General features: G+C 65.4%; 53 protein-coding genes, 1 tRNA gene, 1 other RNA gene and 8 pseudogenes (1 of these 63 only partly in view). 37 read left to right on the top strand and 26 right to left on the bottom strand.

Annotated features, from left to right (window positions below; all coding sequences use genetic code 11):
• A partial coding sequence (locus PARHAE_RS16910) for an LPD7 domain-containing protein (protein ID WP_206437008.1) occupies positions 1-736 on the top strand: 736 nt, incomplete at its 5' end.
• Positions 737-1,091: 355 nt separating this feature from the next.
• Here PARHAE_RS16910 and PARHAE_RS16905 read toward each other — a convergent pair.
• Both PARHAE_RS16905 and PARHAE_RS16900 read right to left on the bottom strand, forming a co-directional pair.
• Entirely contained in the window at positions 1,092-1,400 is a 309-nt protein-coding gene (locus tag PARHAE_RS16905) for a hypothetical protein (RefSeq protein ID WP_126155731.1), read from the bottom strand.
• 62 nt (positions 1,401-1,462) lie between these two features.
• Positions 1,463-1,939 (bottom strand): hypothetical protein, encoded by a 477-nt coding sequence (locus PARHAE_RS16900; RefSeq protein WP_126155730.1) that lies wholly within the window; start codon positions 1,937-1,939, stop codon positions 1,463-1,465.
• 834 nt (positions 1,940-2,773) lie between these two features.
• Between PARHAE_RS16900 and PARHAE_RS16895 the strand changes: the two genes are divergently transcribed.
• The 12 genes and pseudogenes from PARHAE_RS16895 to PARHAE_RS21760 all read left to right on the top strand — a co-directional run.
• On the top strand, positions 2,774-3,289 hold the full coding sequence (locus PARHAE_RS16895) for an Hsp20 family protein (protein ID WP_126155729.1): 516 nt from the start codon (positions 2,774-2,776) through the stop codon (positions 3,287-3,289).
• A gap of 95 nt (positions 3,290-3,384) precedes the next feature.
• On the top strand, positions 3,385-3,909 hold the full coding sequence (locus tag PARHAE_RS16890; RefSeq protein WP_126155728.1) for an Hsp20/alpha crystallin family protein: 525 nt from the start codon (positions 3,385-3,387) through the stop codon (positions 3,907-3,909).
• Positions 3,910-3,969: 60 nt separating this feature from the next.
• Positions 3,970-4,191, top strand: a complete 222-nt coding sequence (locus PARHAE_RS16885; protein ID WP_126155727.1) for an ETC complex I subunit — start codon at positions 3,970-3,972, stop codon at positions 4,189-4,191.
• Positions 4,191-4,688: an NADH dehydrogenase ubiquinone Fe-S protein 4 gene (locus PARHAE_RS16880; RefSeq protein ID WP_126155726.1), complete on the top strand. Its 498-nt coding sequence runs from the start codon at positions 4,191-4,193 to the stop codon at positions 4,686-4,688. The genes PARHAE_RS16885 and PARHAE_RS16880 overlap by 1 nt, the downstream gene beginning before the upstream one ends.
• A gap of 11 nt (positions 4,689-4,699) precedes the next feature.
• Complete coding sequence (locus tag PARHAE_RS16875; RefSeq protein WP_126155725.1) at positions 4,700-4,939, top strand: DNA-directed RNA polymerase subunit omega; 240 nt, start codon at positions 4,700-4,702, stop codon at positions 4,937-4,939.
• A gap of 25 nt (positions 4,940-4,964) precedes the next feature.
• The gene (locus PARHAE_RS16870) at positions 4,965-5,339 is read left to right on the top strand and encodes an SPW repeat domain-containing protein (RefSeq protein ID WP_126155724.1); all 375 of its coding nucleotides are present in this window, start codon (positions 4,965-4,967) and stop codon (positions 5,337-5,339) included.
• 39 nt (positions 5,340-5,378) lie between these two features.
• Positions 5,379-6,788, top strand: coding sequence for a DegQ family serine endoprotease (locus PARHAE_RS16865; protein WP_241232859.1), 1,410 nt, complete (start codon positions 5,379-5,381; stop codon positions 6,786-6,788).
• Positions 6,789-7,265: 477 nt separating this feature from the next.
• Positions 7,266-8,372, top strand: coding sequence for a glycosyltransferase family 4 protein (locus PARHAE_RS21770; RefSeq protein ID WP_126155723.1), 1,107 nt, complete (start codon positions 7,266-7,268; stop codon positions 8,370-8,372).
• Positions 8,257-10,590 carry an amylo-alpha-1,6-glucosidase gene (locus PARHAE_RS16855; protein ID WP_338142932.1) on the top strand — a complete coding sequence of 778 codons (2,334 nt, stop codon included), beginning with the start codon at positions 8,257-8,259 and terminating at the stop codon, positions 10,588-10,590. Before PARHAE_RS21770 ends, PARHAE_RS16855 begins: the two co-directional genes overlap by 116 nt.
• Before the next feature lie 78 nt (positions 10,591-10,668).
• Positions 10,669-10,884 (top strand): annotated as a pseudogene (locus tag PARHAE_RS16850) (IS256 family transposase); the annotation flags it as partial.
• A gap of 271 nt (positions 10,885-11,155) precedes the next feature.
• A pseudogene (locus tag PARHAE_RS21765) lies at positions 11,156-11,332 on the top strand (IS21 family transposase); the annotation flags it as partial.
• 2 nt (positions 11,333-11,334) lie between these two features.
• Positions 11,335-11,604 (top strand): annotated as a pseudogene (locus tag PARHAE_RS21760) (transposase domain-containing protein); the annotation flags it as partial.
• A gap of 339 nt (positions 11,605-11,943) precedes the next feature.
• Here the strand turns inward: PARHAE_RS21760 and PARHAE_RS16840 are convergent.
• From PARHAE_RS16840 to PARHAE_RS16830, 3 genes and pseudogenes are all read right to left on the bottom strand, one after another.
• Positions 11,944-12,384: pseudogene (locus PARHAE_RS16840) on the bottom strand (recombinase family protein); the annotation flags it as partial.
• Positions 12,385-12,410: 26 nt separating this feature from the next.
• Positions 12,411-12,836, bottom strand: a complete 426-nt coding sequence (locus tag PARHAE_RS16835; RefSeq protein WP_126155721.1) for a hypothetical protein — start codon at positions 12,834-12,836, stop codon at positions 12,411-12,413.
• 10 nt (positions 12,837-12,846) lie between these two features.
• A complete protein-coding gene (locus PARHAE_RS16830) occupies positions 12,847-13,101 on the bottom strand; it encodes a type II toxin-antitoxin system prevent-host-death family antitoxin (protein ID WP_126155720.1) in 255 nt (84 codons plus the stop codon).
• An 87-nt stretch (positions 13,102-13,188) separates the two neighbouring features.
• Between PARHAE_RS16830 and PARHAE_RS21215 the strand changes: the two genes are divergently transcribed.
• On the top strand, positions 13,189-13,434 hold the full coding sequence (locus tag PARHAE_RS21215; protein WP_164555286.1) for a hypothetical protein: 246 nt from the start codon (positions 13,189-13,191) through the stop codon (positions 13,432-13,434).
• A gap of 80 nt (positions 13,435-13,514) precedes the next feature.
• Here the strand turns inward: PARHAE_RS21215 and PARHAE_RS22180 are convergent.
• Positions 13,515-13,726: pseudogene (locus PARHAE_RS22180) on the bottom strand (IS5-like element IS711 family transposase); the annotation flags it as partial.
• Between the two features lie 73 nt (positions 13,727-13,799).
• Here PARHAE_RS22180 and PARHAE_RS16810 point away from each other — a divergent pair.
• Positions 13,800-14,554, top strand: a pseudogene (locus PARHAE_RS16810) (IS5 family transposase).
• Positions 14,555-14,570: 16 nt separating this feature from the next.
• On the opposite strand, the pseudogene PARHAE_RS16805 reads toward PARHAE_RS16810, so the two are convergent.
• Positions 14,571-14,772: pseudogene (locus PARHAE_RS16805) on the bottom strand (transposase); the annotation flags it as partial.
• A gap of 162 nt (positions 14,773-14,934) precedes the next feature.
• Here PARHAE_RS16805 and PARHAE_RS16800 point away from each other — a divergent pair.
• Positions 14,935-15,008: transfer RNA gene (locus PARHAE_RS16800), tRNA-Cys, on the top strand.
• Between the two features lie 106 nt (positions 15,009-15,114).
• On the opposite strand, the gene PARHAE_RS21755 is transcribed toward PARHAE_RS16800, so the two are convergent.
• The 6 genes and pseudogenes from PARHAE_RS21755 to PARHAE_RS16780 form a co-directional block, all read right to left on the bottom strand.
• Positions 15,115-15,255, bottom strand: coding sequence for a hypothetical protein (locus PARHAE_RS21755; protein ID WP_241232858.1), 141 nt, complete (start codon positions 15,253-15,255; stop codon positions 15,115-15,117).
• 100 nt (positions 15,256-15,355) lie between these two features.
• Positions 15,356-15,514: pseudogene (locus tag PARHAE_RS22005) on the bottom strand (tyrosine-type recombinase/integrase); the annotation flags it as partial.
• Positions 15,515-15,726: 212 nt separating this feature from the next.
• A complete protein-coding gene (locus PARHAE_RS21750; protein WP_241232857.1) occupies positions 15,727-15,960 on the bottom strand; it encodes a hypothetical protein in 234 nt (77 codons plus the stop codon).
• A 166-nt stretch (positions 15,961-16,126) separates the two neighbouring features.
• A protein-coding gene (locus PARHAE_RS16790; RefSeq protein WP_241232856.1) for an IS5 family transposase occupies positions 16,127-16,866 on the bottom strand; the annotation gives its coding sequence in 2 pieces (ribosomal slippage) (positions 16,127-16,588 and positions 16,591-16,866; 738 coding nt in all).
• Positions 16,867-17,293: 427 nt separating this feature from the next.
• The gene (locus PARHAE_RS16785; protein WP_126155716.1) at positions 17,294-17,818 is read right to left on the bottom strand and encodes a hypothetical protein; all 525 of its coding nucleotides are present in this window, start codon (positions 17,816-17,818) and stop codon (positions 17,294-17,296) included.
• Between the two features lie 80 nt (positions 17,819-17,898).
• A complete protein-coding gene (locus PARHAE_RS16780; protein ID WP_126155715.1) occupies positions 17,899-18,117 on the bottom strand; it encodes a hypothetical protein in 219 nt (72 codons plus the stop codon).
• A gap of 405 nt (positions 18,118-18,522) precedes the next feature.
• On the opposite strand from PARHAE_RS16780, the gene PARHAE_RS16775 reads away from it, so the two are divergent.
• From PARHAE_RS16775 to PARHAE_RS16765, 3 genes are all read left to right on the top strand, one after another.
• A complete protein-coding gene (locus PARHAE_RS16775; protein WP_126155740.1) occupies positions 18,523-20,118 on the top strand; it encodes a peptide chain release factor 3 in 1,596 nt (531 codons plus the stop codon).
• A gap of 81 nt (positions 20,119-20,199) precedes the next feature.
• Complete coding sequence (locus tag PARHAE_RS16770; RefSeq protein WP_126155714.1) at positions 20,200-20,589, top strand: MerR family transcriptional regulator; 390 nt, start codon at positions 20,200-20,202, stop codon at positions 20,587-20,589.
• A complete protein-coding gene (locus PARHAE_RS16765) occupies positions 20,570-20,953 on the top strand; it encodes a carboxymuconolactone decarboxylase family protein (RefSeq protein ID WP_126155713.1) in 384 nt (127 codons plus the stop codon). Before PARHAE_RS16770 ends, PARHAE_RS16765 begins: the two co-directional genes overlap by 20 nt.
• 3 nt (positions 20,954-20,956) lie before the next feature.
• Here PARHAE_RS16765 and PARHAE_RS16760 read toward each other — a convergent pair whose 3' ends face one another.
• Positions 20,957-21,430 (bottom strand): SspB family protein, encoded by a 474-nt coding sequence (locus PARHAE_RS16760; RefSeq protein WP_126155712.1) that lies wholly within the window; start codon positions 21,428-21,430, stop codon positions 20,957-20,959.
• Positions 21,431-21,571: 141 nt separating this feature from the next.
• Positions 21,572-21,926, bottom strand: a transfer-messenger RNA (tmRNA) gene (gene ssrA, locus PARHAE_RS16755).
• 64 nt (positions 21,927-21,990) lie between these two features.
• On the opposite strand from ssrA, the gene PARHAE_RS16750 reads away from it, so the two are divergent.
• On the top strand, positions 21,991-22,257 hold the full coding sequence (locus PARHAE_RS16750) for a PepSY domain-containing protein (RefSeq protein ID WP_126155711.1): 267 nt from the start codon (positions 21,991-21,993) through the stop codon (positions 22,255-22,257).
• Positions 22,258-22,296: 39 nt separating this feature from the next.
• Here the strand turns inward: PARHAE_RS16750 and gndA are convergent, their stop codons facing one another.
• From gndA to PARHAE_RS16730, 4 genes are all read right to left on the bottom strand, one after another.
• A complete protein-coding gene (gene gndA, locus PARHAE_RS16745; protein ID WP_126155710.1) occupies positions 22,297-23,697 on the bottom strand; it encodes an NADP-dependent phosphogluconate dehydrogenase in 1,401 nt (466 codons plus the stop codon).
• A 72-nt stretch (positions 23,698-23,769) separates the two neighbouring features.
• On the bottom strand, positions 23,770-24,216 hold the full coding sequence (locus tag PARHAE_RS16740) for a PaaI family thioesterase (protein ID WP_126155739.1): 447 nt from the start codon (positions 24,214-24,216) through the stop codon (positions 23,770-23,772).
• 12 nt (positions 24,217-24,228) lie between these two features.
• Positions 24,229-25,065, bottom strand: coding sequence for a pyridoxal kinase (gene pdxY / locus PARHAE_RS16735; protein ID WP_126155709.1), 837 nt, complete (start codon positions 25,063-25,065; stop codon positions 24,229-24,231).
• On the bottom strand, positions 25,062-25,739 hold the full coding sequence (locus PARHAE_RS16730) for an MOSC domain-containing protein (protein ID WP_126155708.1): 678 nt from the start codon (positions 25,737-25,739) through the stop codon (positions 25,062-25,064). Before PARHAE_RS16730 ends, pdxY begins: the two co-directional genes overlap by 4 nt.
• A gap of 135 nt (positions 25,740-25,874) precedes the next feature.
• Here PARHAE_RS16730 and PARHAE_RS16725 point away from each other — a divergent pair, with 135 nt between their 5' ends.
• Together PARHAE_RS16725 and PARHAE_RS16720 are read left to right on the top strand one after the other, a co-directional pair.
• On the top strand, positions 25,875-26,996 hold the full coding sequence (locus tag PARHAE_RS16725; protein WP_126155707.1) for a Ppx/GppA phosphatase family protein: 1,122 nt from the start codon (positions 25,875-25,877) through the stop codon (positions 26,994-26,996).
• Positions 26,993-27,757 (top strand): RlmE family RNA methyltransferase, encoded by a 765-nt coding sequence (locus PARHAE_RS16720; RefSeq protein WP_126155706.1) that lies wholly within the window; start codon positions 26,993-26,995, stop codon positions 27,755-27,757. The genes PARHAE_RS16725 and PARHAE_RS16720 overlap by 4 nt, the downstream gene beginning before the upstream one ends.
• Here PARHAE_RS16720 and PARHAE_RS16715 read toward each other — a convergent pair.
• Positions 27,745-28,671, bottom strand: coding sequence for a helix-turn-helix domain-containing protein (locus PARHAE_RS16715; protein ID WP_164555295.1), 927 nt, complete (start codon positions 28,669-28,671; stop codon positions 27,745-27,747). The genes PARHAE_RS16720 and PARHAE_RS16715 overlap by 13 nt on opposite strands.
• A 150-nt stretch (positions 28,672-28,821) precedes the next feature.
• The gene (gene miaA, locus PARHAE_RS16710) at positions 28,822-29,715 is read right to left on the bottom strand and encodes a tRNA (adenosine(37)-N6)-dimethylallyltransferase MiaA (RefSeq protein ID WP_241232855.1); all 894 of its coding nucleotides are present in this window, start codon (positions 29,713-29,715) and stop codon (positions 28,822-28,824) included.
• A 93-nt stretch (positions 29,716-29,808) separates the two neighbouring features.
• Between miaA and pyrH the strand changes: the two genes are divergently transcribed.
• The 8 genes from pyrH to PARHAE_RS16670 all read left to right on the top strand — a co-directional run bounded on the left by pyrH (position 29,809) and on the right by PARHAE_RS16670 (position 38,313).
• Positions 29,809-30,543, top strand: a complete 735-nt coding sequence (gene pyrH, locus PARHAE_RS16705; protein WP_126155703.1) for a UMP kinase — start codon at positions 29,809-29,811, stop codon at positions 30,541-30,543.
• A 117-nt stretch (positions 30,544-30,660) separates the two neighbouring features.
• Complete coding sequence (gene frr, locus PARHAE_RS16700) at positions 30,661-31,224, top strand: ribosome recycling factor (protein WP_126155702.1); 564 nt, start codon at positions 30,661-30,663, stop codon at positions 31,222-31,224.
• A gap of 9 nt (positions 31,225-31,233) precedes the next feature.
• A complete protein-coding gene (gene uppS / locus PARHAE_RS16695) occupies positions 31,234-31,968 on the top strand; it encodes a polyprenyl diphosphate synthase (RefSeq protein WP_126155701.1) in 735 nt (244 codons plus the stop codon).
• The gene (locus PARHAE_RS16690) at positions 31,965-32,810 is read left to right on the top strand and encodes a phosphatidate cytidylyltransferase (protein ID WP_126155700.1); all 846 of its coding nucleotides are present in this window, start codon (positions 31,965-31,967) and stop codon (positions 32,808-32,810) included. The genes uppS and PARHAE_RS16690 overlap by 4 nt, the downstream gene beginning before the upstream one ends.
• A 3-nt stretch (positions 32,811-32,813) precedes the next feature.
• Positions 32,814-33,968, top strand: coding sequence for a 1-deoxy-D-xylulose-5-phosphate reductoisomerase (dxr, locus tag PARHAE_RS16685; RefSeq protein ID WP_126155699.1), 1,155 nt, complete (start codon positions 32,814-32,816; stop codon positions 33,966-33,968).
• Positions 33,965-35,296, top strand: a complete 1,332-nt coding sequence (gene rseP, locus PARHAE_RS16680) for an RIP metalloprotease RseP (protein WP_126155698.1) — start codon at positions 33,965-33,967, stop codon at positions 35,294-35,296. Before dxr ends, rseP begins: the two co-directional genes overlap by 4 nt.
• 105 nt (positions 35,297-35,401) lie before the next feature.
• Entirely contained in the window at positions 35,402-37,702 is a 2,301-nt protein-coding gene (gene bamA / locus PARHAE_RS16675; RefSeq protein ID WP_126155697.1) for an outer membrane protein assembly factor BamA, read from the top strand.
• On the top strand, positions 37,702-38,313 hold the full coding sequence (locus PARHAE_RS16670) for an OmpH/Skp family outer membrane protein (protein WP_126155696.1): 612 nt from the start codon (positions 37,702-37,704) through the stop codon (positions 38,311-38,313). The genes bamA and PARHAE_RS16670 overlap by 1 nt, the downstream gene beginning before the upstream one ends.
• 1 nt (position 38,314) lies before the next feature.
• On the opposite strand, the gene PARHAE_RS16665 is transcribed toward PARHAE_RS16670, so the two are convergent.
• The gene (locus PARHAE_RS16665) at positions 38,315-39,253 is read right to left on the bottom strand and encodes a nucleoside hydrolase (RefSeq protein WP_126155695.1); all 939 of its coding nucleotides are present in this window, start codon (positions 39,251-39,253) and stop codon (positions 38,315-38,317) included.
• Between the two features lie 109 nt (positions 39,254-39,362).
• Here PARHAE_RS16665 and PARHAE_RS16660 point away from each other — a divergent pair, with 109 nt between their 5' ends.
• The gene (locus PARHAE_RS16660) at positions 39,363-41,168 is read left to right on the top strand and encodes an ABC-F family ATP-binding cassette domain-containing protein (protein ID WP_126155694.1); all 1,806 of its coding nucleotides are present in this window, start codon (positions 39,363-39,365) and stop codon (positions 41,166-41,168) included.
• On the opposite strand, the gene PARHAE_RS16655 is transcribed toward PARHAE_RS16660, so the two are convergent.
• Positions 41,165-42,136 (bottom strand): zinc-binding metallopeptidase family protein, encoded by a 972-nt coding sequence (locus PARHAE_RS16655; protein WP_126155693.1) that lies wholly within the window; start codon positions 42,134-42,136, stop codon positions 41,165-41,167. The two genes, PARHAE_RS16660 and PARHAE_RS16655, sit on opposite strands and share 4 nt — an antisense overlap.
• 268 nt (positions 42,137-42,404) lie before the next feature.
• On the opposite strand from PARHAE_RS16655, the gene rplU reads away from it, so the two are divergent.
• The 4 genes from rplU (at position 42,405) to PARHAE_RS16635 (ending at position 44,835) form a co-directional block, all read left to right on the top strand.
• On the top strand, positions 42,405-42,767 hold the full coding sequence (gene rplU, locus PARHAE_RS16650) for a 50S ribosomal protein L21 (RefSeq protein WP_126155692.1): 363 nt from the start codon (positions 42,405-42,407) through the stop codon (positions 42,765-42,767).
• Positions 42,768-42,779: 12 nt separating this feature from the next.
• Entirely contained in the window at positions 42,780-43,052 is a 273-nt protein-coding gene (gene rpmA / locus PARHAE_RS16645) for a 50S ribosomal protein L27 (protein ID WP_126155691.1), read from the top strand.
• A gap of 110 nt (positions 43,053-43,162) precedes the next feature.
• Positions 43,163-43,711 carry a GNAT family N-acetyltransferase gene (locus PARHAE_RS16640; RefSeq protein ID WP_420899417.1) on the top strand — a complete coding sequence of 183 codons (549 nt, stop codon included), beginning with the start codon at positions 43,163-43,165 and terminating at the stop codon, positions 43,709-43,711.
• A 137-nt stretch (positions 43,712-43,848) separates the two neighbouring features.
• Positions 43,849-44,835 carry an LLM class flavin-dependent oxidoreductase gene (locus tag PARHAE_RS16635; RefSeq protein ID WP_206437006.1) on the top strand — a complete coding sequence of 329 codons (987 nt, stop codon included), beginning with the start codon at positions 43,849-43,851 and terminating at the stop codon, positions 44,833-44,835.
• Positions 44,836-45,188: 353 nt separating this feature from the next.
• Here the strand turns inward: PARHAE_RS16635 and trpS are convergent, their stop codons facing one another.
• Positions 45,189-46,223: a tryptophan--tRNA ligase gene (gene trpS, locus PARHAE_RS16630; RefSeq protein ID WP_126155690.1), complete on the bottom strand. Its 1,035-nt coding sequence runs from the start codon at positions 46,221-46,223 to the stop codon at positions 45,189-45,191.
• Between the two features lie 75 nt (positions 46,224-46,298).
• Between trpS and PARHAE_RS16625 the strand changes: the two genes are divergently transcribed.
• Together PARHAE_RS16625 and PARHAE_RS16620 are read left to right on the top strand one after the other, a co-directional pair.
• Positions 46,299-47,000: a rhomboid family intramembrane serine protease gene (locus PARHAE_RS16625; RefSeq protein WP_126155689.1), complete on the top strand. Its 702-nt coding sequence runs from the start codon at positions 46,299-46,301 to the stop codon at positions 46,998-47,000.
• A gap of 51 nt (positions 47,001-47,051) precedes the next feature.
• A complete protein-coding gene (locus tag PARHAE_RS16620; RefSeq protein ID WP_126155688.1) occupies positions 47,052-47,807 on the top strand; it encodes an SDR family NAD(P)-dependent oxidoreductase in 756 nt (251 codons plus the stop codon).
• On the opposite strand, the gene murJ is transcribed toward PARHAE_RS16620, so the two are convergent.
• The gene (gene murJ / locus PARHAE_RS16615; protein WP_126155687.1) at positions 47,804-49,333 is read right to left on the bottom strand and encodes a murein biosynthesis integral membrane protein MurJ; all 1,530 of its coding nucleotides are present in this window, start codon (positions 49,331-49,333) and stop codon (positions 47,804-47,806) included. The genes PARHAE_RS16620 and murJ overlap by 4 nt on opposite strands.
• Positions 49,334-49,336: 3 nt before the next feature.
• Positions 49,337-50,582 carry the 3' portion of a [protein-PII] uridylyltransferase gene (locus PARHAE_RS16610; RefSeq protein ID WP_420899418.1) on the bottom strand. Its footprint extends 1,529 nt past the window's final position, so the window shows 1,246 of its 2,775 coding nt (coding positions 1,530-2,775); its start codon lies off the right edge, out of view; the stop codon is at positions 49,337-49,339.

Raw genomic sequence — 50,582 nt, 5'->3', positions numbered from 1 at the left:
GCAGAAACCTGGCACCAGTTCCTCGACGACTTCGTTAGCGATCCTGAACTCGCGCAACGCTTCAAGGCTCAACCGCCGCGGTAACAATCGGCCGGTTACTGTGGATTTGCAGTCAAATCCAATGATCGTTGGTCGTATCCGAGCCCACAATGCCCGGAGGTCCGCGGAAGGCGTCAAAGTCAGGCTCTGGCGCTCACTGTATCCGGTCGAATTGCCATCCGACATTGCGGTCGCTTTCCGCTATGTGGACGTCTCAAGTCATTCGGTCGTTTTCGATGATGGCACTGTGGTCAGGGACATGGGCGACAGCATCATCACCACAAGATCGACCGAACTTTCGATACGTCTAATGGCCCTTGAGGCAAAGGCAAAAGGCTGGAGTGCCTGCGACATCGTGGGTAACGAGGACTTCATCGTTGGGATGACCATCGCATGCGCCGAACTCGGCATGAAGCCTGTTGGCGCGGATGATCAGACAAACGCCCTGATAATGGCCACCCTGGCCGAAGCCGGGTATGATGCGGCAAAGCTCGGTCGCCCGGGCCCGGACGCAAAGGCGGCTGAGACGGCGCCGGAGAATTCCGCGCCCTCAACCAAGGAGAAGCCTACCGACGTCGTGCCTGAGACGACGCGATCCGTGTCGGAGGCTGCTACGCCAAGCGACCCTGCGGAGGCCGCCAGCGATCTCGACGCAGATAATACCGACTCGGACACGGACATCACCCCCAGCTTATGACGGCGCCCCAGAAATTCATTCGCCGCCACCATCAAAGGTGGCGGCTCACAGGATCCTGCTGCTTGCAACGCGAAGGCTTGATCTCAACCTGTCGCGGCTCCCGGTGTTAGCATCCTGGGATAATATTGTAATAGCTGCCGTTGGATAGCCGCCTTGGCCCTGAGGGCGGCGCTGATGCGATGATGGCTTTTTCCCGGCGAGAGGTGATAGCGTGCCAGGATACTATTACCCTAGGTTGCTATTATGATAGCTTCGGTCGTTCCTCGGCGGAATGATAGCATGATAGAGTAATATTACACTATTACTCTATCATGCTATGCAACGGCTGCCGCATTCCGTCGCCCTCGATCTCCGCTCACCGTGCGCTTCCGCAGCGGTAGAAGTCCTCGTAGGTGTCCTGTCGGGTGTTGTCGTAGTCGATGCAGAGGCCGGCCTCGTCGATCCGGGCCTTGAGGATCTTGGCCTCGTTGCAGTCGCCCAGGCTGATGCCGTTGGCATCGCCGGCGGAGTCCATGCAGGCGGTATAGGCCGCGGCGAAGCCGTCCACCAGGCGCATTTCCTTGCGGCTGAGCGGGCCGCCGGGGAACAGCGCGGTGGCGGCAATCACCGCGATCAGGAGAATGGCGGCGCCGGCGGCGGCGATCAGGATGCGGGTGCGGGTCATGTTCGTGTCCTTTCCGAAGGGGGGCGGCGGCGTGCCGCCCCGATGGGGCAGTCCGTGGCCGCTCAGCGGCGGATCAGCGCGGCGAAGTCCGGGTAGCTGCCGGTCTCGGTGGCGCGGTAGCCCAGCCGGGCGGCGGCGGCGAAGGGATCGTCGAAGGTGCCCAGGTCGGGATGGCAGGCGCGCAGATACATGGTGGTGATCAGCGTGGTGGCGCCCGCCGGGGTGACCAGGTCGAGCGCGGTATAGCTGGCGTTGCCTGCCATGAAGGCCGGGCGCGCGGGGCTGCAGAACACCTGCACGGGCGAGGGTTCGCCCCAATCCAGGCTGTCGGCGGGGGTGTCGGGATCGGCCGAGACCGCCTCGCGCAGGGTGACCAGCACCAGATCGCCCGGCACGGCGGCGCTGCCCTGGCCGACGACCTGGCGCGAGGTCTGGTCGTAGTGGATGCACTCTCCCATGTGGCAGCGGGCCAGATAGGGCTCGGCCTGGGCGAGGGCGGCGGGCAGGGCGAAGGCGGCGGCGAGGATGAGGGGCTTCATGGGTGTCTCCACAATCGAAAAAGGTCTTCGGGAAAGTCTTCGGAAAGGACGGGCAGGGGGATCAGTCGACGCAGCGGTCGGGCCTGTCGAGGCAAAGATCCAGGGTGGCAGGTGCGTCGGGGTCGAGATCGCCGCGCAACGGTCCCGGCTCCAGCGTGATCCCGGCAAGGCGCCAGACGTCCGGCGCCCCGGCCGGCGTCAGGGTGCCGGACAGCGTCCGCGCACCGCTTTTGCCCTGGGCCTGCAGGCTGATCTCGTAGCGGGTCTCGCGGAAGAGTCCGCCATGCCGGGTCGCTGTGTATCGCTGCCATATCCTGTCTCCTTGAAGAGAGCATCGCTCTCAGAAGACCGGAACGAAACCGGTGCAGGTCAAGTCTGCCGCCTGCTGAATGATGACGCCGCGTAAGGCCAAGCCATGCTGCGCCAATTGTCCGAGCGCCATGGCGAAGTGCTGCGCACTGCGCTTTCTCGCTCTTCACCGGCACGAAGCGCATCGTTGGTCGCGGGCCCGCCTTGTAAGACGCGCCTCGGCATCGGCGGCGTCATCCCTCTGTCCATTGACGAATGGCGTCCTGCAGGCTGGCGGGACAGCCCCTCTCATGTCCCAGGCTCGCGGCCTTAGAGCGACGACGCCGTAACTGCAAGCGCCGCGCCTAAGGCGCGCGAACACCGAAACACAAAATCGTTGTCCTCGGAAAATTTTGCAGGGCGGTCTTGACACCCGGAAAGGGCATTCTAGATGAGATGGTGCAGATCGCTGGTAGGGGGTCTGCAACCGGAATTTCCGGTTAAATCATCAACTTGTACCCATGTTGCTCAATGGAGGACGTGGCTATGAGAACCACATTCGACTTTACACCGCTCTTTCGGTCAAGCGTTGGCTTTGACCGTATTCTGAACCTGCTGGAAAACACGGCCCGCGCCGATACGGCGGAAAACTGGCCCCCCTACGATATCGTCCGGGAGGCCGAGGATCGCTATGCCATCAGCATGGCACTTGCGGGCTTCAGCGATAATGACCTCACCCTGACTCAGGACGGAAATGTGCTGATTGTTGCCGGTCGCAAAGAGGCGGACGACAACGCGCAATACCTGCATCGCGGCATTCCGGCGCGCAGCTTCGAGCGGCGCTTTGAATTGGCCGACGATGTTCGTGTCGAGGGTGCTTCGCTGACCGATGGTCTGCTGACGGTGTCGCTGATGCGCGAAATCCCCGAGGAGAAAAAACCGCGGCGCATCGAGATCGCGCGGGTCAGCGGCGAGCACGCCAAGCCTGCCCAACAGACGCAGATATCGGCCGCGAAATTCGCAAAAGCGGCGGCCCCTCAGCCCGAGCCCGCTGCGGCCTGATCTGACATCGATCCGATATCGGCCATGTCCCGCTGGCATCGCTCTGACCGATGCCAGCCTTGGGCGGGCCATGCGCAAAAACAGGAGACAGAAAAATGAGCGTTCGAGATCTTATTCCGCAAAACTGGACCCGAAATCTGCCTTGGTGGCGTGGTAATGACACCCCGTCGGCAGAGCCTGTTCGCGATCCGTTCACAACCTTCCACCGCGAGGTAGATCGGCTGTTTGACGATTTTTTCCGGTCTTTCGGCACCCCATCGCCGGTCTTCTCTGGTGGCAATGGCTGGATGGGGGCAAACTGGCCCAGCGTCGAGATCTCCGAGACGAACAAGGCGATCTCGGTCACTGCCGAGCTTCCCGGCCTTGAGGAAAAGGACGTGGAGGTTCTGCTGGAGGACGGGCTGCTGACCTTGCGAGGTGAAAAGACCACCTCGACCGAGGACAGCGAACGCCGCTTCAGCGAGCGTGTCTATGGGCGGTTCGAGCGGCGCATCCCTCTGCCCGCCGGCATTGACGAGGGGGCCGTCGAGGCCTCGTTCCGCAACGGTGTGCTGACCGTGACCCTGCCCCGAACCGAGACGGCGCAGGCACAGGTCAAACGTATCCCGTTGAAAAGCTGACATTGCGGGCCGGGATGTCCCGGCCTGCATCTTCGCGGTCCCAAAGCATCGGAGGATGATATGCAACTTGTAAGTGCAGAGCGTATTTCCCCCGCATCGCAGGGCAGTGCGGGGCTTCTGCCGCAAGGCAAGGGCAAGGCCAGCTATACCTCCAGCCTGCCGGCAGAAAGTCTTGCCCGGATCTGGAAACCGTCCCGGTCCGCGACCACGTCGGGCCGCGCGCGCAACGGCCAGTGGCGGCTGCGGATCGAGCGCCAGTCCGGCCCGAGCTTGAGCCCCTGATGGGCTGGACCTCGGGCACGGACACGGCGCATCAGGTTGAGCTGACCTTTCCCAGCCTTGACGCGGCGATCCGACATGCCGAACGGCTGGGCATCGCCTATGAGGTGCATCTGCCGCCGGGCGAGGCCGAGGCCCGCCGCAGGGCACAGACGGCCGAGCGTCAGCGTCACGCCCATGCTGCACGACTGCGGCGTTTCTCTGACCGGACACTTGACCGGCTGGGCCTTGGACAGCACCGCGACGCCTATCGTGATGCGCTTGCATCCCCAGCGGACAGCGACAGAGAAGGCGCCGCCCCGATGGAGGTGGCACGCGATACTAGCCTGCCGCTGGATGTGCGCCGCTCGATCCTGATGAACATGGCGTTCAACGAATATCTTCAGGATCAGGCGACCTCGGAAGGCATGCCCGAACACCACCGCCAATCGCGGCTGGACCAGGTGGAAACCGCGCTGCGGGCCCTTGAAGGGGCCCGGGACCAACAGCAGGTGGCCTGAGGGGCTGCGCCATGGATCCGTTTGTCGCGCTTGAATGTCAGGCCGTCATGCCCGACCGCTTCGGATTGGTTCTGGCTGCGGCCGCGCGTGCCCGAAGCCTGCGCGAGGATGCGCGGGCAGGGTTGGATGACGCAGATGAAAACGCGATAGATACTGCGCTGCGTGACATCGCGCTTGGTGTCTTGGGGCCCGATGAACTTCGCCCCTTCCTGCCGCCGTCGCAGCCGCTACGGCTGGCGAAACACAACTGACGATCGAAAGAAAGGAGGTTGAACGATGATTGCAAACTGGATCTCAGACCGTCGTGATATCGGTTATCGCATCGCGGCCGGGGCCGCCATCGTTGCGGGGCTGCTGATGGCTGCGCTGCCGCTGATGCTTTCGCTGCCCCCTGCCGCCTTCTGGAACAGCCTTGTCACGGGCGCAGCGATTGTCGCGCTGACAGTGTGGCTGGTATTGACGGGCCATCCCATCGCTGACCGCCTGTTGCTGGTGGCTGGGTTGTGGGTTGCCCTCAGCCCATGGACCACAGCCGCCGGCTATGCCGCCTGGCTTGCCGCGCTGCATGTCATTGGCGGCCTTGCTCTGGTTGTCTGGACCGGTGCGCGGATCTGGTCCGCCAGCGGTTCGGGTGGACCTCGGACCGCCTGATTTCCAGTGCCGGCCCCGGCCTCCGGGACCGGCTTTTTCATGCAGGAGAATCCCATGCCTTTGTCACATACGGCCCGCACGCGCTGGCAGGTCATGCTTTTCGCCTTGTTGATTGCGCTGTTCACGCCCTTTCCGACAAAGGGCGAGACGGCCTTTGCGCTTGATGAACGAGGGCTGCTGACCGCAGCTCCGGTGTTGGAACGCGTGACGCCGGCAATCGTCAATATCGCAACCCGAACCGAGACGCAGGTCAGCGCCAACCCCCTTTTCAACGACCCTTTCTTTCGCCGTTTCTTTGATCTTCCGCCGGGGCTGGTGCCCGATGCCCGTAATCAGGTCCGCATGAGCGCCGGATCAGGCGTTATCGTCGATGCTGACGAGGGCTATGTCTTGACCAACCATCACGTCATTGCCAATGCCAGCGCCATCACCGTCACGCTGAAGGATGGCCGCGCGCTGGAGGCCGAACTGATCGGCAGTGATCCCGGCACCGATATCGGCCTGCTTCGCATCGACGCCGATGGCCTGACCGAAGTCGAGATCGCCGATTCAGACGCCGTTCTGGTGGGTGATCACGTGATGGCCATCGGCAACCCCTTCGGGCTGGGTCAAACCGTGACATCGGGCATCGTCAGCGCCCTGGGACGCAGCGGCATCAGCCGCGATGGCTATGAAGATTTCATCCAGACCGATGCCTCGATCAACCCCGGCAATTCGGGCGGGGCGCTGGTTGACAGCCGGGGCCGGCTGATCGGTATCAACACCGCAATCCTGACCCCAGCTGGCGGCAATGTCGGCATCGGCTTTGCCGTACCCTCGAACATGGCGATCTCGGTCATGGAACAGCTTATCCAACATGGTGAAGTACATCGCGGCCTGTTGGGTGTGACCATACAAGAGCTGACACCCGAGTTGGTCGATGCCATGGGGCTGGAGAACGGCAACCGGCGTGGCGTGGTCATCGCCAGCATCGAGCCCGACTCGCCCGCGGAAGAGGCCGGGCTTGAGGTCGGGGATGTCGTGATTGCGACGGATGGGCGGCCTCTGCGCAATGCCGCCGACCTGCGCAACCGGATCGGGATGCTTTCGGTCGGTGACGAGCTTGTCCTGTCGGTTCTGCGTGGCGACGAAAGCCTTGACCTGACAGCCAGGATCGGCGAACAGCCCGAACGCACGGCGGACTGGATCGAGAACACCGCGCTTGCCGGGCTGTCGTTCCGGGAGGTCGCCGGTCCCGGCGGGCGGCAAGCGCTCGAGATCGACGCCGTGGCACCCGGCAGCCTTGCGGCATGGCGGGGGTTCCGTGTCGGTGACATCATTCTGTCGGTCAATCGACAGCCGGTCCGCTCGGTCGAGGATTTGCGGCGTATCGTGCCTGACGGGCGAACGACACTGGTCGTCGAGATGCTGCGCGACTCCCGGCGTATGCTGGTGATCGTTGAAGGATGACCGTGCAGCGGCGGGCCGGGTCCCGTGCCCGCCGCTGGCCGCAGCCGCGCCGGTATCTGCGACGGCGATCCCCACACATGACCGAATGCAGACCTGTTTGAAGCGATATCGTTGTTTTTCAAAATGGCACGAGAACAATTTCCACAAGGCGATGGCTGGTGAAAACCCCGGCGCGCCACTTGAGACGACCCGGACGGGAATATCTTGAACAGCGCCGCCTGTGCCCTAGATCTTGCGGCGCGCAGGCCCAGACTGCGCGCATTACCAACTGCTGAAGGAGGGTTCCGCCATTCTGGCTGCTCTCGCCTTGTGATATCGGACGAAGGCCTGCGACCGGGACATGTCACATCGGTCGCTGACAGGCGACGGGCAGCTTAAGACAGATCGCGGGGACAAGCCACGCCCGAAGGGTGGCGCCGCGCCGCTCCGGATGCTGCTCCATTGTCAACGCTTTGCTCGAACGAGGAGGTTTTGTCGATGAAGATCGCCCAGATTGCCCCGCTTGCGGAACGCTGTCCGCCGCGCCTCTATGGCGGGACCGAACGGATCGTATCCTATCTGACCGAAGAACTGGTTCGTCAGGGCCATGACGTCACGCTGTTCGCCAGCGGAGATTCCATGACCAGTGCCCGGCTGGTGCCCTGCTGCGACATGGCGTTGCGCCTGAACCCCGAGGTCGTGGACCCGCTGCCCTATCACATGATGATGCTGGAACAGGTTCGCCGGCGTGCAGACGAGTTTGATGTGCTGCATTTCCATATCGACCTGCTGCATTATCCGATGATCAGCGGTTTCGCTGACAAGGTCGTCACAACCCTGCATGGCCGGCTGGACCTGCCGGATCTGGCGCCCTTCTATGCGATGTTCAGGGACTATCCGCTGGTCTCGATCTCGGATGATCAGCGCAGGCCCATGCCGCCGGTGAACTGGGCGGGCACGATCCATCACGGATTGCCGCGCGATATCCTGCCGTTTACCCCGCACCCACAGGGTGGCTATCTGGCTTTCCTTGGCCGGATCTCGCCCGAGAAACGTCCTGACCGGGCGATCGAAATCGCGGCCCGCGCCGGAATGCCCCTGAAAATGGCGGCAAAGATCGACAAGGCTGATCAGGCCTATTGGGACGAGGTGATCGGACCCATGGTGGCGCGCCATCCGAATGTCGAGTTCATCGGCGAGATCAACGAGCATCAGAAAGCCGAATTCCTTGGCAATGCCCAAGCGCTGTTGTTCCCCATTGATTGGCCCGAGCCCTTTGGCCTGGTCATGATCGAGGCGATGGCCTGCGGGACGCCCGTTATCGCCTTCCGCTGTGGCTCGGTGCCCGAAGTCATCGACAATGGCGTCAGCGGCTTTGTCGTCCGCGACATGGACGCGGCCGTTGATGCCGTCGGGCGGCTGGGTGAACTGGACCGGGCAAAGGTCCGCAAGACCTTCGAAAGCCGCTTCACGGTCGAGCGGATGGCGAATGACTATGTCGCCCTCTATCGCGAGCTGCCCCACATGCGGCGTAACATGCTGCGCAGTGCCGGGATTGCCTCGGTCATGGGGCAGAATGGCGGGCACCAGATCCACCATGCCTGAGGAGACGAGCGTCATGAAACATGTTCATGCCGAACAGGGGCTGTTGGCCCCCGCGGCCCCGGACGAGACTTCTCAGGTCCTGATGCCGGTGGCGACCTCGTTGCAGGATCGTCGCCCGCGCACGCTGAAACACGGTGATACATTCGCCGTGTTCGACCATAATGGCGATGCCGTGTCGTGGCCGGGCAGTCCCGAGGGGCTGTTTCACCGCGATACACGCTATCTGTCGCATTTGCGTCTGACGATCGAGGGCCTGCCGCCGATGCTGCTGTCCTCGACCCTGCGCGACGACAATGCGACGCTGACCTGCGATCTGACCAATCCCGATATTTCAGATGGCAAGGGTCAGATCGTGCTGGAACACGACCTGCTTCATTTGCGGCGGTCGCGTTTTCTGTGGCAGGCGGCCTGCTATGAACGCCTTGCGCTGCGCAACTTTGACGAACGCCCGCACCGGATCACCCTGAAACTGGCCTTTTCAGCCGATTTTGCGGATCTGTTCGAGGTCCGCGGCGCACGGCGCGCAAAACGGGGCGAGATGCTGCCGCCGCAGGTCGAGGGCGACCGGGTTACGCTGGCTTATCGGGGGCTTGACGGGCGGCGCCGGACGACAACGTTGCGCTTTGACCCCGCGCCGCAGCAGCTGGGGGCGGATCATGCGACATTCGTTCTGGACCTCAAGCCGGGTCAGGCGCGGACCGTGGTCATGGAAATCGCCTGTGACAAGCCAGATGGCGGACCGCTGCGGCGCAGCTTCGGGACCGCGCTGCGCGATTCACGGACTGCGCTGCGCCGTTCTTCGGGGCTGGCCGCTGCCGTGGACAGTTCGAACGAGATCTTCAACGAGGCGGTGCGCCGATCGGTCTCGGACCTGTATATGCTGGTCACGGATACGCCCGAAGGCGCCTATCCCTATGCCGGCATCCCGTGGTTCAGCACGGTCTTTGGTCGTGATGCGCTGATCACGGGGCTTCAGACGCTGTGGCTCGACCCCGCAATCACCCGGGGGGTATTGCTGCACCTGGCGGTCAATCAGGCAAGCGATTACGACCCGTTGGCCGATGCCGAGTCCGGCAAGATCCTGCACGAGGTTCGCTATGGCGAAATGGCCGAGCTAAAAGAAGTGCCGTTCCGTCGCTATTACGGCAGCATCGATTCGACGCCGCTTTTCGTCATGCTGGCCGGCGCCTACCTTGAGCGGACAGGCGATGTCGTGACGCTGCGTCGGCTGTGGCCGCATATCGAAGCAGCCTTGTTCTGGATAGAGAAGGACGGTGATCGCGACGGCGACGGCTTCATCGAATATGGGCGGCGCAACCCCGAAGGTCTGGTCAATCAGGGGTGGAAGGACAGCCACGATTCGGTCTTTCATGCCGATGGCGCGCTGGCCAAAGGGCCGATCGCCTTGGCCGAGGTGCAGGCCTATACCTATGGCGCATGGCGCGCCGCTGCTGCGATCGCCCGCGCAATCGGCCGCCCCGAGACGCAGGCCGCCGGCTTCGAGCAGCGGGCCGAGGCATTGCGGTCGGGTTTCGACGCGGCATTTTTCGATGAAGCTCTGGGGACCTATGTGCTCGCTCTTGATGGCGAGAAGCGTGCCTGCCGGGTTCGCAGTTCGAATGCAGGCCATGTGCTGCTGACCGGGCTGGCGCTACCCGAACGCGCCGAAGCGGTGGTCAGAACATTGACGGATTCGGCCAGCTTCTCGGGCTGGGGGGTGCGCACGCTGGCCTCGACCGAGGCGCGTTATAACCCGATGAGCTATCACAACGGCTCGGTCTGGCCCCATGACAATGCGCTGATTGCCGCGGGTTTCGCCCGCTATGGGTTCAAGCGCGAGGCCGCACGGATCTTTGAAGGTCTGTTTGCCGCATCGACCTATATCGATCTGCGGCGGCTGCCCGAGCTGTTCTGCGGCTTTGCCCGCCAGCACACACGGGGACCGACCTTCTATCCGGTGGCCTGCTCGCCTCAGGCATGGGCCGCGACGGCGCCGCTGTTCATGCTGCAATCCTGCCTGGGCCTCGGTTTCGACGCCGAGCAGGTCCATATCCGCTTTGACGGGCCGGTTCTGCCGGCCTTTCTGGAAGAGGTGACCATCCGCAACCTCGTCCTTGATGGCGGCTCGGCCGATGTGATGCTGCGCAGATCGCGCTCGCAGGTGGTGGTCGATGTGCTGCAACGGCGCGGCCCCGTGCGGATCGTAACGACAGCGTGACTTTTCGGGGGCAACCCCATGCTCCGTCAGGGCCAGGCGCAGAATGGCCGGTTGATCGTTGGCGGCGCTGCAACGGCGGAGAGCGTGTTCGCCACCGTCCGCCATCGGACCGTGCGCACCAAGGGTTCGCTGTCGCAGAAGACCGCGAAACTCAAGGTCTTCACCCGCGTCAGGGCCGCTTCGAAGACATGGCGGAGGCTGAACGGCACGAACCACTTGCCGAGCGTCATCGAAGGCGTCAAGTTCACCGACGGCGTTGCCCTCCGCCAAGCCACCCAAAACCGCGCCGCCTAACGCGGCCGCGTCACCCAGATCCAGCCATAGCTCGTGCGTCTGGAGATATTACTCTTTGAGGGATCGGTGGAGCAGTCGTGTTGCTCAGACATATTGGTCTTTCTTCTGGACGAGATCAGTTCAAGCCAAATAGTATATGCCGCGCCGCTAATGTGTTGACCGGCGTAGAATAAGGCCCCCCCTTCTGGGGTGATCGGCGTCCAAAAGGGACCCCACCGACCAGGGGTTGGGTCCAATGTGCTTCCGAGGATTACTGGAGGCCGAGCGCAGGATGCTGATCGTGGAGACAATCGCAAAAATCAGGCGGCTGCATTTTACCGAGGGCAAGGGGATCAAGACGATCTGCCGCGACCTGAAGCTGTCGAAGAAGGTGGTGCGCAAGGTGATCCGCACCGGGATAACGGAGTTCACCTACACCCGGACGGTTCAGCCACGCCCGAAGCTGGGCGCCTGCGCCCCTACCTCGACAACGGCATCCTCGAACTCGACAACAACGCCGCCGAACGCGGCATGCGCAGCGTCGCCCTCGGGCGGAAAAACTACCTCTTCGTCGGTTCCGAGGCAGGTGGAAAGGCCGCAGCCATCGCCTACACCCTGATCGAAACAGCCAAGCTCAACGCCATCGATCCCCATGCCTGGCTCGTCGACACCCTGGCCCGTATCCCTGATTACAAGATAACAAAGGTCGATGACTTGCTGCCTTGGAAATGGCGTGGGTAGCGGTCAGGCCGGACGCTTACGCAAAGATGCTGTCGGTCTGGTTTGTTCGGGGCATGGCCTGGCTACGTAGAGCAATAGCAAGCGCTTGTATCCTAAGACGTTTTCAGACGGCAGGATCCGCTCTGCATGACTTCAGATTGCGCATTTTAGGTATGGTAGATGACGGCGGTTGCGCGCCCCCGCAACCATTGAGACCGACAAACCCGCTGCACCAACGGCGGGTTTTGTCGTTTTGGCACTCTTTCCAACGGCTTGCCGTTCCGTCCATTCGAGGATCGTGCGCAATTCGCCGTGCAGCTTGGCATAGATTTCCCCACGTTCCAGGCCGGGCGTCAGCACACCCGACTTGCCTTCCTCGACGCGGCCACGGATGCCCCGGTGCGTCTTGGCGGCAAGGTCCTTGAGGAACAGCGCGTTCATCGTGCCCTTAAGCCCGACATGCAATTCGCTGATCTCGCCCTCGGCCAGCGTGACGATGGGAACGCCGGCGAACTTCAGATGCTTGAACAGCGTCGCCACATCAGCCTGGTCGCGCGAGATGCGATCCAACGCCTCGGCCAGCACCATGTCGAATTGTCCCGCCTGCGCGTCCTGCAACAGCATCTGGATACCGGGACGCAGGATCATGCTCGCGCCCGAAATCCCCGCATCCTTGTAGATCCCGACGACCTTCCACTTCTCGCGCTTGGCCTGCTCGCGACAGATGCGGAGCTGGTCCTCAATGGACGCCTCGCGCTGGTTGTCGGAGGAATAGCGGGCATAGAGGGCAACGCGGGTAATCGGCCGGTCCTTTCAAAACTCCATGGTCAGCGGCGCACGGCGCCGCTCTTCTTCCCGTGGGCCAGTTCGAGGAAGCTGGCCCTGATCTTGGCGAACAGCCTCGGCGGGATGAAGCCATAGGCGAACGCGCCCCGCTTGCCGGGAACCGGCGACAGCCCGCCATTGGGCCATTCGTCGATATTATGCTCCGACACGATCACCCAGCTCGGCGCGTCGTCGAGGCCGATGGCCTGCTTCACCCTCGCCGGGATCTCGATGCCGACCGTATCGCCGGAGGGCGGCGTTTGGGTGATCGGCAGCAGCACCACATGGCGCGGGCGGACAAGCGCATCGGTCGCGGCGACGAGGCAGGCCGGACGGTCCTTGCCCTGATCCTGGCCGGCGGCAGCCTCATGCGTCCAGAGGTAATCGTAGCGCAGGACGAGGCCGGGCTTGGGTTCAGGGATCGCCACGTCGCCCGCCTTACTTCAATAGGTCGTCGAGGTGGGCGTGTTCGGGGTCCATCTCGGCCCGCTCCACGGCGTCGATCACCACATCGGCGGCATTCGCCGTGCGATGCGTCCGCTGCGCGGCAGCGCGGAGCCAATCATAGTGATCGGCGGACATCAGCACGAACTCGCGCCGCCCGTGGCGGGTGATCTCCACCGGCTCGCGCTGCGCCTGATGCTGGAACTCGCCAAACTTGCGCTGGAATTCGAGGGAACCGACTGTCGGCATGGCTGGCATCCTTTCGATTGGGATGCCTGAATTATACGTATAATTCGTGTTATTTCAAGGCTGGAGTTACGCATCTCCGCCTGCCGGGTGCTTCTTCTGCGCCTTGCGTTCCAGCGCGATCTTGCACTCGAACTGCTCGCGGGCGATCTGGCGACCGATCAGCCGGGCGAGGGACCGGATAGCCGCATCGGCGCGCGTGGGATCGTTGCCGCCCGGTTCCGGCCCTATGACCTCGATGCTGATCCTGTCGCGTTTGAGGCGCCATCGTCTCCAGAAATCCCATGCCCGGAAGGGGCAGGGACCATCGAAGAACCGCTCGCGCCTGAAAGGTAAAGCCTCGCGTCGCACCCGTGCGGCATATGGGATACTGTAGAGTAAAATAGGGTTGGTCCGTCATCGAAAGGACACCGCGCAATGGAGACCCGCACCGGCAGGCCGAGCGCATCGACCGCGGCATGGATCTTGGTCGTCAGCCCACCGCGGGACCGACCGATGGTGTGAGCTTCAAGCCCCCCTTTTGCGAGGTGGCATCGGCATGGACCTTCGAGATGGTCGCGTCGATCAGCACATATTCGAAGTCGGGATCGACGCTCAACGCCTTGTAAAGGCGCTCCCACACTCCCGCATGGGCCTAGGCTCCAAACTCAATCAACCTATTGCTTTGATGTTTATCCCGGTATTGTCAGGGGAGGCGGGCGATGTCGGGTGGATTTTGGCTGTCGGACCGGGCTTGGGCCGTGATCGAGCCGCTCTTGCCGAAGAACCAGCCGGGGGCGCGGCGGGTGGACGACCGCCGGGTGATCAGCGGCATCATCCACGTGCTGCGCATCGGCTGCCGCTGGGAGGACTGCCCGTCTGACTACGGCCCGTCCACGACGATCTACAACCGCTTCAACCGGTGGAGCCATCGTGGCCTCTGGGGACGGATATTTGCGGCCCTCGCCGCGCAGGCGGAATTGCCCGACGAGTTGAGCATCGACAGCACCGCCGTGCGCGCCCATCGCTCGGCGCACGGCGGAAAAGGGGGGCGAAAGTTCAGGCCATCGGGCGGTCGCGCGGCGGCCCAACCACAAAAATCCATGCCCTGACAGATGGTTGCGGGCGAGCGGTGGCCTTCACTCTCAGTCCCGGAAACCACGCAGATATCTCCGAAGCACCCGCCCTTCTCGACAAATGCCCCGCACCCGCCCGCCTTCTGGCCGACAAGGGCGATGATGCGAACAGCCTGCGCGACCGTCTGGCCGGGACCAGCACCGAGGCCATCATCCCCTCGACCAGATCACGCAAAGCGCCCATCCCCTACGACGCCGATGCATAGCGCGACAGGAACCTGATCGAGCGCGCCTTCTGCAGGTTAAAGGACTGGAGGCGCATCGCGACCCGATACGACAAGCTCGCCATCAACTTCGCCTCTGCCGTTGCCATCGCAGCTGTCGTCATCTGGTGGACTTGATTGAGTTGGGAGCCTAGCGGCGGAACCGGGTATAGGCCGTTTTCCAGTGCCCCAGTTCCGGCGGCAGGTCGCGCCAGGGCGAGGCGCCACGCGCCAGCCACAGCACTGCATCAATGAACAGCCGGTTGTCGGCACCGCTGCGGCCCCGATCCGGCCTTGCCGGGCAACAGCGGCCCGATCCGTTCCCATTGCTCGTCAGTCAGGGTCCGCCTGCTCAAGATCGCCTCCGTTTTCGATCTTGAATCAGAACTCACCCGACAAGGGAATCCGTAAATGAAGACGCCCTTTAGGAACAAACGGGACAAGAACAAGAAAGTGATAACCGGAGTGATAACCCCCTTGACCCCATCAACCGAAAACCCTAGCAAACGCAAGGCTCCGGCGGGTTGGCGGAGAGGTTACGCAGCGGATTGCAAATCCGTGAAGACCGGTTCGATTCCGGTACCCGCCTCCAAGTCTTTTCAACAGCTTGCGTCATATCGATATTTCCACGGCTTGCGCCGTTTACAGTTCCGTTTACAGCGGAGTTCATTCTTTGCCCCCCTTCGCCAGGGAGAGCTTCACCAGGATGGCGTCGGTTCGTCGGGTGAAACGCGGGCGTAATGTTCGATCACCGCAGCCGCGTAGCGCACCGACCAGCCCATGTGAGCAGCGATATGAGCCAGCTCCAGACCGGCATTCAGAAGCCGTGTGGCAGCCATTCCTCCCGTGTCCTGAAGGCGGAGGTCGTAGCCCAAAAGCATCGGGTGCCAGACCCGCCTGGTTTCGCCAGTAGCGGAGACTGTCCGAGGCATGGCGCCTGGTCATGGGGTTGCCAGCGTCGCTGACCAGGATCAGCATCCGATCGGCAGGCGTTGCCTCGATCAGACGCGCCATATCGGCTGTCACCGGAATGGTCGCCAACCGCTTCCGCTTGTTCGTGCGGATGCAGATGCGACGGCTCATCGGCGTCGCCTCGATCTGGTTTCGATGCAGCCGAACGAGATCGGCAGGACGCAGCCCGGTTTCGCAGTCGGCGATCAGAATACGCCTGACCCAGTCCGGCGCGACCTTGCAGACTGCATGGCGCTGATCGGTGGTCCAGACGATTTCCGAGCGATCGACCTCGTAGACCTTGCGGAAATCGCCGCAGTAATGAACACGCAGCTTGCCTGCGTCCTTCCACGCCCAGTTCAGGATCCGGGTGACGACTGTGCCGCGTAGTCATACTGTCGGGGACTGTGCGCCCATGCCTTGCGCCAGTCGTTCACCTCGCCCCGCGCCTCCGGTTCCTCGTACATCGATGCGGGATCGAGCTTGAAGGCCTCGGCGAAGCGCAACGCCCAGATGCGGTAATCCTTCCTGGTTCGTTCGTCCTTCGGCATTTCCGCACTGGACAGGAAATCGTCGACCATCTGCGGCGTCATGTACATCGGCCTTGGGCCTCTTGACGGCCTCGGCGAAGGCGGCAAAAAAAAATCCTCCTCGTTCGGATAGCCGATCGAGGATTCCCAGAACTTCGGGCCGCCGCGCCAAGTATGGAAGTGAAACTTGTAGCCCGCCTTGGTCCTGCGCCGGACACGATGGACGCCCCTAGGTCACCGCCTCGTACCCTCGGAGTGTGATGCGGATAGCGGCGAGGTGGACAGAGGCGAGGAAACTGGCGTCTGTCTTGTCGTAGCGGGTGGCGACTGCCCGGAAGTGTTTGAGCTTGTTGAAGAACCGTTCCACGACATTGCGCTTGCGATAGAGTGTCCGCTCGAAGGCCGGGATCCTCTTGCGGCCCGGCATCGGCTTGATGTTGGCCACCGCGCCCCGCGCCCCGCGCCCGCAAGGGGTGCGCAGATAGTCTGCGTCATAGCCGCGATCCGCCAGCAGCACTTGGCCGGATCCCACCGTCGCCAGCATGTCCATCGTTGAACGCCCGTCATGGGCCTGTCCGGCCGTCAGCTTCAGCAGGATCGGGCGGCCGGCGGCATCCACCAGGGCATGGATCTTCGTCGTCAGCCCGCCGCGCGAGCGACCCATGCGATCGGATCGCCCCCCTTTTTTGGCCCGTTGGCCCCATGCTGATGAACCCGGATCGAAGAGGAGTCGATCATCTGGATATCGCCACCGCAAGCCTCTGACACAACTTGTAGAATGCGCGCCCAATGTCCGGCTTTCCGCCAGCGGTTGAAGCGGTTCACGCAGGTCGTACAGGGCCCGTAACGTGCCGGAATGTCGGCCCAGGGCACACCCGTCCGCAGCCGCCAAAAGATGCCGTTCAGAACCTTTCGGTCGTCGGCATGCTTCACCCCCCGCACCTTCGTCGGCAGCAGAGGCTGGATCACCGCCTATTCGAAATCCGTCAGATCGAAACGTGCCATGACCACCTCCCCAATCGCGGGAAGTGAATCACAACCCTCGCCAATCGGGAAGCCCATTTATGGGTATGTGACCTAAGGCAGATCACGAGGCGCCACGACGCGCCCTCCTCTGGGCTACAAGGCTCGACTTTACAGGGGGCACAGCAGGTAGCACCCCAAGCCCTTGCACAGCGTCTAGACGGGCGCGAACATGCACCGGGTCGAACCATCCAGGCCGCCTGGGGGACGAAACGGATTTGCGATTGGCGCAGAAGTCGCGGAAGGCATTGTTCGGCCCGGAATACCGCAGCAAAGCCGCCAGTTCCTCCGAGCTGATCAGCCCGATCATCGAGGCGATCTGGTCAATCTGCCGTGTCATGAAGCGCCCCATCCAGATTGAAGACAATCGCCTTCAAACCGTCCAGCCAGTTCGAACTGCACCGCCTGGCATCGACGATCCCCATAGGGAGCCAGGCGAGTTGTAAGGGTCTTCCGGCATATCGCCCCCCAAGTCGCTGCGCGAAATATACATCACCTTCAGCGGCTTACCCTTTGCGGTTATGAACTCGATATCCACGGCGGCTTGACCTAAGAACTGGATGACGAACTCCGGTCCCTTCGTCAGATCGTGATCTGGCGAACACAAGAGTTCCATGAGATCGAGAAGCGTGTGATCAGGATCAGGCAGCCGAGAGTTCACCCAGTGATGATGACCCGCGTTGGCGATCTGCATGGATGCAAATCGTTCGAAGCTCTCTACCGCCCGTGCAGGCCGATCGGTTGCCATGCGGGTGATGAGGATCCTTGCCAGATAACTGGCATCGACGTCGCGCGCGCTCGGCCCTCGGCCGAACACAGGCAGATGCTTGGCAGCCTTGAGCTGTCGGTCAATAACCGACAGCGTCTTGCATCGACGCGCGCCAATGGCGGAAAACACCAGACTTCATACCATCCGTGTCATAGACGAATGGAGTAACCGTCAAGCCATTTGTGTATTGAACGAATGATGCCGAATCATCACTTGAGCTCCTCGATTTTTCTGACAAGAGATCGCCCTGCGCGGGCAAACGCCTCTAGGCTAGCGGCCAGCGTTTCCAGCATGCGCCGCTGACAAGGGTTGTCGCAGGTCGCTTCGAGGATGGGGTTGATCAGTTCGGCAGCGCCTTCGACCAGGTCGAAGGTCATGGCGATGTCGTCGAGCAGATCAGAAGCCCGCACTGTAGAGAATCCGCTCATGCTGCGTCCTCGCGAGGCTGATTCAGCAGCTTGATGGCTCGGTCCAGACGGTCGAGCGCCGCGTAGCAACCGGCATTGATCGCCGCCATATCAGCACTGTACCGAACGTCTCGGCTTCACAATTCGAGCAGCTGGACCAAATCCTTCGCCGCGCACAGTTCGTCGGAAGCATCCAAACGATTCTGATCTAACCCACGGTTGGGCAAGCCGCGATGGCGCGGCCCTAGAAGGCGGCGCAATTCGTGAGATGGGCGATGCCGCCGGCCATGCATCCAACTGGGCCAGGGCGGCGTGTTGACCGATCAGGAGGCGGTCGATATGTCCGAGGCGACCATCCACCCCAGAAACCACTTCAGCCCCACCCGGCGATTGCGCATTCCCGCGTCGCAGGCTACAGCCCGCGCCATGACAAACCGCCCCGACCTGCCGCCTGAAATCGCCCGCCGCCGGACCTTCGCGATCATCTCGCATCCCGATGCGGGCAAGACCACGCTGACCGAAAAATTCCTGCTGTATGGCGGCGCCATCCAGATGGCCGGGCAGGTGCGCGCCAAGGGCGAGGCGCGGCGGACGCGCTCCGACTTCATGAAGATGGAGCAGGAACGGGGGATCTCGGTCAGCGCATCGGCGATGTCCTTCGATTTCGACGGCCACCGCTTCAACCTCGTGGACACGCCGGGCCACAGCGATTTTTCGGAAGACACCTATCGCACGCTGACCGCCGTGGACGCCGCGATCATGGTGATCGACGGCGCGAAGGGGGTGGAATCCCAGACCCGCAAGCTGTTCGAGGTCTGCCGGTTGCGCGACCTGCCGATCCTGACCTTCTGCAACAAGATGGACCGCGAATCCCGCGACACCTTCGAGATCATCGACGAGATCCAGGAAAACCTGGCCATCGACGTGGCCCCGGCAAGCTGGCCCATCGGCGTCGGGCGCGAGTTCATCGGCTGCTACGACATGCTGCACGACCGGCTGGAGCTGATGGACCGCGCCGACCGCAACAAGGTGGCGGAGTCGGTCAAGATGGACGGGCTGGACGATCCCAAGCTGGCCGATCACATCCCCGCCGACCTGCTGGAGAAGCTGCGCGAAGAAGTCGAAATGGCGCGCGAACTGCTGCCCGCCTTCGACCGCCAGTCGTTCCTGGAAGGGCACATGACGCCGATCTGGTTCGGCAGCGCCATCAACAGCTTCGGCGTGCAGGAACTGATGAAGGGGATCAGCGAATACGGTCCCGCGCCGCAGCCGCAGAACACCGCCGAACGCGAGATCGCGCCCGAGGAGAAGGCCGTGACCGGCTTCGTCTTCAAGGTGCAAGCCAACATGGATCCCAAGCACCGGGACCGGGTGGCCTTCGTGCGGCTGGCCTCGGGCCATTTCGAACGCGGCATGAAGCTGACCCATGTGCGGTGGAAAAAGCCCATGGCGGTGACGAATCCGGTGCTGTTCCTGGCCGCCGACCGCGAACTGGCGGACGAGGCCTGGGCGGGCGACATCATCGGCATCCCGAACCACGGCCAATTGCGCATCGGCGACGCCCTGACCGAGGGCGAGGCGCTGCGCTTTACCGGCATCCCGTCCTTCGCCCCGGAACTGCTGCAATCGGTGCGCGCGACCGATCCGATGAAGGCCAAGCACCTGGAAAAGGCGCTGATGCAATTCGCCGAGGAAGGCGCGGCCAAGGTCTTCAAGCCGATGATCGGGTCGGGCTTCATCGTCGGCGTCGTCGGCGCCCTGCAATTCGAGGTTCTGGCCAGCCGGATCGAGATCGAATACGGCATTCCGGTCCGCTTCGAGGGATCTCAGTTCACCTCGGCCCGCTGGGTCGCCGGGCCGAAGGACAAGGTCGAGGCCTTCGTGAACGCCAACAAGGGCCATATCGCCCAGGATCACGACGGCGACATGGTCTATCTGACCCGGCTGCAATGGGACATCGACCGCGTGGCCCGCGACCATCCCGAATTGCGGCTGACGGCGACCAAGGAAATGATGGTCTGACGCCTTGACCTGGAGCGCGCTCCAACCCCTAGATCAAGGGGCGTTCCTTGGGGAAAGCCACGAATCGGCCGGGTGGGCGCCATGCAGATTTCCGATTTCGCGCGGCAGACGGGCCTGAGCGCCGATACGCTGCGCTATTATGAACGGATCGGGCTGATGCAGCCGCCGCTGCGCGATGCGGGCGGGCGGCGGGTCTATCAGGCGCGCGACCTGGATTGGGCGCGCTTCCTGATCCGGCTGCGCCAGACCGGGATGCCGATCGCAGAGATGCAGCGCTATGCCCGGTTGCGGGCGCAGGGCGACGCCACGGCCGCAGCCCGGCGCGACCTGCTGGTGGATCACCGCGACGGGCTGCGGCGCAGGCTGACTGACCTGACCGAGTGTCTTTCCCTCATGGATCAGAAGATCGCCACCTATCAGGCGATGATTTCCAGCGGAAAGGACGCAGCCGATGACACAGGACAATCATGAAACCCGAAACGAACGCGGCCGCCGCCTGCTGGCCCAAATCGACGGAGAGGCGGGCCAGGCGGTCATCGACAGCCTGGCCGACATCGCGCCGGATTTCGCCGACGTGCTGTTCGAGTTTCCCTTTGGCGACATCTATGCCCGTCCGGGCCTGTCCCTGCGCGACCGGGAAATCGCCACCATCGCGGCGCTGACCGCCATGGGCAATGCCCGCCCGCAGCTCGAGGTGCATCTTCGCGCCGGGCTGAATGTCGGGCTGACACGGCAGGAGATCGTCGAGGTGCTGATGCAGATGGCCGTCTATGCCGGGTTCCCGGCCGCGTTGAATGGCATCGCGGCAGCGCGCGCCGTCTTTCGCGACGGCTGAACCTTACTTCCGCCAGCGGTCCAGCTGCACGACCTCGCCGCCGCCGGGGGCGGGGCTGTCGGGATTGTCGTCGCCGCCCTCATCGTCTTCGTCGTCCTCATCATCGTCGTCGTCTTCGGCCTCTTGGGTCTCGAACCGCAGGCCGAATTCGACCGAAGGGTCGACGAAGGTGCGCAGCGCGTCGAAGGGGATTCGCAACGGCTCGGGCGAGTTGCCGAAGTTCAGCGTGACGGTGAAGCCCAGGTCGTCCACGGTCAGGTTGTCGAACCAGTGCTGGATGACAATGGTCATTTCCTCGGGGTAACGCTCGCGCAGCCAGTCGGCCATTTCCACGCCGTCTTCGCGGGTGTCGAAGGTGATGAAGAAGTGATGGTCGCCCGGAAGGCCATGCTGCGACACGCGTTCCAGCACGTCGGCAATCATGCCTTGCAGCGCGCGATGCATCATTCCGCCATAGTCGATTCCCGATCGCGCCATGCCCGTCCCCTTATTTCGGGCCAGCATAGGCATATGACCGACGATGAAAAGGGGGGCGACCGGGGGTTTGGGCAAGAAACCGGACGCGGTTCCGCAGGAAGTTTCCCCTGCGTCAGCAGACATATCCCGCAAATGGCTGAAAGTGCAGGATTCTGTTGCCAGGCTCCTGCGGGCCCCGCCTTACGCTGCTAGGCGGAAGGGCTTAGGTTTCGATCTTGCGGACTGCTTACGCAGCCAGCGCGACCGGAGCACGGTTGTCGTTGGCAACTGTACATTTTGCACCGATGACGGTGGTAGCTCACCGAGACAAAGCAAACATCTTTAGACGTTCGTCGATCCTGTTTCGACCCCATTGTCCCCCAACGAGGGTGATCTGGTGGAGTCGCCGGGTACCGCCCCCGGGTCCGATCCGCTTATTCCATGCGCGTTTATGTCCATAGTCCGGGTTACCCCGGACAGCGTGAATATAGGCGCGTTCCATCCGCCTCGCAAGGGTTCGTTGGGGGAACCCGCAGGGGATCAGCCGGTTGACTGCGGCAACCCGTGAAAGGAGCTTTCCAATGAAGTCCATCGTCCCCGCATTCGCCCTGGTATCGCTGATCGCCGCGCCGTCGGCCGTGACGGCCCAGCAGACCCCGCCCGCCGGATCTCTGCCGCTGTCGGAGGTGGTGACCAAGCTGGAAACCGATCTGGGCGGCGATCTGTCCTTCATCTCGGACGTGTCCTGGGACGACGACGGCTATTGGGAGGTCGAATACCACACCGCCGACAATCGCGAGGTCGATATCCGCGTCGACCCGGCCTCGGGCGAGATTCGCCAGCGGTAAGGACGACGGGCGGGCGGTTCCGTCGCCCGCCCCTGTCGACTAGGCGGATTGGCCCCAAGGCCCGTGCGGGTCGTCCAGCCCGTCGATCCGCTGGAAGCCGTGCGCGCCGAAAAAGTCGCGCTGCGCCTGGATCAGGTTCGCCGTTCCGCGCCCTGTCCGCATCAGGTCGAACCACATCAGCCCCGACGCCAGGGCGGGCAGCGCATGCCCCTGCGCGGCCCCCTCGGCCACGACCTGCCGCAGGCCGGGCAGGGCGCTTTCGATCAGGCTGGCGAAGAACGGCGCCAGGACCAGGTTGCGGGCCGGATCCTCGGCCAAGGCAGCGGCCATGTCGTTCAGCATCGCCGACCGGATGATGCAGCCCGCCCGCCAGACCCGCGCGATGCCGGGCAGGTCCAGCGTCCAGCCGAACCGCTGCGACGCGGCCGAGATCATCGCGAAGCCTTGCGCATAGCACAGGATCTTGCCCGCGATCAGCGCCTGTTCCAAGGTCTGCGGCGCGATCCGGATCGGCTGCGGGGCGGGACCGAATCGCGCCTCGCCCGCCAGCCGCTCGTCCAGCCGGGAAGACACGTTGCGCGCCATCACGGCGGCCTCGATCACCGGGATGGGGGCCGACAGGTGCTGCGCCTCGATGGCGGTCCAGCGGCCGGTGCCCTTCTGACCCGCGCGGTCCAGGATCACGTCCACCATGGGGCGGCCGGTATGGGGATCGGCGGCGGCGGTGACGCGGGCCGAAATCTCGATCAGATAGGATTGCAGCGCGCCTTCGTTCCATCCGGCAAAGGCGCTGCTGATCGCGGCGGCGTCCATGCCCATGCCGTCGCGCATCAGGCCATAGACCTCGGCGATCATCTGCATGTCAGCATATTCGATGCCGTTGTGGACCATCTTCACGAAATGCCCCGCGCCCGCATCGCCCATCCGGGCGGCGCAGGGGGTGCCGTCCTCGGCCCGTGCGGCGATGGCGGTCATCACGTCGGCCACGCGGTCCCAGTCGGCCGCATCGCCGCCGCCCATGATGGCGGGGCCGTGCCGCGCGCCCTCCTCTCCGCCCGACACGCCCATGCCCAGGAAGCGGAAGGGCAGCCCAGAGGCATCGCGGCGGTTGGTGTCGTGGAAATCGGCGTTGCCCGCGTCGATCACCAGATCATCGGCATCCAGCAGCGGGGCCAGGGCGGCAAGCTGGTCGTCGACCGCCTGGCCCGCGGGAACCATCAGGATGATGGCGCGGGGCGGGGCGATGGCAGCAACCAGTTCGGCCAGCGTCTCGGTCGCGATCACATGGGCGGCCAGGGGACCGGCCGCCGCCGCGAAGCCGCGCGTCACGGCGGTGGTGCGGTTCCAGACCGCGATCGGAAAGCCCTTTTCCGCGATGTTCAGCGCCAATGCCGCGCCCATCGTCCCCAAGCCGATCAGCCCGATCCGAGCCTGTGCCATGATGCGATCCCTTCCGCTGGTGTCTGTCAGGCGGCTGATTACGCTAACATCATTAGGTTGTCACGAGGGCGATCAGGCGGGTCTGCCCTGCACGCAGATCAGGGTCTGAAGCCCGGTCGCGACATGGATACGGCGGTCGGGGGCGACGCCCCAGACATCCAACTGGCAGATGGTCAGGGTCCGGCCCGGCTTGATGACGCGGCCCACGGCCTCCAGGTGATCGCCCTGCGCGGGGTTCATCAGGTTCAGCTTGAATTCGACGGTCAGGACCGAACTGTCGTCGGGAAACAGCGTGAACCCGGCATAGCCGCCCGCCGAATCCGCGACCGAGGCCGTGCCGCCCGCGTGGAAATAGCCGTGCTGCTGCGTCAACTCGGGCCGGAAGGGCAGGCGGATCGTCACCAGCCCGGCCTTCACCTGGGCAAGTTCGGCACCCAGCAGGCCCATCAGGCCCTGGCGGGCAAAGCTGTCGCGGATCCGGGCCACGGTCGCGTCGGGCAGGGTGCTGCCGATGTCCATCATCCCCTCCGGTTACAGGGTCAGCAGGGCGGCGCGGAAGCCGGGGTCGGACAGCACGACCTCGGTCGCGCCAATGCGGTCGGCATGGGCCAGGGCGGCGGATGTCAGATCCTGCGCGGTCTCGACCGCTTGCGGCAGGCTGCGGCCCCGCCCCAGGCCCGCGACGATCAGGCCGGCGAACAGGTCGCCCGTTCCCGGCAGGGCCACCGGCAGGCGCGGGGTCGGGTGCCGGGTCGCGCCGCCGGGGGCGAGAATCACGCTTTCCAGATGATCCGCAGGGCTGTCGTCCAGGACGCAGCCGGTGGCGATCAGCGTGGCGTCCGGCGCAAGCGACAGATCGGCGGCCGCGGCGTGCAGATCGGCCATGCTGGCGATGGAACGGCCGGTCAGGTGCCCCAGTTCGAACGAATTCGGCGTCGCCAGATCGGCCAGCGGCAACAGGCGGTCGCGCATGATCCGGGCCAGTTCGGCGGGCACGTAAAGCCCCGGCCCGTGATCGCCCATCACCGGGTCGCACAGATATCGCAGCGTCGGGTTGGCGGCCTTGGCGCGGGCCACGAAATCCGCGACAAGCTGCCCGACCTGGACCGAGCCGATATAGCCCGTCACCAGCCACACGGCGCGCTGCGGCAGGCCGCGTTCCTCGGCCCCCAGCAGCAGGTCGGCGAACAGCGCGGGCGGCAGCGGCACGCCGCGCAGCGTGGGATAGGCGGGCTGGTTGGAAAACAGCACGGTGGGAATGGCCGCGACCTCCAGCCCCGCCGCCTGCATTGGAAACACGGCGGCGGAATTGCCGACATGGCCGAAGACCACCTGGCTTTGGATCGAGATCACCAGCGGCGGCTTCATGCCTTGCCCTCCAGCCGAGGGCGCCAGTCCTCGACCCGGCCGCTGTCCAGGCGGCGCTGCGCGTGACGCCGCCAGCCGTCCGCCAGGACATCAAGCGCGGCGATCCCCTCAAGTTCGGCGCGGTTCAGGCGGTCCACATACATCGCCCGCCACAGCCGCCGCAGCGTCCAGCCGGGCGCCAGCCGGTCGACCGGGATCAGATCGTCGCCGGGCGCGACCTCGCCCGTTTGCAGGACGCGGTAATACCAGCCGGTGCGGCCGGTGTCCTGGACCCGCCGCGCCATGTCCGGGACGCCGAAGCGGTGGTTCAGCTTCCAGCAGGGCTGGCGGCCCTGGGACACCTGGATCAGCGCGCCGCCCAGCCGGAAGATGTCGCCCACCGCCACCGTGTCCTCGGTCATGCCCTGGGTCGAGACGTTTTCGCCGAAGGCCCCCGGCGCGTCCAGCACCGGCAAGGCGCCCAGATCGGCGCGCCAGGCGGCGTAATGATCCAGCGGATAATGATGCACCGCCTTTTCGGGGCCGCCATGGACGCGCCTGTCGGCCTGGGCGTCGCCCGCGAAACCCTCGGCGCCCAGCATAAGCGAACCGTGGACCGGAACCTTGGCGATGCCGCTGGTCGCGGATGTTCCCGGCAGGGTGGCGATGGGTCCGGTCAGGAAGGTGGTGGACATGATGTTCCCTGCGCAAACTTGTGTCCTTTATCAACCGATTGGCATCCCTTGGGCAATCACCGTTTCGCCGCCCCTTGATCGGGTCGGGGGGGCGCGTTACGTTTTGTTCAACTTGATATCGGAGGGCGTGTTGTCATGACGCCCAAGCGTCCTGCGGGTGCGGACGCGTTCCCGAAACCTGCGGTAGAGCCGTCTGGCACCCGAAACCCCGAGGAGGGGGCGCTTTATGCTGCCCTCGACCTCGGCACAAACTCGTGCCGGATGCTGATTGCCCGACCGAAGGGCAGTCAGTTCCAGGTTATCGACAGCTTCTCCAAGCCGGTGCAGCTTGGCCAGGGGCTGGAAGCGTCTGGCCGGCTGTCGCGCAGTTCCATGGCGCGCACGATCCATGCCTTGCAAGTCTGCCGGCGCAAGCTGGAACAGCACCGGGTGCGCAACATGCGCCTGGTCGCGACCGAGGCCTGCCGCCGCGCGCGCAACAGCCGCGACCTGATGCGCACCATCCGGCGCGAGACCGGGTTGCAGATCGAAACCATCGGGGCCGAGGAAGAGGCCCGGCTGGCGGTGATTTCCTGCGCGCCGCTGGTCAGCCACAAGACCGAGACGCTGATGGTCGTGGATATCGGCGGCGGGTCCACGGAACTGGTCTGGATCGACCTGGAAGATGTGGAGCCCAAGGAACGCCCCCGCGCGATCATGCGGCTGTCGGACGGTTTCGGCAATCCGCAGCCCGGCGGGGCGCGGGTGGTGGACTGGATCAGCGTGCCGCTGGGGGTGGCCACGCTGCGCGACCAGTTCGCCGATGTCGAGGACGATCAGGGCCGCTTCGCCCTGATGAGCTGGTATTTCGAGGAAATGCTGTCGGGCTTTACCCCCTATGCGCAAGGTTCTCCCGATGACGGGTTCCAGATCATCGGCACGTCGGGCACGGTGACGACGGTCGCGGCCAGCTTCCTGGGGCTGCGCCGCTATGACCGCACCAAGGTCGACGGGTTGGAGATGACCAGCGACCAGATCGACCGGGTGATCCATTCCTATCTTCAGCTTGGTCCCGACGGCCGCCGCGCCGATCCGCGCATCGGCCGCGAACGCCACGCGCTGATCATGTCGGGGGCGGCGATCCTGCAAACGCTGATGCGGGTCTGGCCCACCAGCAAGCTGTCGGTCGCGGACCGCGGCCTGCGAGAGGGGTTGCTTTACGCCCAGATGGTGCGCGATGGGGTGCTGGCAGCCGATGGATTGAACGGAGTGGCATGACGATGACGAAGGCTCCCGGCAGCCGCGAGGGCAAATCCAGCGGGCGCGGTCAGCGCGACCTGCGGGTGCGGGTCAAGACCGCCAAGGGCCGCAAGCTGTCCAGCAAGCTGTGGCTGGAACGGCAATTGAACGACCCCTATGTGGCCCGCGCCCGGCGCGAGGGTTATCGCGGCCGCGCGGCCTACAAGATCCTGGAACTGGACGACAAGTATCGCTTCCTGGTGCCCGGCGCGCGGGTCGTGGACCTGGGCTGCGCGCCCGGCGGCTGGTGCCAGGTCGCCGTGGGCCGCGTGAACGCCCTGGGCGAGAAATCCGGCAAGGCGGTCGGCAAGGTTCTGGGCGTCGATCTGCAAGAGGTCGATCCCATCGCCGGGGCCGAGATCCATCAGCTCGATTTCCTGTCCGAGGGGGCCGACCAGCAGGTCAAGGATTGGCTGGGCGGTCCTGCTGATGTGGTGATGTCGGACATGGCCGCCGCGTCGTCCGGCCACAAGGGCACCGACCACCTGCGCATCGTCGCCCTGGTCGAGGCGGCGGCGGCCTTGGCCTTCGACATCCTCGAACCCGGCGGAACCTTCGTTGCCAAGGTCTTGGCTGGCGGCGCGGAAACGGAAATGCAGGCGATGCTGAAGCGCAATTTCGACAAGGTGGCGAACGTCAAGCCGCCCGCCAGCCGCAGCGATTCATCCGAGAAATTCGTGGTCGCCACCGGCTTTCGCGGCAGACCCCAGGCGGATCCGCAGGCCGATCAGCAGGACTGAGCGCGGAAGGCGTCGGGGGTGCGTCCCGTCGCCGCCACGAAGGCCCGGATGAAATGGGCATGGCTGGAATAGCCCAGTTCGGCCGCGATGCGCAGCGTGGGGCGCTGCGTGTGACGCAACAGATCGACGGCCCGTTCCAGTCGCAGGTCGTGGATCAGGTCTACCGCCCGCTTGCCGCGCGCCGCCAGGCAGGCCTGGTCCAGCGCCCCCATCGTGCTGTTCAGGTCCGCCGCCAGTTCCGCCACCGATCCCGCCGATCCCAGCCGCTGCGCCGCAAGCGCCAGGAAGGCTTCGATCAGCGGCAGATCCGGCGCGGCGCCCGCAGCCGGTTCGGGCGGGCGGCCGGGTTGAAGCTGGCCCAGGCGCAGCGACAGCAGGTTCAGCAGGCAGGACAGCGTTCCGGCATCCGGTTTCGCGGTTTCCAAGGCCAGTTCGTGCAGCGTCGCCTCCAGCTGCGCGGCGTGGGAACCGACATGCGCGGCCATTCCCCGATCCGGCAGCGGCGGTTGGACCCGCGCCGCAAGGCTGGCCGAGATCAGCGCGACATGTCCCTGCGTCCCCGCCGCAGGGATCGCGGCGAAGGCGGTCCCCGCCGGAACATGGCGCAGATCGCCCGCGCGCAGGATGACATGGCTGCGGGGAAAATCCAGTCGCATCCGCCCTTCGATCACCCAGATCAGCGCGTGATCGGGCCGGGTGCGGGGCTGCGGCGGCATCGCCCGGCTGCCCCAGATGAAGGCCTGCAAGGGCAGCAGCCGCATTCCCTGCTGGCGCCCGACGGGGCGGCCTTCGCGCAGGGCGGGCCGCAGCGCGGCGGGGGCGGCCACCGCGGCGGGCGTGTCGACGGTCGGGCGGTCGGGGACGGCGTCGGGGGCATCGGGAATGCCGGGCGCGTTGACGTCGCTGTCCGCCACCCGCCGTCCCGCCCGGATGCGGCTGGGCGAGAAAGGAAAACCGTTCCACTGCGAAGGCCCGAACGCTGACATGAGGACCGCCTGCAAACACCACTAAATAAGCGGATCATTGCCGAAAGCTGTCGTCCGCTCAATCAGGCGATGCGCGGATCAATCATGGCGTGTGTTTTTTGCATCAGCGGCAAGCGGTTGCCAGTCCCTCATCCGCCCCCGGAACCAGATCCGCTGGCCCTTGGCATATTGGCGGGTGGCGATGATCGCCCGTTCCGTGGCGGTCGGCAGGTCCGTCTCGGCCCGCAGGAATGCGGTCAGTTCCGGCGCGCCGATGGCTCGTGCCCATTGCTGCGACGGATCCCACTGCGGCAGCATGGCCCGCACCTCGTCCAGTGCGCCTTGCTGCATCATCAAGTCGAACCGCCGCGCGATCCGGTCAGCCAGCCAGTCGCGGTCTGCCGTAACCAGGATGCGCTGCGCATCGGCAGGGGCGATCAGGGGCGGGGGCGTGTCGGCCTGCCAGTCGGCAAGGCCGCGCCCGGTGGCCGTCAGCACCTCCCATGCGCGTTGGACGCGGGCCGGGTTCAGGGTGTCGATGCGCGCGCGGGTGGCGGGGTCAAGATCAGCCACCATGCGCGCCAGCCCGCCGGGCGCGGCCAGCCGGGCATCGCCCTCGGCCCGGATCGCGGGCGGGATGGGCGGGACATAGGCCAGCCCCTGCGTCAGGGCGGTCAGGTACAACCCGGTGCCGCCCACCACGATCAGCCGCCGGTCCAGCAGCCCCGCCACGTCGCGCAGCCAGTCGCCCACGGAATAGGGCACGCCCGGCGCGACATGGCCATACAGCGCATGGGGCGCCGCCGCCTCGTCGCCGGGGGACGGGCGGGCGGTCAGCACCCGCCAGCAGGACCAGATTTGCAGCGCGTCGGCATTGACGATCAGCCCGCCCTGGGCCTGGGCCACGCGCAAGGCCAGGGCGGATTTGCCGCTGGCGGTCGGGCCTGCGATCAGCAGGTGGCGCGCGGGGTCGATCTGGTCCAGGTCGATCACGGCAGGCGGGCTTTCGGATGGTTGAACACCGCCGCCTTTTGCGACATTTTGCGCGGCGATGAAAGCGACCGGCGCTGACACGAAGGAACCAACATGACCGATCATCGGGCCACGGCGCCCGCGCAATACGGCAGGGTAATGCTGAAAATCTCGGGCGAGGCGCTGATGGGCGACCAGGGTTACGGCCTGCACCCGCCCACCGTCGCCCGCATCGCGGACGAGGTCGAATCGGTCCAGAAGATGGGGGTCGAGGTCTGCATGGTCATCGGCGGCGGCAACATCTTCCGGGGCCTGCAAGGCAGCGCCCAGGGGATGGAGCGGACGACCGCCGACTACATGGGGATGCTAGCCACGGTCATGAACGCGCTTGCCATGCAGGCCGCGCTGGAGGCCAAGGGTCTGCATTGCCGCGTCATCAGCGCCATCCGCATGGACGAGGTGTGCGAACCCTACATCCGCCGCCGCGCCATCCGCCACCTGGAAAAGAAGCGGATCGTGATCTTCGCCGCAGGCACCGGCAACCCCTATTTCACCACCGACACGGCGGCGACGCTGCGCGCGAACGAGATGAACTGCGAGGCGATCTTCAAGGGCACCAAGGTCGACGGTGTCTATGACAAGGATCCGAAAAAGCACACCGACGCCAAGCGTTACGGCGAAGTCAGCTATGACGAGGTGCTGCAAAAGCACCTGGGCGTGATGGACGCCTCCGCGATTGCGCTGGCCCGCGACAACCGGCTGCCGATCATCGTCTTTTCGCTGGACGAGCCGGGCGGGTTCCGGGGCATCCTGGAAGGCCGGGGCACCTATACGCGGGTCCATAACTAGAACCGTTTCCAGCCGGACCGGACTGGCGAAGGCTTGCCCAGATGTGGGGCAAAGTCTTTGCCAAGGTTTGCATCTCTGGTTACAAGCAATCAAAATTCAATGCAGAGGCAGTTCCCCATGGCAGAGGACATCGAAATCGACATCGACGATCTGGAACGGCGGATGAAGGGCGCGATGGAAAGCCTGCGCCACGAATTCTCCAGCCTGCGGACGGGCAGGGCCTCGGCTTCGATGGTGGAACCGATCCAGGTCGAGGCTTACGGCCAGATGACCCCGATCAACCAGCTTGGCACCGTCAACGTCCCCGAACCGCGCATGGTCACGATCAACGTCTGGGACAAGGGCATGGTCGGCAAGGTCGAGAAAGCCATCCGCGAATCCGGCTTGGGCATCAACCCGCAACTGAACGGCACAATCATCATGCTGCCGATCCCCGAACTGAACGAGGAACGCCGCCGCGAACTGACCAAGGTCGCCGCGCAATATGCCGAACATGCCCGCGTCGCGATCCGCAACGTGCGCCGCGACGGCATGGACCAGATCAAGAAGGGCAAGGCCAACGGCATGCCCGAGGATGACCAGAAGTTCTGGGAAACCGCTGTCCAGGAACTGACCGACAAGATGATTGCCCACGTGGATCAGGCGCTTGAAGGCAAGCAAGCCGAGATCATGCAGGTCTGAGGAACGATTATGGCCGCTGAAACCGCACCGCTGCTGACCACCGGCGGGGTCGATCAGCGGCCTCGACACGTCGCGATCATCATGGACGGCAATGGCCGCTGGGCGACCGAACGCGGCTGGCCACGCCTGGTCGGCCACCGCCGGGGGGCCGAGCGCGTCAAGCAGATCGTCCGCGCCTGTCCGGATCTGGGCGTGAACTGGCTGACGGTCTATGCCTTCTCGACCGAGAACTGGAAGCGCACGACCGAGGAAGTCCTGGGTCTGATGAAGATCTTCCGCCGCTATATCCAGTACGAGGCCGACGGCATGGCGGCCGAGGGCGTGCGGCTGCGCTTCATCGGCGGGCGGGACCGGCTGGACGACAAGCTGCGCGCGCTGATGTCCTCGATCGAGGCGCGGACGGCGGGCAATACCCGGCTGAACCTGACCGTGGCGATCAATTACGGCGGTCGCGACGAACTGGTCCGCGCCTCGGCCCGGCTGGCGCAGAAGATCGCGCGGGGCGAGATCGAGGCGCCGACCGAGGCCGACCTGACCGCTTGCCTGGACACGGCGGACCATCCCGATCCCGACCTGGTGATCCGCACCTCGGGCGAAACCCGGACCTCGAATTTCCTGCCCTGGCAGGCGGCTTATGCGGAATACGAATTCACGCCGACGCTGTGGCCCGATTTCACCCCCGACCACCTTGCGCAGATCCTGGACCGTTTCGGGATGCGCGATCGGCGTTTCGGGGGCGTATGAGCGCGGGGCGCGTCAATGCCGTGAAGCCCCCGCCGGGCAAATGGGCCGATCTGTCCCGGCGCGTCGCCTCGACGCTGGTGCTGCTGGGCATCGGGGTGATGCTGGCGGTGGCGACCGGGAACTGGCTGCGGCTGGCGATGGCGGTGATTTCCGCCGTGACCTTCTGGGAACTGGCGGCGATGACGGGCTGGAAGAACCCGCGCCTTCATCCCGGAATCTTCGGCGCCTGGAGGCCCTTTGCCCTGGCGATCATCGCCTTCATGTCGCAGGTCGTGGCCCACGGCTTCGATCATCCAGCGGCGATCCTTGCGCTGCTGTTTCCGTTGATCGCGGGCATCCCCGGCGCCCAGCCGCGCGACCGCTGGACCTATGCGATCTTCGGTGCGGCGATCATGCTGGTCGCCTATGGGCTGGTCGGATTCCGGGAAGACTATGGCCTGAACTTCGTGCTGTGGCTGATGGGGATCGTGATCATCTCGGACACGGCGGGGTATTTCTTCGGCCGGATGATCGGCGGGCCGAAATTCTGGCCCTCGCTCAGCCCCAAGAAGACCTGGTCGGGCACGGTGGCCGGATGGGCGGGCGCGCTGCTGCTGGGGCTGCTGCTGTGGCGTATGGGACGCGGCGATGTCTCGCTAGTCTGGTGTTCGCCCCTTGTCTGCCTTGCCGGGCAGATGGGCGACATCGCCGAAAGCTGGCTCAAGCGCAGGGCGGGGGTCAAGGACAGTTCGAACCTGATCCCCGGCCATGGCGGCTTCATGGACCGCTTCGACGCGGTGACGGGGGCGGTGCTGGCGGCAATGCTGATCGGGCTGCTGACCGCGCTGCCGGCGGTGAACTGATCCATGCGGCGAATCTCGATCTTCGGGGCCACCGGGTCCGTGGGCGCGAATGGCGTCGACCTGATCCGCCGGGCGGGGCCGGACGCCTATCACACCGTTGCGCTGACCGGCGGGCGCAACATCGCGCGACTGGCGCAGATGGCGCGCGAGTTGCGGGCCGAGATCGCCGTGACCGCGCATCCCGACCTGCTTGGGGATCTGCGCGATGCCCTGGCTGGCAGCGGCGTCCAGGCCGCCGCCGGGCCGGACGCCTTGGTCGAGGCAGCAGGCCGCCCCGCGGACTGGATCCTGTCGGCCATCGTCGGCGCGGCGGGGCTGGCGCCGGGGTTGGCCGCACTGGCACAGGGCGGGGTTCTGGCGCTCGCCAACAAGGAATCGCTGGTCTGCGCCGGGCCGCTGCTTCGCCATGCGGCGCGGGCCAGCGGCGCAACCATCCTGCCGGTCGACTCCGAACATTCCGCTGTTTTTCAGGCTCTTGGATCCGATAAGCTCGACTCCGTCGAGGATGTCACCATCACCGCATCCGGCGGCGCCTTCCGCGACTGGCCGCTGGAGCGGCTGGCGGCGGCGACGGTGGCCGAGGCGTCCACCCATCCCAACTGGGCGATGGGCCAGCGGATCACCATCGACAGCGCCTCCATGTTCAACAAGGCCATGGAGGTCATCGAGGCGAAAGAGTTTTTCGCGCTCCGCCCCGATCAGATCAAGGTTCTGGTCCACCCCGAATCCATCATTCACGCGATGGTCAGCCATGTGGACGGCGGCACCATCGCCCATCTGGGCGCGCCCGACATGCGCCATGCCATCGGCTATGCGCTGAACTGGCCCGGTCGCGCGCCCTTGCCGGTGGCGCCGCTGGATCTGGCCGCGCTTGGCAGCCTGACCTTCCGCGCCCCCGATGAGGTCCGCTGGCCCGCCCTGCGCCTGGCGCGAGAGGTAATGGCGGCGGGCGGCATGGCGGGGGCGGTCTTCAACGCCGCCAAGGAACAGGCCCTGGACGATTTCATCGCCGGGCGCATCGCTTTCACGCAGATGGCCCCTCGCGTGGAAATGACCTTGCAGGCCCTGTCGGCGCGGGCGGGTTTCGGCGATGATCCGGCGGATCTGGAAACGGTCCTGCACTGGGACCGCGAAGCACGCAAGGAAGCCGCCGCATGAGTGACCTGATCCCGCAATTCGGCGGTACCCTGTGGACGCTGGCGGCGTTCTTCGTGGCCCTGGCGGTGATCGTCACCGTCCACGAGTTCGGCCATTACTATATCGGCAGGCTGTCGGGCATCCGGGCCGAAGTCTTTTCGGTGGGCTTCGGTCCCCGGCTGCTGTCCCGCCGCGACCGGCGCGGCACGCTGTGGCAGGTGGCGGCGATTCCGCTGGGCGGCTATGTGCGGTTTCTTGGCGACGCCAATGCGGCCAGCGCGGGGCCGGGGCGCGCGGTCGATCCGGCGGTGCGGCGGCAGACGCTGACGGGCGCGCCGCTCTGGGCGCGGTTCGCCACGCTGCTGGCCGGGCCCGTCTTCAATTTCATCCTGTCGATCCTGATCTTCGGCGGTTTCGCGATCTTTCAGGGCATCCCGGTCGAACAGCCGCAGGTCGGCACCATCGCCGAGGCTCCGCCGGGCGTCGTGAACGAACTGCGCCCCGGCGATGTGGTTCTGGCGGTCGGCGGCCAGCCGGTGCGCGATTGGGGCGGCATCGCCCAAGCCGCCGAAACCCTGCCCCCGGCGCCCTGGCATGACTGGCGCGTGTTGCGCGACGGATCCGAGATCACCGTGCGCGGCCCCGATCCGATGCCCGCCCGGATCAGCGGCGTGGCCCCGCGCAGCGCCGCTGCGGATGCGGGGCTGCGGGCGGGCGATGTCGTGATGGCCATCGGCGGCCAGCCGGTCAGCCGCTTCACCCAGATGCGCGAGGCGGTCGAGGCCGCCGAGGGTCAGCCGCTGGCCTTGCAGGTCTGGCGCCCCGGCGCGGGCGTCGCGGATTACACGCTGGTCCCGAAGATGCAGGATCTGCCCGCCGAGGGCGGCGGCTATGAACGCCGCTGGCTGATCGGCGTGACCGGCGGCGAAAGCTTCTTTTCCCCCGCCACCCGCAGCGCCGGGCCGCTGGAGGCGCTGTGGCTGGGCGGTGCGCAGACCTGGGGCATCGTCACCTCGTCCCTGTCGGGGATGTGGGCGATGATCTCGGGCCAGATCGGGACGTGCAACCTGGGCGGCGCGATCAGCATCGCCGAAAGCACCGGGCAGGCGGCCAGCGCGGGGGGCGGCAATTTCCTGTGGTGGATCGCGGTGCTGTCTGCCGCCATCGGATTCCTGAACCTGCTGCCCATCCCGGTCCTGGATGGCGGCCACCTGATGTTCTACACATGGGAGGCCCTGACCGGCCGCCCGCCCTCGGACAGGGCGCTGAGCCTGCTGACCGCGATCGGGATGGCGGCGGTGCTGTCGCTGATGATTTTCGGCCTGACCAACGATCTTTTCTGCCCCTGACCGCGATGCGCTTTTGACAGGGCAGGCGGTTTGAGGCAAAAGCTGGGTGCAAAAGAAGGCGCCGCAAGCAGCGCCAAAGCAGGCTGACGATCAAGAGGGGCAGCAATGACACGGAAACTGGGCAGGGGCGCGGTCGCCCTGGTGACGGCCTTGACGATTGCAGCCCCGGCGGCGCTGATCCCCGGCGCGGCTTCGGCCTATGTCTTCAACGACGTGCGGATCGAGGGCGCGGTCCGTGTCGAACCGGCGACCGTGCTGTCCTATGCCAATATCGCGCGCGGCCAGGACGTGTCGGCGGGCGAGTTGAACGACGCGCTGCAACGGCTGCAAAACTCGGGCCTGTTCGAGACGGTTGAGATCGTCCCGCAAGGCGGCGTCCTGGTGATCCGGGTCAGCGAATATCCGACCATCAACCAGATCAGCTTCGAGGGCAACCGCCGCATCAAGGACGAGCAGCTGGCCGAAATCGTGCAAAGCCAGTCGCGCCGGGTCTATCAGCCCAGCCAGGCCTTGCAGGACGCCAGCAACATCGCCCAGGCCTATGCCGCGCAGGGCCGCCTGGCCGCCCGCGTCGATCCGCGCATCATCCGCCGCAGCGACAACCGCGTCGATCTGGTCTTCGAAGTGCGCGAGGGCAATGTCACCGAAATCGAGCGCATCGGATTCACCGGAAACCGCGCCTTTTCCGATCGCCGCTTGCGCAACGTGCTGGATACCAAGCAGGCGGGCATCCTGCGCACCTTCATCCGCCGCGACACCTTCGCGCCCGAAAGGCTGCAACTGGACGAACAGCTTCTGACCGATTTCTATCGTTCGCGGGGCTATGCCGACTTCCGGGTGCAGGCCGTGGCGCCGGAACTGGCCCGTGAACGCGACGCCTTCTATATCACCTTCAATATCCAGGAAGGCCCGCGCTATCGCTTTGCGCAGGTCAACACGATTTCGGAAATTCCGGGCGTCGATGCCGGGCCTTTCGCCGCGCAGAACCGCGTGGACCGGGGCGATGTCTACAACCCCGCCGCCATCGACAACACCATCCGCCGGATGGAGACCGTGGCGATCCAGCAAGGCCTGAACTTCGTCAACATCGAACCCCGCGTGACGCGCAACCCACAGAACCAGACGCTGGATCTGACCTTCGCGCTGACCCGCGGCCCGCGCGTCTTCGTGGAACGCATCGACATCGAGGGCAACACGACCACGCTGGACCAGGTGATCCGCCGCCAGTTCAACACGGTCGAGGGCGATCCCTTCAACCCCCGCGAAATCCGCAACGCCGCCGAACGGATTCGCGCGCTTGGCTATTTCAGCGACGCGCAGGTGGACAGCCGCCCCGGCAGCAGCAACGAACAGGTCATCGTCGACGTGAACGTCGAGGAACAGCCCACCGGGTCGCTATCCTTCGGGGCGTCCTATGGCGTGTCCTCGGGCGTGGGGCTGAACGCGTCCTTGCAGGAAAACAACTTCCTGGGTCGGGGTCAGACGGTCGGCCTGTCGATCTCGACCGCCGATGGCGACCAGTCGTCGTCGCTGACCTTCATCGAGCCCTATTTCCTGGGCCGCGACCTGCGCTTCGGCTTCAACACCTATTACAACGTCACCGAAAGCCTGAACTCGGACTATAACACCCGATCCGTGGGGGTGCGTCCGTCCATCGAATTTCCGATCTCGCAAAACGGGCGGCTTGAACTGCGCTATCGCCTGTCCAAGGAAACGCTGGGCGGGGTCGAGGATGAAAGCTCGGACCTGCTGAAGGCCGAGGAAGGGCAGCGCGTCACCTCGGCGCTTGGCTACAGCTACAACTGGGATACCCGCATCACCGGGCTGGATCCGCTGACCACCTACAAGCTGCGGTTCTCTCAGGACTTCGCGGGGCTGGGCGGCGATACGAAAAGCGTGACCACCGGCCTTCTGGCGGGCGTGGAAAGCACGGCCTGGCGCGACGAAGTGACCCTGCGCGCCGAATTCGAGGCCGGCGCGATCCATTCCTACAGCGATTATTCGACCTGGATCCTGGACCGCTATCGCGGCGGCACCCGGATCCGGGGATTCGAACCCAACGGCATCGGCCCGCGCGACCTGGCCGCCGAGAACCAGGACGGATTGGGCGGCAACTATTTCTGGGTGGTCCGCACCGAGGCGCAATTCCCGGTCGGCCTGCCCGAGGAATACGGGATTTCGGGCGGCCTGTTCGCGGATGTCGGGTCGATCTGGGGGCTGGACAACACGGTCGGCACCGGCGGCGCCATCGTCGACGATTCGATGAACATCCGCGCCTCGGTCGGCGCGTCGCTGTTCTGGACCACGCCCATCGGGCCGCTGCGGTTCAACTTCTCGAAGGCGATCCGAAAAGAGGATTACGACGAACCGCAGAACTTCGACCTGACCATCTCGACGCGGTTCTGATGGCGGTTTACCGGCGGCTTGCGGTCGCTTTGCTGCTGGTCGCGCCGGGGCTGGCCCTGGCGCAGCAGTCCCCGCAGGACGCTGTGCCCCCTGCGCCTGCCGTCCAGCCCCCGGCCGATGCGGCGCGCAGTGCGGCGCCGATCCTGACCGTGGATCAGGACGTGCTGTTCGCCGCATCCGATTGGGGCCGGCGGACGCAGCGGGTGCTGGACGAGGAAGGCGGCAAGATCGAGGCCGAGAACGAGCGTTTGGCAAGCCAGCTTTCCGCCGAGGAAGCGACCCTGACCGAACAGCGCGGCACCATGGATCCGGCCGAATTCCGCAAGCTGGCCGAGGCGTTCGATACCCGCGCGACCGAGGTGCGCCGCCAGCGGGCGCAGGTGGTCCAGGATCTGAACGCCTGGGCAGAGGCCGACCGCACCGCCTTCTATCGCGCCGCGCGGCCGTTGATGGCCGAGATGATGCAGGAACGCGGTGCCGTGGCAGTGCTGGACCGGCGCACGGTCTTCGTGTCGATGGACGCCATCGACATGACGCAGGCCCTGGTCGCGCGGCTGAACGCGGCCCTGGGGGATGGCGCGGGCACCGTGCCGCTGCCCGGCCCGAAATAGGTCAGGGCAGACGCGCCAGCCGGTCGGCCAGCAGCGTGAACAGCGCGTCGCGATCCACATGGCGGATGAAATTCGCATTGGCCGGGCGGTCGGTCACGCGCCACCAGTCGGCCACGGTCATGCCTGCGGTGAAGCGGCCCTCGGTCTCGATCTCCACGTTGATATGGCGGCCCGTGAACAGGTCGGGGCGCAGCAGCCAGGCGATGGTGCAGGGATCGTGCAGGGGGGCGCCCTCGCTGCCGTATTTCTCTTTGTCGAAGCGTTCGAAGAAATCCGTCCAGCTTGCGATGGCGGGACCGCAGCGGCCGGGCAGGGCGCGCATTCCATCGATCCAGTCGCGCGATGTCAGCGCCTCGTGCGTCACGTCCAGCGGCATGACGACCAGCGGCGCCCCCGCCGCGAAAACCTCGGCTGCGGCCTCGGGGTCCACGAAGATGTTGAATTCGGCGGCGGGGGTGATGTTGCCCACCTCGAAATAGGCGCCGCCCATCAGGACGATTTCCTGGACGCGGGCCACGATGTCGGGCGCCTGGCGAAAGGCCTGGGCGATATTGGTCAGCGGGCCGATGGGCACCAGCGTCACCGTGCCCGCCGGTTCGCGGCGCAGGGTTTCGACGATGAAATCCACCGCGTGCCGCAGGTGCAGGCCGATCTGCGGTTCCGGCAGGTCGATCCCGTCCAGGCCGGATTTGCCGTGGACATGTTCGGCCGTGATCAGCGGGCGCGACAGGGGCCGGTCGCAGCCCGCGAAGACCGGAATGTCGGGGCGGCCGGCCAGTTCCAGGATCTTGCGCGCGTTCAGTTCGGTCAGGGCCAGCGGCACGTTTCCGGCGACGGCGGTCAGGCCCAGCACCTCCAGTTCCGGGCTGGCCAGCGCCAGCAGGATCGCCACGGCGTCGTCCTGGCCGGGATCGGTGTCGATGATGATCTTGCGCGCCATGGCAGCCTCCTGAACCGTGGCCCGAGTTGTGAAAGCGAATTGCACGATGCGCAAGTCCCCTTGGGCGGGATCCATTGACCGCCCGCCCCGCGCAGGCTAGGGCGCGGGCATGGCACGCGCACCCCTTCTTCAACTGACCGACATTTCCCTGACCTTCGGCGGCGATCCCGTGTTCGAGGGGTTGTCCCTGACCGTCCAGCCCGGCGACCGGGTGGCCCTGGTGGGGCGCAACGGATCGGGCAAGTCGACGCTGATGAAGGTCATGGCGGGCCTGGTCGAACCCGACCGGGGCGAGGTCGTGGTCAGCGCCGGGGTCTCCACCGGCTATATGGAACAGGATCCCGACCTGTCCGGCTTTGCGACGCTGGGCGAGTTCGCCGCCTCCGGCCTGCCTGAATCCGAGTCCTATCGCGTCGAGATGGCGGCCGAGGGGCTGAAATTCGATCCCGCCCGTCCCGTCGCCACCGCATCGGGGGGCGAACGCCGCCGCGCCGCGCTGGCGCGCCTTTTGGCCCAGGCGCCCGAACTGATGCTGCTGGACGAGCCGACCAACCATCTGGACATCCAGGCGATCGGCTGGCTGGAGGATCACCTGTCCCAGACCCGCGCCGCCTATGTGCTGATCAGCCACGACCGCGCCTTCCTGCGCCGCCTGACCCGCGCGACCCTGTGGATCGACCGGGGCGAGGTCCGCCGCCAGGAGCGCGGCTTCGAGGGGTTCGAGGATTGGCGCGAAGCCGTCTGGGCGGCCGAGGATGAGGCCCGCCACAAGCTGGACCGCAAGATCAAGGCCGAGGCCCGCTGGGCCGTCGAAGGCATCAGCGCCCGGCGCAAGCGCAACCAGGGCCGGGTCCGCGCCCTGGCGGCGTTGCGGGCGGAACGCAGCGCCCAGATCCGGCGGCAAGGCACGGCTGCGATGGCTTTGGACTCCGGGCCGCAATCGGGCAAGAAGGTCATCGAGGCCAAGGGCATCGCCAAGGCCTTCGGCGGGCGCACGATCCTGCGGCCTTTCGATCTGCGCGTGAACCGGGGCGACCGCGTGGCCTTCGTCGGTCCCAACGGCGCGGGCAAGACCACGCTGATCAAGATGCTGACGGGGGAAATCGCCCCCGATCAGGGCACTGTCACGCTGGGCACCAATCTGGAACTGGCGGTCTTCGACCAGACCCGTTCGGCGCTGAACCCCGACCAGACGCTGTGGGAATCGCTGACCGGCGATCCCGAGATGCGCGTCTCGGGGCGGGCCGACCAGGTGATGGTGCGCGGCCAGCCCCGGCATGTGGTCGCCTATCTCAAGGATTTCCTGTTCGACGACGCGCAGGCCCGCGCGCCTGTCCGCAGCCTATCGGGCGGCGAGAAGGCGCGGCTGCTACTGGCCCGGCTGATGGCTCGGCCTTCGAACCTGCTGGTGCTGGACGAACCGACCAACGACCTGGACGTGGAAACGCTGGATCTGTTGCAGGATCTGCTGGGAGATTACGACGGAACTGTGCTGCTAGTCAGCCACGACCGCGACTTCATCGACCGCGTGGCCGACACCACCGTGGCGATGGAGGGGGATGGGCAGGCCACCGTCTATGCGGGAGGCTGGACCGATTACCGCGCCCAGCGGGGCGAGGATGCGCCCACGACAGCCGAACCCGTGAAAAAACCCGAGGCCGCGCCCGAGAGAGCCAAGGCCGCCCGTTCCGGCCTGTCCTTCACCGAACGCCACCGCCTCGAGGCGCTGCCGGGGCTGATCGAACGGCTTGAGGCGGAAATCGCCAAGCTGTCCGAATTCCTGGCCCAGCCCGACCTGTTCCAGACCGCCCCCACCAAGTTCCAGAAGGCGACCGAGGCCCTGGCCGAGCGTCAGCACGCCCTGTCCGCGGCCGAGGAGGAATGGCTGATGCTGGAGGAAAAGGCCGAATCCTAGGCCCCGCGCGCGGCATGGTCGCTGATCCATCCATGCGCGAAGGTCATCTTCGCGCGGATGGCCGGCGTCAGGATGAAGGGATACAGGTCTGAATTGTCCAGGGCGCGGTTGATGTCGTTGATGGCGATGGCGACCTCGGCCGCGATGTTCAGCAGGTTGTCGGCGTTCTGGTCGGCATAGGGCTGATAGCCTTCGGGCACCGCCTTCATCGACAGGCCCGCGCTGACGAAGCTGTCTGTGAAATCCACCATGTGCAGCAGATGCGCCACCGTTTCTGCCCAGTCCTCGTGCGGGTGAGAAGTCGCATAGGTGGTGATGAAATCCTCTCCGGGAGATTTGGGGTTGGCATAGTGCTCCTGGAGGGCGGCATTGTAATCTGCGGTCTCGTCCCCGAACAGCGGGCGGAACCCGTCCAGAAAGCCCGGCGCCACGGCCAGGCGGTCGAACAGGAAATGCGCCAGTTCGTGCCGGAAATGGCCTACCATCGAACGGTACTGTTCGCCCAGCTTGTGCTGGCGCTGGATGCGGATCAGTTCGTCGGCTTCTGTCACGTTGATGACGATCTCGCCGTTGTCGTGGCCCATCATGATCTGCACGGCCCGCCCGCCGGTGTTTTCCGACAGCATCTGGAAGCGTGGCCGCATTCCCCCATCGGCGTCGGTGAACCACTGCCAGTTCGACAGGTTGGCCAGCACCCAGCGTTTCGCCCGCTCGGCCCGTTCCAGAAGCTGCTGGTTGTCGCCGATATGCAGCGCCGGGACGACATCGGACATGGCGCAGGACCGGCACAGGGATTCGCCGGGAATGGCGGCCCAGTTGCACTGGATGGCGTCGCGGTTGGCGCAGGGGTCGGCCTGGTTCAGCATCGCGCGGGCCTCGGGTTCATAGAAAAGCGGCTCGCCGCAGGCGCAGAAGGTGTTCTCGAAATAGACGCGGGCGTGACAGGCGGGACAGGTGAAGCTCTGCATGGTGGGTGTCCTTGGTGGGCTGCTGACCAAGCCTCGGTCGATGCCAAGGTTCCACGGCGCAACAAAAATTCTGCTTCGGGCAAGGCGGCTTGACTTGGAGGGGCGAATGCGCCATATGCAGGCGGACCGGCCGGGCGAATGCCTTTGGCCGGTGTGTTATTTTCAATGACATCCCCATGCGCGGGATGCGCTGTCCGAAGGCGGGTCCGATCCCCCAACGCCGGTTCGATCCGGGGCCGAAGGACGCGGCAACGAAGGAAACGAAGCGATGTTCGCGGTTCTGAAGACGGGCGGCAAGCAATACAAGGTGCAGGCGGGCGACGTCCTGCGCGTTGAAAAGCTGAATGCCGCGGCTGGCGACAAGGTCCAGTTCAATGAAATCCTGATGGTCGGGTCCACCCTGGGCGCGCCGCTGGTCCACGGCGCCTGCGTGCAGGCCGAGGTGATCGACCAGATCAAGGCCGACAAGGTCATCACCTATGTCAAGCGCCGCCGCAAGCACAGCTCTCAGCGCACGCGCGGGCATCGCCAGCAGCTGACCCTGCTGCGCGTGACCGACGTTCTGGACAACGGCGCAGACAAGACCGGTGTGAAGGCCGCCGTCGGCGCGCGCACCAAAGAAAACGCGTAAGGAGACTGACCCATGGCACATAAGAAAGCAGGCGGTTCGTCCCGCAACGGTCGCGATTCGGCCGGTCGCCGTCTGGGCGTCAAGCTGTTCGGCGGGCAGGAAGCCACTGCCGGCAACATCATCGTGCGCCAGCGCGGCACCAAATGGTGGGCGGGTGACAACGTCGGCATGGGCAAGGACCATACCCTGTTCGCGCTGACCGATGGCCAGGTGACCTTCAAGAAGGGCCTGAAGGGCCGCACCTTCATTTCGGTCGTTCCCGCAACCATCGAAGCCGCCGAGTAACCCGAGCTTAACAATTCACTGTTACAGGGGGATCGGCGAAAGCCGGTCCCCAGTTGTTTTTCCGGGGAGGAAAAATGGTCATGTCAGCACCGATGCGGGAGGGGACGCGTTTGGACGACTTCAAGGTCTCGGACGCCGCGCTGAACCAGCCCGTCATCGCAACCGAACGCTTCATCCTGCGTCCCCTGCGTCCGTCCGACGCGGGAATGATCGCGCATTACACCGCGGACAAGCGGGTGGCCGAGGGAACGCGGGCCATCCCCCATCCCCTGCCCCCCGGCGCGTCCGAGGGATTCGTGGCGCGCGCCCTGTCCGCCGACCGGACCGAGGATGTGTGGGCCATCGACGGATCGGCCAACAAGCTGGCGGAACTGCTGGGCGTCGTCTCGCTGACCCGGATGGAGGGCGACCAGTCCGAACTGGGCTTCTGGATCGGCGCGGGGTTCTGGAACACCGGCTTCGCGACCGAAGCGGTCGAGGCGCTGGTCAAGGCCAACCCGCACAAGGCCCGCACCCTGTTCGCCGAGGTGTTCCAGGACAACCCCGGCTCGGCCCGCGTGCTGACGAATTGCGGCTTCGTCTATCTGGGCGACGCGGAAAGCTGGTCGGTGGCCCGCGATGCACGTGTTCCGACATGGACCTATCTGCGCAAGATGTAAGGGCAGCGGGCGCTCGCGTCCCCTCTGGCGCGCGGGCGCGCCATTCACCCCCGAGGATACTTGCCACAGAAGAGGGCCGGTTGCCGAATCTGCATCCGGCCGCTTGCATTCCGGGGCCGAGATCATAGCTCGGGCTCATGAGCATTCCGTTTTCTCTTTTGGATCTGTCGCCGGTGCCCGAAGGGGCCGAGACTGCCGATGCGATCCGCAACACCCTGGACCTCGCGCGTCATGCCGAAGATTGGGGCTATCGCCGGTTCTGGCTGGCCGAACATCACAACATGCCGGGCATCGCCAGTGCTGCGACCGCCGTCCTGATCGGGCTGGTGGCGCAGGCGACGCGCACCATGCACGTGGGCGCCGGCGGGATCATGCTGCCCAACCACGCCCCGCTGACCGTGGCCGAGGCTTTCGGCACGCTGGCGACCGCCTTTCCCGGTCGCATCGACCTGGGGCTGGGGCGCGCGCCCGGCGGCGATGGCGCCGTGATCCGGGCGCTGCGCCGCGATCCGATGGCCGACAGCTTTCCGCAGGATGTGGTCGAATTGCTGGATTACCTTGGTCCGGAACGGCCCGGTGCCGCCGTCCGTGCGCTGCCGGGCGAGGGGACCAATGTCCCCGTCTGGATCCTGGGCAGCAGCCTGTTCGGCGCCCAGCTTGCCGCGCATCTGGGCCTGCCCTATGCCTTTGCCAGCCATTTCGCGCCGGGCGACATGGAACGTGCCGTTGCCGTCTATCGCGAACGCTTTCGCCCTGGCCCCTGGAACGACAGGCCGCAGGTGATGATCGCGATCAACGTCTTTGCGGCGGACGACGCCGAGCAGGCCCGCTATCTGCGCACCTCGATGCAACTGGCCTTTGCGCGGCTGCGCACGGGAATGCCTGGCAAGCTGCCGCGTCCGGTGGCCGATCTGGATGCCGAGATCGGCCCGCAGATGCGGCGCATGGTGGACGAGGCGCTGCGGATCAGCGCTGTGGGCGACAGGGGGCAGGTGAAGGACCAGCTTCAGGCGCTGATCGCCCAGCATCGACCGGATGAGGTGATCCTGACCGGGCAGATCCATGACCATCAGGCGCGGCTGCATAGCTTCGAGATCGCTGCGGATGTGATGCGATCCCTGTAGGGCTGCGAGGCGGTGCTGGCAGGATGGCGCGAGGCTGTCTTGCTGGCGGATGTCCCGATGCTGCTGGCAGGACGCTGGCAGGTTGAACCACGAGCTGGCTGGCGTAACGCTGGCTTGCTGGAGGTTCGGACAGCTGGCTGGCGGTGTCGCTTGCTGGCTTTGTTGCATCCCTTATATCGAACCCGCAGGGATAATGCAACGAAAAACCATTGAAATCAAATAGTTGACTGTTTCAGTCGGAACTGACGCAAGGCCTTGCCCGCAAAAGAAAACTGCGGCCCTGCGGTGCGGGTCGTGAAAAAGCCGCCGATGCGGCAGGCAGCGGCGGCTTGGGAAGGGCGGGTGTCGGGGAATCAGGGGCGGGTGCGCAGCAGGCCCATGATCTCCTTGGTGCGCTCCAGGATCGGGGTGGCGATCTCGTCTGCGCGGATCGCGCCTTCGCCCAGGATGCGGTCGATTTCCGCGGGGTCGGCCATGAAATCGTTCATCCGCCGGGTGATGGGTTCCAGCGCGGCGACGGCCAGTTCCGCCAGGGCGGGCTTGAAGGCACCGAAGCCCTGACCCTCGAACCGGGCCAGCACCTGATCGGGGGTTTCATCCGACAGCGCGGCATAGATATTGACCAGGTTTTTCGCCTCGGGCCGGTCCTTCAGGCCGTCGAGGCTGCCCGGCAGGGGATCGGCATCGGTGCGCGCCTTGCGGATCTTCTGGGCGATGGCGTCGGCATCGTCGGTCAGGTTGATCCGGCTGGCATCCGAAGGATCGGATTTCGACATCTTCTTCGACCCGTCGCGCAGCGACATGACGCGGGTCGCCACGCCCTCGATCAGGGGTTCGGTGATCGGGAACTGCTCGACCCCGTAATCGTGGTTGAACTTGGCGGCGATGTCGCGGGTCAGTTCCAGATGCTGCTTCTGATCCTCGCCCACCGGGACGGCGGTCGCCTGATAGGTCAGGATGTCGGCGGCCATCAGCGCCGGATAGGCCAACAGGCCCAGGCTGACGTTTTCGGTGTTCTTGCCTGCCTTGTCCTTGAACTGGGTCATCCGGTACATCCAGCCGACGCGGGCCACCGTGTTGAAAAGCCAGGCCATTTCCGCATGGGCGGAAACCTGGGACTGGTTGAACAGGATCGACTGTTGCGGATCCACGCCCGAGGCCATGAAGGCCGCTGCGGCCTCGCGGATATTGCGGCGCAGCTTGTCGGGTTCCTGCCAGACGGTGATCGCGTGCAGGTCCACCAGGCAATAGATCGTCTGCGCCGGGCCGCCTTGCAGCGCCGCAAAGCGTTTCAGCGCGCCCAGGTAATTGCCCAGCGTCAGCCCGCCCGAAGGCTGGATCCCGGAAAAGATGCGCGGCGTGAAACGGGTTTTCGGCGTCTCGGTCATGTCGGGCCTGCTTGGATTTTCGCTGCCAGTGGCTTAGCCCTTGGCCAAAGCGACCGCAACCGCGAAGGAAACCCGATGCGCCAGGCCATGCCCGTCTCGCCCCTCAACCCGATCCCCGCCGCCGTCTGGGCGCTGTGTCTGCCCGCCATCGCCGGAGAGATCGTGTTCCTGCTGGGCCAGTCCGGGCTGATCGGCGGCGCGCAGGGGGTGGGGCTGCGGCTGTCCGCGATGCAGATGACCGCCTTCGCGCCCGAGATGGTGCAGCGCATGTGGCACCTGGGCGCGGTCGATTGGGATCAGGCGTATCGCATCCTGTCCTACAGCTTCGTCAACTCCTCGTTCACCCATGCGGCCTTCGTGGTGGTCTTCACCCTGGCGCTTGGCAACATGATCGCACGGGAGTTCCGGCCCTGGGCGGTGATCGCGCTGTTCCTGGGATCGGCCATCGGCGGCGCGTTGGTCTATACGGCGGCGATTTCGCTGCTGCCGGGTCGCGTCGGGCCGCTGATCGGCGGTTATCCGGCGGTCTATGGGCTTGTCGGGGCCTTCACCTTCCTGCTGTGGACACGGCTGGGTGCCGTCCAGGCCAATCGGATGCGGGCCTTCACGCTGATCGGGATGCTGCTGGCCTTTCAGCTTGTCTTCGGCATCGTCTTCGGCGGCGCGGGCTATGGCTGGATCGCCGAGGTCGCCGGTTTCTTCGTGGGTTTCGCTCTCAGCTTCCTGCTGGTCGATGGCGGGGTGCAGCGGGTCTTGCGCCAGATCAGGGCGCGCTGACGGTTTCCGTGCAATGATCGGCGCGGTTTCCCATCCAGGAAAGGACAAGGCATGAAGATCGAATTCTCAGGCACGACAGGCATCGTGACGGGCGCCGCTTCCGGCATCGGGCGCGCCATCGCCGAGGGCTATGCGGCGGCGGGCGGCACGGTTATCGTGTCGGACCTGAACCGCGACGCCGCGCAGAAGGTCGCGGATGCCATCGTCGCGGCGGGCGGCAGGGCCTTGGCCTTCGCGGCCGATGTGGCCTTGGAAAGCGACATCCAGGCGCTTGTCCGCTTTGCCGAGGACGAGACCGGGTCGCTGTCGCATCTGGTCAACAATGCCGGGATCGGCGGCGCGCAGGCGACAACGGGCGACTATCCGGTCGAAGCCTGGAGGAAGGTCATCGACGTAAACCTGATCGGGGTCTTCCTGGGGATGCGCTTTGCGATCCCGGCGATGAAGCGGGCGGGCGGCGGGGCCGTCGTCAACCTGTCCTCGATCCTCGGATCAGTGGGATTCGCCAAATCCTCGGCCTATGTCGCGGCCAAGCACGGGGTGAACGGGCTGACCAAGGCGGCCGCGCTGGAACATGCGGCGGACGGGATCCGCGTGAACGCGGTCGGGCCGGGCTTCATCAGCACGCCGATGCTGGACGAGCATCTGGACAGGCAGACGCTGGACTATCTTGCCACGCAACATGCCTTGCAGCGGCTGGGCACGGCCGATGAGGTCGCCTCGCTGGTGCTTTACCTGCTGTCTGATCAGGCTAGCTTCATCACCGGATCCTATCACCTGGTCGACGGCGGCTATACGGCGCGCTAGCGCCGACGCACCGCCGCCTTCAGGTCGGACAGCCGATAGGCGCGGGTCGCGAAGCTGAGCGTGAAATAGATCGCGGCCCCGCCGAAGACGAGGATCGCCAGACCCGGCACCTTCCCCACTTGGGCCGCGTCCAGCCAATCCATCATCAGCGACAGCGCCCCCGCCATCAGCGCCGAGGACAGCACGATCAGCGGCGTCTTGCGGCGCAGGCGGTCGTCGGCGCGGGCGGCGTCGCCCATGGCGCGAGTGCCCCACCACAGCTGCGCGACCATGATCCAGGCGGCGACCGTGGTGCCCAGGGCCGCTGCCAGGAAGCCCAGCCAGGGCATCAGCCCAAAGGCCACGATGGCATTGACCACCATCGACCACAGGGCATAGCGGAAGGGGGTCCTGGTATCCTCGCGCGCGAAATACAGCGGTTGCAGGATTTTTTGCAGCACGAAGGCGGGCAGGCCGAAGGCATAGACGATCAGCGCGCGGGCGGTCTGGGCGGTGTCGTAAGCGGTGAACTGGCCGCGTTCGAACAGGGTGCGGACCATGGGTTCGGCGATCACGGCGATGGCGAAGGCGGCGGGCAGGGTCAGGAACAGGCCGAATTCCGTGGCGCGGGAATAGGCCGATTGCCCGCCTGCATGATCGCCCGCCCGCAGCCGCCGCGCCAGTTCCGGCAGCAGCACCACCGCCACGGCGGCGCCGACGACGCCCAGCGGCAGTTGATACAGGCGGTCGGAATAGGACAGCCAGGAAATCGCGCCCTCGAAATGGCTGGCGACCTGGCGGCCGACCAGCAGGTTGATCTGCACCACGCCCCCGGCGAAGGCGGCGGGCAGGGCCACGGCCAGCAGGCGGCGCATGTCGGGCGTCAGACGCGGGCGGCGGGGCGCGAAGGACCAGCCGGTGCGGTGCGCGTCCCACCAGACAAGCGCCAGCTGCGCGATCCCGGTCAGCGGCGTGGCCCAGGCCAGCGTCAGCCCCACGTCCCAGCCCTGCCACCAGGCCACCGCCATCGCCGCGATGAACAGCAGGTTCAGCAGCACCGGCGCGGCGGCGGCGGCGGTGAAGCGGCCGTTCGCGTTCAGCACGCCCGAGATCATCGAGGCCAGAGAGATCAGCAGGATATAGGGGAACATGATCCGGCCGTATTGAACCGCCAGCGGAAAGCGCTCGTCCCCGGCAAAGCCGGATGCCATCAGCCAGACCAGCCCCGGCATGAAGACCATCGCCCCGGCAGACAGGATCAGCACCGACATCAACAGGCCCGAAAACGCCTCGGACGCGAAGCGTTGGGCATCCGTGCGGTCGTCCAGCTTCTTGGCGAACATCGGCACGAAGGCGGTGTTGAAGGCGCCTTCCGCGAAGAAGCGGCGGAACATGTTGGGCAGCGACAGGCCCACGAAGAAGGCGTCGGCCACCGCGCCGCTGCCCAGCCAGGCGGCCATCAGGATGTCGCGGACAAAGCCCGAGACGCGCGACACGAAGGTCCAGATCCCTACCGAGAGGAATCCGCGCACCAATCCCGATTTCATGATTTATGCCTCTGCCCGTTTTGCCCCGTCGGCGATGGCCGAACGCAGTTTCTTTTCCAAGGCGTCGCGTTTCGCGTCGCTGTGCAGTTTCAGGCCGAACATATCCTTGACATAGAAACTGTCCACCACCTGCGCGCCGAAGGTGGCGATCACCGCGCTGACGATCTGGATATGGTTCGCGGCCATCGTCCGGGTCAGGTCATAAAGCAGGCCGGGACGGTCGCGGGTGTCGACCTCGATGATGGTATAGATGTCGCTGCCTTCGTTGTCGAAGGTGACATGGGTCGGGAACCTGAATTCCCGCGTGCGCTTCTTGGGCTTGTCGCGGGTCGCAAAGGCCTCGCGCGCGACGATCTCTCCCCTCAGGATGCTCAGGATCTTCTGGCGCAGCCTGGGCATCCGGTCTTCGTCAAAGGGGCTGCCATCGGGATCCTGCACCCAGAAGACGGCGGTCGCAAAGCCGTCCCGCGTCGTATAGGTCCGCGCATCGACCACGTTCGCGCCCATCAGCGTCAGCGCCCCGCAGAGCCGCGAAAAGATCCCCGGATGGTCGGCCAGCACGAAGGCCGCGCGGGTGGCGTCGCGGTCGGGATCGGCGCGCAGGTCGATGCGGATTTCGTCCGGTCCGATGCCGTTCAGCATTTCGGCGAAGCTGGCTTGCGTTTCGGTGGGCAGCCCCGACCAATAGCTGTCGTAATGGCGCCCAAGCTCGGCCCGGATGGCCTTGGCCTCCCATCCCTTGGCGATCAGCAGATGGCGCAGGCTGCGCTTGGCTTCCGTCTGGCGGCGGTCGCGGTTCATCTCCTCCAGCCCGTTTTCCAGGACCAGGGCGGTCTCCTCGTGCAGCCTGCGCAGCAGCGCGGCCTTCCAGTTGTTCCAGGTGCCGGGGCCGACGCCGCGAATGTCGCAGACCGTCAGCACCAGCAGCATGTCCAGCCGCTTGCGGGTCTTCACCGCCTTGGCGAAATCGCGGAGCGTGCGCGGGTCGGCGATGTCGCGTTTCTGCGCCACGTCCGACATCAGCAGGTGGTTGCGCACCAGCCATTCCACGGTGTCGATGTCGTCCTGCGGAAAGCCGAACCGGGTCGCGATCCGCCGCGCCAGCCGCGCGCCCAGGATCGAGTGATCCTCGCGCCGTCCCTTGCCGATGTCGTGCAGCAGCACCGCCAGATAGAGAACACGGCGGTTGATGCCCGATTTCATGATCTCGCTGGACAGGGGCAGATCTTCCGGGTGCTCGCCCCGCTCG

Source organism: Paracoccus haematequi (assembly GCF_900631945.1).
GTDB lineage: Bacteria > Pseudomonadota > Alphaproteobacteria > Rhodobacterales > Rhodobacteraceae > Paracoccus > Paracoccus haematequi_A.
Note: the sequence above shows the minus strand (reverse complement) of the source record. Positions and strands in the feature narration are given on the sequence as shown.

Excerpts from the sequence above, each read along its gene's own strand:
- rplU (WP_126155692.1), top strand. The coding sequence starts at position 42,405 with ATGTTCGCGGTTCTGAAGACGGGCGGCAAGCAATACAAGGTGCAGGCG.
- PARHAE_RS16895 (WP_126155729.1), top strand. The coding sequence starts at position 2,774 with ATGAGAACCACATTCGACTTTACACCGCTCTTTCGGTCAAGCGTTGGC.
- PARHAE_RS16655 (WP_126155693.1), bottom strand. The coding sequence starts at position 42,136 with ATGCAGAGCTTCACCTGTCCCGCCTGTCACGCCCGCGTCTATTTCGAG.
- uppS (WP_126155701.1), top strand. The coding sequence starts at position 31,234 with ATGGCCGCTGAAACCGCACCGCTGCTGACCACCGGCGGGGTCGATCAG.
- PARHAE_RS16760 (WP_126155712.1), bottom strand. The coding sequence starts at position 21,430 with ATGGCGCGATCGGGAATCGACTATGGCGGAATGATGCATCGCGCGCTG.
- trpS (WP_126155690.1), bottom strand. The coding sequence starts at position 46,223 with ATGACCGAGACGCCGAAAACCCGTTTCACGCCGCGCATCTTTTCCGGG.
- PARHAE_RS16885 (WP_126155727.1), top strand. The coding sequence starts at position 3,970 with ATGCAACTTGTAAGTGCAGAGCGTATTTCCCCCGCATCGCAGGGCAGT.
- pyrH (WP_126155703.1), top strand. The coding sequence starts at position 29,809 with ATGACCGATCATCGGGCCACGGCGCCCGCGCAATACGGCAGGGTAATG.
- PARHAE_RS16665 (WP_126155695.1), bottom strand. The coding sequence starts at position 39,253 with ATGGCGCGCAAGATCATCATCGACACCGATCCCGGCCAGGACGACGCC.
- PARHAE_RS16775 (WP_126155740.1), top strand. The coding sequence starts at position 18,523 with ATGACAAACCGCCCCGACCTGCCGCCTGAAATCGCCCGCCGCCGGACC.
- PARHAE_RS16830 (WP_126155720.1), bottom strand. The coding sequence starts at position 13,101 with ATGCCGACAGTCGGTTCCCTCGAATTCCAGCGCAAGTTTGGCGAGTTC.
- PARHAE_RS16770 (WP_126155714.1), top strand. The coding sequence starts at position 20,200 with ATGCAGATTTCCGATTTCGCGCGGCAGACGGGCCTGAGCGCCGATACG.
- PARHAE_RS16750 (WP_126155711.1), top strand. The coding sequence starts at position 21,991 with ATGAAGTCCATCGTCCCCGCATTCGCCCTGGTATCGCTGATCGCCGCG.
- PARHAE_RS21755 (WP_241232858.1), bottom strand. The coding sequence starts at position 15,255 with ATGGCTGCCACACGGCTTCTGAATGCCGGTCTGGAGCTGGCTCATATC.
- PARHAE_RS16690 (WP_126155700.1), top strand. The coding sequence starts at position 31,965 with ATGAGCGCGGGGCGCGTCAATGCCGTGAAGCCCCCGCCGGGCAAATGG.
- PARHAE_RS16890 (WP_126155728.1), top strand. The coding sequence starts at position 3,385 with ATGAGCGTTCGAGATCTTATTCCGCAAAACTGGACCCGAAATCTGCCT.
- PARHAE_RS16855 (WP_338142932.1), top strand. The coding sequence starts at position 8,257 with ATGACTATGTCGCCCTCTATCGCGAGCTGCCCCACATGCGGCGTAACA.
- PARHAE_RS16625 (WP_126155689.1), top strand. The coding sequence starts at position 46,299 with ATGCGCCAGGCCATGCCCGTCTCGCCCCTCAACCCGATCCCCGCCGCC.
- PARHAE_RS16720 (WP_126155706.1), top strand. The coding sequence starts at position 26,993 with ATGACGATGACGAAGGCTCCCGGCAGCCGCGAGGGCAAATCCAGCGGG.
- PARHAE_RS16740 (WP_126155739.1), bottom strand. The coding sequence starts at position 24,216 with ATGGACATCGGCAGCACCCTGCCCGACGCGACCGTGGCCCGGATCCGC.
- PARHAE_RS16620 (WP_126155688.1), top strand. The coding sequence starts at position 47,052 with ATGAAGATCGAATTCTCAGGCACGACAGGCATCGTGACGGGCGCCGCT.
- PARHAE_RS16725 (WP_126155707.1), top strand. The coding sequence starts at position 25,875 with ATGACGCCCAAGCGTCCTGCGGGTGCGGACGCGTTCCCGAAACCTGCG.
- PARHAE_RS16880 (WP_126155726.1), top strand. The coding sequence starts at position 4,191 with ATGGGCTGGACCTCGGGCACGGACACGGCGCATCAGGTTGAGCTGACC.
- PARHAE_RS16780 (WP_126155715.1), bottom strand. The coding sequence starts at position 18,117 with ATGAGCGGATTCTCTACAGTGCGGGCTTCTGATCTGCTCGACGACATC.
- pdxY (WP_126155709.1), bottom strand. The coding sequence starts at position 25,065 with ATGAAGCCGCCGCTGGTGATCTCGATCCAAAGCCAGGTGGTCTTCGGC.
- gndA (WP_126155710.1), bottom strand. The coding sequence starts at position 23,697 with ATGGCACAGGCTCGGATCGGGCTGATCGGCTTGGGGACGATGGGCGCG.
- PARHAE_RS16905 (WP_126155731.1), bottom strand. The coding sequence starts at position 1,400 with ATGACCCGCACCCGCATCCTGATCGCCGCCGCCGGCGCCGCCATTCTC.
- PARHAE_RS16765 (WP_126155713.1), top strand. The coding sequence starts at position 20,570 with ATGACACAGGACAATCATGAAACCCGAAACGAACGCGGCCGCCGCCTG.
- murJ (WP_126155687.1), bottom strand. The coding sequence starts at position 49,333 with ATGAAATCGGGATTGGTGCGCGGATTCCTCTCGGTAGGGATCTGGACC.
- PARHAE_RS16660 (WP_126155694.1), top strand. The coding sequence starts at position 39,363 with ATGGCACGCGCACCCCTTCTTCAACTGACCGACATTTCCCTGACCTTC.
- PARHAE_RS21750 (WP_241232857.1), bottom strand. The coding sequence starts at position 15,960 with ATGACGCCGCAGATGGTCGACGATTTCCTGTCCAGTGCGGAAATGCCG.
- frr (WP_126155702.1), top strand. The coding sequence starts at position 30,661 with ATGGCAGAGGACATCGAAATCGACATCGACGATCTGGAACGGCGGATG.
- PARHAE_RS16730 (WP_126155708.1), bottom strand. The coding sequence starts at position 25,739 with ATGTCCACCACCTTCCTGACCGGACCCATCGCCACCCTGCCGGGAACA.
- PARHAE_RS16875 (WP_126155725.1), top strand. The coding sequence starts at position 4,700 with ATGGATCCGTTTGTCGCGCTTGAATGTCAGGCCGTCATGCCCGACCGC.
- dxr (WP_126155699.1), top strand. The coding sequence starts at position 32,814 with ATGCGGCGAATCTCGATCTTCGGGGCCACCGGGTCCGTGGGCGCGAAT.
- rpmA (WP_126155691.1), top strand. The coding sequence starts at position 42,780 with ATGGCACATAAGAAAGCAGGCGGTTCGTCCCGCAACGGTCGCGATTCG.
- PARHAE_RS16865 (WP_241232859.1), top strand. The coding sequence starts at position 5,379 with ATGCAGGAGAATCCCATGCCTTTGTCACATACGGCCCGCACGCGCTGG.
- rseP (WP_126155698.1), top strand. The coding sequence starts at position 33,965 with ATGAGTGACCTGATCCCGCAATTCGGCGGTACCCTGTGGACGCTGGCG.
- PARHAE_RS16870 (WP_126155724.1), top strand. The coding sequence starts at position 4,965 with ATGATTGCAAACTGGATCTCAGACCGTCGTGATATCGGTTATCGCATC.
- PARHAE_RS21770 (WP_126155723.1), top strand. The coding sequence starts at position 7,266 with ATGAAGATCGCCCAGATTGCCCCGCTTGCGGAACGCTGTCCGCCGCGC.
- bamA (WP_126155697.1), top strand. The coding sequence starts at position 35,402 with ATGACACGGAAACTGGGCAGGGGCGCGGTCGCCCTGGTGACGGCCTTG.
- PARHAE_RS16670 (WP_126155696.1), top strand. The coding sequence starts at position 37,702 with ATGGCGGTTTACCGGCGGCTTGCGGTCGCTTTGCTGCTGGTCGCGCCG.
- PARHAE_RS16900 (WP_126155730.1), bottom strand. The coding sequence starts at position 1,939 with ATGAAGCCCCTCATCCTCGCCGCCGCCTTCGCCCTGCCCGCCGCCCTC.
- PARHAE_RS16635 (WP_206437006.1), top strand. The coding sequence starts at position 43,849 with ATGAGCATTCCGTTTTCTCTTTTGGATCTGTCGCCGGTGCCCGAAGGG.